This window comes from Albimonas donghaensis (assembly GCF_900106695.1).
Taxonomy (GTDB): Bacteria; Pseudomonadota; Alphaproteobacteria; order Rhodobacterales; family Rhodobacteraceae; genus Albimonas; species Albimonas donghaensis.
This window is the reverse complement of the sequence record NZ_FNMZ01000002.1, coordinates 396,975-452,249: the sequence shown is the minus strand read 5'-3', so window position 1 is coordinate 452,249 and position 55,275 is coordinate 396,975. Positions and strand designations below refer to the sequence as shown.

The following is a 55,275-nucleotide window of genomic DNA, read 5'->3' as shown; positions in this document are numbered from 1 at the left end:
GCACATCATCGCGGCCTTGCCGCCCATGGAATGGCCCAGCAGGTCGGCCTCGCCCCCCGGTCCGGCGGCATCGGCCAGCGTCTCGGCCAGATCGCCGGCCATGTCGGCGTAGCCCATCGCGTCCGACCACGGGCTTTCGCCGTGATTGCGCATGTCCACCGCCACCACGCGCCGCCCCTGCGCCAGTTTCTTCGCCACGCCGTTCCAGTTGCGGGCCGAGCCGAACAGGCCGTGGGCCACGACCAGGGGGGGGTGGATCTCCGGCCCTTCGGGGGCGTGGGCGATGGCGTTGAGGCGCATGGGGTGGCTCCTTCGCGGGGGATGCGAGACCATGGATAACCAGCCCGCGCCCGGAAGGAAACGCGCCGCGACCGCCTGGGCATTGTCTCCGCCCCGTCGACCGGCCTAGGCTCCGGTCCAGTGCAGGAGGCCCGCGTGCAACCCTATTCCGCCCTGTCGGTGATCTGGAACGGCCTGACCGGCCAGCGCGACTGGTCCCGCCAGTGGCGCGACCGGGAGCCGAAATCCGCCTATGACGTGATCGTGGTGGGGGGCGGCGGCCACGGGCTCGCCACCGCCTATTACCTCGCGAAGAACCACGGGATCCGCCGCGTCGCGGTGCTGGAACGCGGGCTGATCGGACAGGGCAACGCCGGCCGCAACACCACCATCGTGCGGTCCAACTACATGCTGCCGGGCAACCGCGAGTTCTACGAACATACGCTGAAGCTGTGGGAGGGGCTGTCGCATGACCTCAACTACAACCTCATGTTCTCCCAGCGCGGGCACATGGCGCTGCATTTCGACCCCGCCGGCCGCGACGCCTTCGCGCGGCGCTACAACACCCTGCGCATGACCGGCTCGGACGGGCGCTGGCTGCGGCGGGACGAGGTCCGCGCCCGCGCCCCCTACCTCAACTGGTCCCCGGACGCGCGCTTCCCCATCGAGGGCGCCTTCGTGCAGGAGCGCGCCGGGACCGCGCGGCATGACGCGCTGGTCTGGGGCCTGGCGCGCGCCGCCGACGCGCGCGGCGTGCAGATCGTGCAGAACTGCGAAGTGACCGGCTTCATCCGCGAGGCCGGGGAGATCGTCGGCGTCGAGACCTCGCGCGGCGAGATCCGCGCCCCCAAGGTCGCGCTCTGCGTCGCCGGCTCCACCGGACCGCTGGCCGCCAGGGCGGGGCTGAAGAAACTGCCGCTGGAGACGCACAAGCTGCAGGCCTTCGTGACCGAGCCGCTCAAGCCCATCGTCCACACGGTGGTCAGCTCGGCGCAGGAGGGGCTGTTCTACCTCTCCCAGTCCGACAAGGGCGGACTGGTCTTCGGCGGAGAGATCGACGGCCATCCCAGCTACGCCCAGCGGGGCGGCCCGCGCATCTATTCCGAGGTGATGGAGAAAGCCGTGGCCCTGATGCCCTGGATCAGCCGGGTCCGCATCCTGCGCCAATGGGCGGGGGTGATGGACATGTCGATGGACGGCGCGCCCTTCATCTCCACCACGCGGGTTCCGGGGCTCTATTTCAACGCCGGCTGGAACTACGGGGGGTTCAAGGCGACCCCGGCCTCGGGCTGGTGCTACGCCCACACCATCGCGAAGGATGAGCCGCATGAGCTGAACGCCGCGTTCTCGCTGGACCGGTTCGCCCGCGGCGCGATGCTGGACGAGGAGGCGTCGGGTCCGACGCCCCGGCTGCACTGATGCGGCTCGCCTGCCCGTTCTGCGGCCTCCGCGACGAGGGGGAATTCGCCTATGAGGGGCCGGTCATGGACTGGCCCGCGCTCGACGCCCGCCCGGCCAAGTGGGTGGATGCGGTGTATCTGCGCGACCAGCCCAGGGGCGAGACGCGGGAGCTTTGGCGCCACCATCTCGGCTGCGGGTCGCTGCTGGAGGTGGTCCGGAACAACGTCACCCATGAGGTCGCGTCGGTCGGCCACGCCGATCCGGCCGAGACGCGGGCGCTGAAGGTGCGCGTCCGATGACCGGGTTCAGACTGCGCGGCCGGGCCGAGACGCCGCTGTCCTTCCGCTGGAACGGGACGGCGATGACCGGGCAGGCGGGGGACACCCTGTCCGCGGCGCTGATGGCCAACGGGGTGCGGCTGGTGGGCCGGTCCTTCAAGTATCACCGCCCCCGCGGGATCATGGCGGCCGGAGAGGAAGAGGCCGGCGCGCTGGCGACGGTGGGCGAGGGCGGGCGGCGCACGCCCAACCTCAAGGCCTCGGTGGTGGAGCTGGAGGCGGGGCTGGTCGCCGCTTCGCAGAACCACTGGCCGTCGCTGGGCTTCGATCTCGGGCAGGCCAACGACCTGATGGGGCGGTTCCTGACCGCCGGTTTCTACTACAAGACCTTCATGGGGCCGGTCGCGGGCACGCGCGTCTGGATGGGGTTCGAGCATCTGATCCGCCGCGCCGCCGGTCTCGGCGCCGTCACCACCGCGCCCGACCCGGACCTTTACGAACAGGTCCACGACCATTGCGACCTGCTGGTCGCCGGGGCCGGGCCCGCCGGTCTGTCCGCGGCGCTGGAGGCGGCGGAACAGGGCGCGGACGTCATCCTCGCCGAGCAGGATTTCGCGATCGGCGGCGCGCTGCTGTCCGACCCCGACGGCGCGGCGACGCTGGCCCCGCTTGCGAATGCGGTCGCGGCCCACGACGGAATCCGGGTGCTGACCCGCGCGCAGGTCTTCGGCCTCTACGATCACGGCGTCGCGGGGGTGGTCGAGCGCCTCCCCGCCGGCGGCCCCGTGCGTGAGCGGCTGCGGCTGGTGCGCAGCGGCGGGATCATCGCGGCGACAGGCGCCATCGAACGTCCGCTGGTCTTCGGGGACAACGACCGCCCCGGCGTGATGGGCGCCGCCGCGGCGGGAACCTACGCGGTCCGGCACGGGGTCGCGCCCGGGCGGCGGATCGTGGTGGCGACCACCAACGATTCCGCCTACGCGCCCGCCGCGGCGCTGGCGACGGCGGGGCTGGACGTCACCTTGCTGGACCTGCGCGAGCGGGCGCCGGAGGCGGCCTGCGCGGTCGCGACGGAGGCCGGCGTGACCGTCCGCCCCGGCATGGCGCCGATCCGGGCGCTGTCGGGCGGGTTTTCTGGCGGGGTGACCGGGCTGCTCTGCGGCCGCCACCGGGGCGCGGGCCGGGCGCTGCCCGAGGAAAAGCTCGCCGCCGATATCGTCGCCGTCTCGGGCGGCTGGTCGCCGGCCCTGCACCTGACCAGCCATGCCCGCGCCCGGCCTGTGTGGTCCGACGACCTGCTCTGCTTCCTGCCCGGCGAGGGCGAGGTCATCGCCTGCGGGTCCGCCGCGGGCGTGTGGGAGACCGAGGCCTGCCTCGCCTCCGGCCGCGCCGCGGGTCGCCGCGCCGCCATCGCCCTGCGCGTCACCCGCCGCCGTCCCCTGAAGGACGCCGAACCGGGGGGATGGGAGACCCCGCCCCTCCCGGTCTGGGAGATCCACGCCCGCGGCCGCTCGGACAGGAAATTCGTCGACCTGATGCATGACGTCACCGCCGCCGACATCCGCCAGGCGAAGGCCGAGGGCTTCGAGGCGCCCGAGCACATGAAGCGCTACACCACGCTGGGCATGGCCACCGACCAGGGCAAGGCGGGCGGCGTGTCGGGGCTCGCGATCATGGCCGAGGCGCTGGGCGAGGCCGGCCCCGGCGCGCTGGGCACGACCACCTTCCGCCCGCCCTACGCCCCGGTCTCCATGGGCGTTTTCGCCGGAGAGATCACCGGCGAGACCTGGGCCCCCGCCCGCCCCACCCCCTTCCACGCCCGGGCCGAGGCCGCCGGCGCCGTCTTCGTCGACGCCGGCCATTGGCGCCGGCCGTGGTATTTCCCGGCCGCGGCCGAGGACCTGCGCGCCGCCTCGATGCGCGAGGCGGCGTTGGTCCGCGCCTCGGTCGGGGTCTGCGATATCTCGACCCTGGGCAAGTTCATGGTGCAGGGGCCGGACGCGGCGGCGTTCCTGGACGCGATGTTCTCGAACCTCGTCTCGACCCTGCCGGTGGGCAAGGCGCGCTACGGGTTCCTGCTGCGCGAGGACGGGATCGTCTTCGATGACGGCACGATCTGGCGCCTGTCCGAGACCGCCTTCCTGGTCACCACCACCACCGGCCATGCCGAGGCCGCGGAGGCGCATTTCGCCCGCTGGAAGGCCCGCCTCGGCCCGTTCCGCGCCGCGGTGACCCCGGTGACGGAAGCCTGGTGCGCCCTGGCGGTCGCCGGCCCCCGCGCCCGCGCGGCGCTGGGCCGGGCGACGGAGGACGACGTGTCCGACGCCGCGCTCCCCTTCCTCGGCGTGCGGGAGATGGTCGTGGCCGGGGTTCCGGCGCGGGTGGCGCGGATCAGTTTCTCGGGGGAACTGGCCTTCGAGGTCCATGTCCGCCCCGACGACGCCCCCGCGCTGTGGGACGCGCTGGCGGCGGCGGCGCGGGCGGAGGGCGGCGGGCTCTACGGGCTGGAGGCGCTGGATATCCTGCGAGTGGAGAAAGGGTTCCTCACCGGGCGCGAGATCGACGGGCGGGCGACGCTGGCGGATCTCGGGATGGCGGGGATGGCCTCGAAGAAAAAGCCGTTCCTCGGGCGCGCGCTAATGGGGCGGGAGGCGCTGGCCGATCCCGCCCGTCCGCGGCTGGTGGGCCTGGTCCCGGCGGAAGCGGGGGCGCAGGTGCGCGCCGGCGCCCTGCTGCATCGGCTGGGCGAGGAGACGGGGCGCGGCGTCGGCTGGATCGCCTCGGTCGCCGACAGCCCCGCCATCGGCGCCCGCATCGCGCTGGGCTTCGCCGAAGGCGGGGTCGAGGCGCTGGAGGGGCGGACCCTGATGGCCCATGACCCGACCGCCGGCACGGTGACCAAGATGAAGGTCCGCGCGGCGTGTTTCGTCGATCCGAAGGGATCGCGGATGAAGGGTGATCCGAAGGGATCGCGGATGAAAGGCGACCCCGAAGGCGCGCGGATGGAGGGCGAGCCGAAGGGATCGCGCGGGAAAGGGGAGGGCGCGGCATGACCGAGGCCCTGGTCATCGACCTGCTCCCCGCCGGCGCCCTGTGGGAGGCCGAGGTCTGGCGCGGCCCCGACGGCGCCCGGCTGTGCAAGGCGCTCGACGCCCCGGCGCCCGCGCCCGGCGCCTGGGTGGAGGCCGCCAACGGCGCCCGTATCTGGCGGCGCGCGCCGCTGGTCTGGCGGATCTGGACCGCCGCGGACCCGGCCGGGCCTCCGCCCGCCGCGCTGGCGGAACTCGCGCCCGAGGCCGGCGTCTCGGCGGAAATCGGGGCGGGGCTCGCGCGGCTGCGCCTCGCGGGGGAATGGGCGCGCGCGTCGGAGGCGCTGGCCCGGCTGGTCCCGCTCGACCTGCGTGAGGCCGCCTTCCCGGAGGGCTCGGCGGCGCTCACCGGCTGGCGCCATGTCCCCCTGACCCTGTTGCGCGACGCGGAGGGGGCGGAGCTTCTGGTCCCGCGTTCCCACGCGCCGACGCTGGCGGCGCAGGCGCGGCGCGTCGCCGCTCGCCTTGTCGGCTGAGCCGCGGCGACTAGGCGAAGGGGCGGGCGGCGGCTATTGAATCTTCATGAGCCTTCCCGACCCCCTCCCCGCCTCGCATGACTGGCCCGAGATGCTGCCCGGATGGGTGTGGCTGGCCGGCGCCGGGCCCGGCGATCCCGGCCTGCTGACCCTGCACGCGCTGAACGGGCTGCGGCAGGCGGATGTGGTGGTCTATGACGCGCTGGTCGACGACCGTGTGCTGGATTTCGCCAACCCGGCGGCGGAGCGGGTTTTCGCCGGCAAGCGGGGGGGCAAGCCCTCGGCGAAGCAGCGGGACATCTCGCTGCGGCTGGTGGAGATGGCGCGCGCGGGCCAGCGGGTGCTGCGGCTGAAGGGGGGCGATCCGTTCCTGTTCGGCCGCGGGGGGGAGGAGGCGCAGACGCTGGTCCAGCATGGCGTGCCGATCCGCATCATCCCCGGCATCACCGCCGGCATCGGCGGGCTGGCCTATGCGGGCATCCCGGCCACGCATCGCGACGTGAACCAGTCCGTGACCTTCATCACCGGCCATGACGCCCGGGGCGAGGCGCCGGCGGCCATCGACTGGGCGGCCATCGCCAGGGGCTCCCAGGTGGTGGTGGTCTATATGGGGCTGCGCACGCTGGGCGAGCTCGCCACCCGCTTCATCGCGGCGGGGCGGTCGGCGGAGGAGCCGGTGGCGGTGGTCACCGACGCCACCCTGCCCGCGCAGAGGGTGCTGGAGACGACGCTGGCCCGCGCCGCCGAGGATGTGGCGGCGGCGGGGATGGTCCCCCCGGCGCTGATCGTGATCGGACGCGCCGCCCTGTTGCGCCGCGCGCTGGCCTGGTGGCAGGGCGAGGGGCCGACGGATCTCGACCCTCTCGGCCGCGGTCGCCCGGCCGAGGAGCCGTAAGCCGGCGGCGCCCTTGCGGGGCATTCCCATATCTCCGGCCGCAAGCGGCCTTCGGGTCGGCGCGCGCGGTCGCCGCCGGTCCCCTGTCCACCCGCGCGCCGGTTCGCCGGCCGCGCGGGCGCCCGAGGGCCACCGGCGCGCGGGCGGACGCGCGGCCCCGTTTTCCGCGCGCGCCGCCGCTGGACGCGGTGTCCGACACTCGCTATTCTCGCCCCTGACCTGCCGACCGGCCGGTCAAGTTCTCGGGGCGGGGTGAAAGTCCCCACCGGCGGTGATGGCCTGGCGACAGGCATGAGCCCGCGAGCGCGCCGGAGAGGGGCCCAGCCCCCCCGAAGGCGGTCAGCAGAGACCGGTGAGACCCCGGCGCCGACGGTCATAGTCCGGATGAAAGAGAACGGGAGACGCGGCCGCGGGGCCGGATCGCCATGCGGTCCGTCGCGGCGTCCGCGGCGCTCGTCGTCCCGATTCATGTTTGTCCTCGAGGAGGGACTCGCAATGGATCGGACCCAGACCCAATCCAAGACTCAATCCACCGGCAAGGCGGCCCGCGTCGCCTTCATCCGCGCCCGCTGGCATTCGGGCGTCGTCGACGAGGCCTGCGCCAGCTTCACCGCGGAGATGGACGGCCTGACCCAGGGCGGGGCCGAGGTCGAGGTGCTCGACGTGCCCGGCGCCTTCGAGATCCCGCTGCTTGCCAAGCGCCTCGCCGCCACCGGCCGTTACGACGCGGTGGTGGGTTGCGCCTTCGTGGTCGACGGCGGCATCTACCGGCATGATTTCGTGTCGGAGACGGTCGTCTCCGCCCTCATGCAGGTGGGGCTGGAGACCGGGATCCCGGTGCTCTCGGTCGTGCTGACCCCGCACAACTTCCAGGAGACGCCGCCGCTCGAGGCCTTCTTCCGCGATCATTTCGTGGTCAAGGGCCGCGAGGCCGCCGAGGCCTGCATGGCGACGCTGGAGGCCCACCGGGCCGTGGAGGGCGGCGCCGCGGCGCTGGCCGCCTGAGTTTGAAATGCAGCGCGCCCGGCCCCTTTCGGGACCGGGCGCGCGCAATTCCAGTCCTTGCGCCGGATCAGGCGCGCAGCGTGCCGCCGGAGGCCTTCTGGACCGCCGCGACGACCTTGTTCGCCACCGCCTCGATCTCGTCCTCGGTCAGCGTCTTCTTCTTCGGCTGAAGCCGCACGGCGATGGCGACGGACTTCTTGCCCTCGCCCAGGGACGCCGCCGCCTTCGGGCCGCCGAACACGTCGAAGACCGTGGCCCCGGCGATCAGCGCCTTGTCGGCGCCGCGAGCCGCGCGCAGCAGGGTCTCCGCCTCGCAGTCCGCGTCGACCACGAAGGCGAAGTCCCGCTCCACCGCCTGCAGGTCCGAGGCCCCCAGCGCCGGGCGCGCGATGGAGCGCGCCTTGGGAACCGGGATCGCGTCGAGGAACAGGGTGAAGGCGGCGGCCGGCCCCTTCACGTCCATCGCCTCAAGCGCCCGCGGGTGCAGTTCGCCATAGACGGCCAGCGGAACCTTGGGGCCCAGCGACAGCACGGCGGAGCGGCCCGGATGGAACCAGTCGGGCGCGTTGCGCATCACCATCAGGCGCTCCACCGGCGCGCCCAGCGCGGCCAGCGCCGCCTCCGCCGCGGCCTTGGCGTCCCACAGGTCCACGGGGCGCCGGGCGCCGGTCCATTCGCGGGGCGCGGAGGCGCCGGCGAAGACGCCGGAGGCGACCACCCGCTGATCCTCCGGCTCGCCGCCCGACCAGCCCGGCCCGATCTCGAACAGCGCGATCTCACCGGCCCCGCGGGCCTGGTTGCGCGCCACGGCGGCCATCAGCCCGGCCAGCGGGTCCGGGCGCATGTGGCTCATCTCCGAGCTGATCGGGTTCTCCAGCCGCACCGCGTCCGAACCGCCGCCGAAGGCCGCGGCCTGGCCCTGGGAGACGAAGGAATAGGTCACGCATTCGTTCATGCCGGCCATGGCCAGCGCCCGGCGGGCGGTGGCCTCGCGCTTCTGGCCCAGCGTCATCGTCGGCCGGGTCACGCCCGTGGACGGACGGGGCAGGGGTCGGGCCTCCAGCTTGGTGAGGGACGCGACGCGGGCCACTTCCTCCACCAGGTCGGCCTCGCCCTGCACATCGGGGCGCCAGGAGGGGACGTCGACCATGATCCGCCCGCCCTCCACGTCGCGGGGCGCGAAGCCCAGCGCGGACAGGATGCGGCGCTGCTCGGCCTCCGGGATGTCCATGCCGACCAGCGAGGCGCAGCGGGCCGGGTCCAGCCGGTAGGCGCGCGCCATGTCCGGGGCCTGGCCGGCGACGATCACCTCCGAGGGCTCGCCCCCGCACAGGTCGAGGATCATCGCGGTCGCGGCCTCGATCCCGTCCACGCAGCTTTCCGGGTCCACGCCGCGGTCGAAGCGGTAGCGGGCGTCGGAGTTGATCTTCAGCTTGCGGCCCGAAAGCGCGGTGCGGATCGGGTCGAACCAGGCGGCCTCGACGAAGACGTCGGTGGTGGTCTCGGTGCAGCCCGAGGCCTCGCCGCCCATGATCCCGCCCAGCGATTCCGCCCCGGCCTCGTCCGCCACCACGGTCATGGTCGGGTCGAGCGCATAGGTCTTGCCGTCGAGCGCCAGCAGTTCCTCGCCCTCGCGCGCGAAGCGGACCTGCAGGTCGCCCGTCACCTTGGCGGCGTCGAAGACATGCAGCGGGCGGCCGCGGTCATAGGTGATGAAGTTGGTGACATCGACCAGCGCCGAGATCGGCCGCAGCCCGATGGCCCGCAGACGGCGCTGAAGCCAGGCGGGCGAGGGGCCGTTCTTCACGCCGCGGATCAGGCGTCCGGCGAAAATCGGGCAGGCGAGGTCCGCGACTTCCGGGGCCAGCGACACCGAGACCGGCGAGGCGAATTCGCCCGGAACCGCCTCGATCGCCGGGGTCTTCAGCGTGCCGATTCCCCGTGCCGCGAGGTCGCGCGCGATCCCCGCCACGCCCAGCGCGTCGGGGCGGTTCGGGGTGATGGCGATGTCGAAGACCACGTCGTTGAGGTCCGCGTAGTCGATGTAACGGGCGCCCAGCGGCGCGTCCTCGGGCAGGTCGATGATGCCGTCATGGTCCTCGGAGATCTCCAGCTCGCGCTCCGAGCAGAGCATGCCGTTGGACTCCACACCCCGGATCACGCCGGGCTTCAGGTCCACGCCCGTGCCGGGGATATGCATGCCCGGCGCGGCGAAGACGCCGACCAGCCCGGTGCGCGCGTTGGGCGCGCCGCACACCACCTGCACCTCGGCCGAGGGCGCGTCGGGCCCGTTCGGCCAGGTCTCCACCCGGCACAGGCGCAGGCGGTCGGCGTCGGGATGGGGGCCGGCCTCGATCACCCGGCAGATGCGGAAGCCGCCGAGCGCGTCGGCGGGGTCCGTCAGCTCCTCCAGCTCCAGCCCGAGATCGGTGAGCGTGTCCGCGATCTCCTGCGGGCTGGCGTCGGTGTCGAGATGCTCCTTGAGCCAGGAGAGAGTGAACTTCATCGCATGCGCTCCGCCGGTCGGGGTTCGGGCCGTGTTCTAGCCTGTGGGGCGCGGATGTCCATGGGCAGGGGCGGCGCGGTGGACACGGGGCGCGGGCGCCTGGGGCCGGGCGGGAGCGTCAGGCCCCGCGATGCGGGCGGGGGCGCCCGCCCATCACGAACCGCGCAGGTCCTGGGCGGGGGCGGAGACTTTCATGCGAAGTTTTCTGCAAAGCGCGCCTGATGCGGTCTTGAATCGAAACGCACTCTGGGGTTGTATTCGAGGAAGTCAGGTCTCCTTCATATAGGTGGAGAGAATGCGGCGAGGCCAAGGATCGCCGCCATATGAACTCAGAACGACCGTCCGGGGACCCGCGCCGGACCGGTCGCAGCCCTCGCGGCGGAATATACTCCGACTGCACACGGTCGCCGCGGGGGCGATTTTCTTCATGACCGCGCAGAATGACCGCGCAGAATGATCGGGCGGATCGGCGCGGCATGACGGGGGGCGGAAGGTCAGGGCTTCCGCATCACCCGCAGGCTCGCGCCGAGGCTGGCGCAGAGCACTGAGGCGACGATCAGGCCGGGACCGGCGGCGAAGGCCAGCAGGGGCGCGTCGGTCCCATGTCCCACGGCGGCCCCTTGTCCCAGGGCGGCCCCATGTCCGAGGGCGGCGGAGAGCAGCGCCTCGGCGCCCGGAAGCCGGATCGCGAACGCGGTCAGCCCGCCCAGAGCGCCGGCGCCGATCAGCCCGCGCGACGCCCAGGCCAGTCCGTCGAAGCGCCACGGCCCGTTGCGATTCGCCGCCTTTGCGCGGATCGCCCGCAGCTCCGCCCGGGTGATGTCGGTGCGCGGCGCGGCGCCCGTGACCTGCGTCGGCGCGCGCCCGAAGCCGCGCCCGGATACCTGTCCCGGACGCCGCTGCATCACGCGCTCAGCCCGCCGCGCATGGTCGGCACGTCCAGCGCCGCGAAGCCGTAATGGCGCAGCCAGCGCAGGTCCGCGTCGAAAAAGGCGCGCAGGTCGGGGATGCCGTATTTCAGCATCGCGATCCGGTCGATCCCCATGCCGAAGGCGAAGCCCTGCCATTCGTTGGGGTCGATCCCGGCGGCGGCCAGCACCTTCGGGTGAACCATGCCGGAGCCCAGCACCTCCAGCCAGCCGTCGCCCTCGCCGACCTTCAGCGTCCCGTCTTTCCACGAACAGCGGATATCGACCTCGGCCGACGGCTCGGTGAACGGGAAATGCGAGGCGCGGAAGCGGGTTTCCACGCCCTCGACCTCGAAGAAGGCCGCGAAGAACTCCTCCAGCACCCATTTCAGGTTGGCCATGGAGATGTCGCGGTCGATCGCCAGCCCCTCCACCTGGTGGAACATCGGCGTGTGGGTCTGGTCGAAATCCGAGCGGTAGACCCGCCCCGGCGCGATGATGCGGATCGGCGCGCCGCGGTCCTGCAGGGTGCGGATCTGCACCGGGGAGGTATGGGTGCGCAGGACGTGGGGGGCGCGGTCGTCGCCCTCGCCGCGGGCCATGTAGAACGTGTCCATCTCGGCCCGCGCGGAATGGTGCGAGGGCATGTTGAGGGCGTCGAAATTGTACCAGTCGCTCTCGATCTGCGGGCCCTCGGCGACGCCGAAGCCCATGTCGGCGAAGATCGCCGCGACCTCCTCCGTGACCTGGGAAACCGGGTGGATCGTGCCCATGGCCCGCGGCCGGGGCGCGAGCGAGACGTCCAGCCATTCGGTCCGCAGCCGCTCGGCCAGCGCCGCGTCCGACAGCGCGGCGCGGCGCGCGGCCAGCGCCGAGTTCAGCTCATCCTTCAGCGCGTTCAGCGCCGGGCCCGCCTGCTGGCGCTGCTCGGGCGTCATCTTGCCCAGCTCGCGCATCATCAGGCTGACTTCGCCCTTCTTGCCGAGCGCGCCGAGCCGCGCGCCTTCCAGCGCCTGTTCGTCCGCCGCATCGGCGATGCGCCCCAGCCAGGACGCTCGAAGCGTGTCCAACCCGTCCATGACGTCCTCCGCCCTGCCGTCGTCCAATTCGCCCGAGGCGATAGCACGCTCGCGCGCGAACGCAAGCGATGCGGGGCCGCGGGACGGGCGGGAAGGGGAGGCCGGGGGCGAGAGCGCGCAATTGAAATCCGCGCGGGGGCGCCGATTCGTGCAAATTGACGTTGCGGTCGGGTTTTATTCACTTTAGATTAATTAAGCGTTCACGGCGACGCCGCGCTGGGGCGCGGAGACGGAGGGAGCGCGGGCCGACGCCCCGGTTCCGGAGAGGGGCGGCGCATCGTCGAACGGGGGCGACGGGCGATGCGATCGGCCTTGCCGCTGCAGCGAAGGCGACCCTGCTGGGGCGGGGCGCGTTCGGCAGCGCGGCAGGGTCGAGGCCTTGCCGGACCGCGGGCCGCGTCGGGCCGCGTGCGAGTCGGGGAGGATCGGGCGGAAGCGAGACCGGGGCGCGGTTCGCTTTCCGCCCGATCGCTCCGCCCGCACGTTCCGCCAAAACGTTCCGCTTGAGTGCTCATGCCCCGACATGCGGGCGCCGGCCGGATCACGCCGCGGGGGCGTCGAGCCGGGCGCGAAGCGCGGCCTGCGCCTCACGGTCGATGGGAAAGCGCCAGACCAGAGCCACCGCCGCGATCTTCAGAACCGCGGGGGCGAGGGCGTAAAGCGCCGCGAGCAGGCTGAGCGCGCCGGCGGACTGGGCCTGGGCTGCGACGGCCGCGTCGAAGCCCGCCGCCGACAGCGCTAGCAGCGCCAGCCCTGCCGCCACCGCCTGCGCGGCCTTGGCGGTCACCGACCAGGCGGCGAAGAAGGCGCCGGCGCGATGCTCTCCGGTCTCGGCCGCGTCGGCGTCGACCACATCGGCCTGGATCGCCGGCGGCAGCGCCAGATCGGCCCCCAGCGCAAAGCCCGACAGCGCCGTGATCACCGCGAAGGCCGCCACGTCGCCCGGCCCCAGCAGCGGCGCCCAGACGAAGACCGCGCAGGCCCAGAGCATGGCGACGCCCCAGACCCGATGCTTGGGAAAGCGCTCGGACAGGCGGCTCCAGACCGGGGCGCCCAGCACGGCGGCCATGAAATAGAGGATCAGCAGCGGACCGGCGGCGTCGGGGGCGCCCAGGCGCTGCTCGACGAAGAACAGGAACAGCGCGGCGGGCAGGGCGTTGGCGGCGCCGTTGAGGAACCAGGCCGCGATCAGCCGCGCGAAGGCCCGGTTGCGCGCCGCGGCCCGCATCGCCTCGCGCCAGGGCAGGCGACGGCGGGAACGGTCGGGCGGCTCGGGCACGGCGACCAGCGCCGCGGCGGTGGCGACGGGCAGGGCGAGCGCCAGCGCGGCGAACACCGCCGCCAGCCCCGCCGCCGCGTCCGCGCCGGTGGCGTAGAGCACCGCGGCCCCGGCCATGCCCAGCAGGCCCGCGCTTTCGCGCCAGGCGGTGACGCGGGCGCGGGCGGCGTAGCCCTGCTCCAGCTCCGCGCCCCAGGCGAGATAGGGGGTCAGCGCCGCGGTCCAGCCGATCATCAGCACGCCCAGCCACAGCCCGGCATGCAGGGCGCCCGCGCCCTCGGGCGGGATCAGCAGACGCCAGGCGGAGAACAGGATCACCGGCGCCGCCAGCGCCAGCCAGGGCTTGCGGCGCCCGAACCGGGCCGCGAGCGCCCGCGGCGTGCGGTCCGACAGCACGCCCATGGCCGGGTCGGTGATCGCGTCCAGCAGCCGCGCCGCCAGCACCATGGCGCCGAGCAGCGCCAGATCCGCGCCGAGCCCGGCGTAGAACGGCGCGACATAGACCCAGATCGGAAAATGCAGCATCCCCAGCGGCGCCATCGGCGCGGCATAGGCCGCAAGACGCCTCCAGCCGATGCGGGAGGCGGAGCTCGGGCTCTGGGAAGCGGGGCCATCCCCGGCGGCGCGCGGCGTCATGGCCGGGACATGGCGCGCCTGCGGGCCGGGGCAAGCGCGTTCACGCAAGCGTTTGGCGGGAAGGGCGTGGGGCGACCGCGGGACCGCGGAAAAAGCGGTCGGTCCGGGCGGGAAGGAGGGATGGTCCGCCGCCCGGACCGGTCAACACAGGCGAGCGGATCGCCCGGCGACTTCGTGTCGTGGCCTCGCCGCGCGCGCCGCGGTCCGCCGGTCCTGCGACCGGGGACGCGGGCCTGGGCGGGGCCGCGAATTCAGTGGATCGGCTCGATCCGGGGCTCATCCCACAGCCGGTGGGCCAGGTCGCCCAGCAGCGCCGTCGCCAGCGCCGCCAGCGCCGCCGGGAACAGCGCCGGCGAGCCGGCGATCGCCGTGCCGGTCGCCACCGACTTGGCCAGCAGGTGGTGGAGCAGTTCGTCCACCGTGCCGAAGGCGCCGAAGCTGTAGGTGTTCAGCACCGACCCCACGCCGCCCGCCAGGCTGAGCGCGAGCGCCGCCGCGAACACCGCCGAGATCGCGCCGAAGACCTGCGCCCGCAGCCCGCGGCCGAAGCCGCGCGCCATCACCGCCCAGCCGGCCCAGAGACCCGACGCGCCGCCGGCGAAATACAGGCCCTGCTGCGACTCGAACGGGTCGGCGGGGACGAAGGACAAATGAAGCTGAACCGCCGCAAGGCCGAGCGCGCCGCTGAGGACCGCGACCAGAAGGCGGGAGGAGGCGTAGGTTTCGCGCGCCGAAGCGGCGGAGGCCGCACGCGGGCCTCGGGACGGATCATGGGGCAAGCGCTCAACTCCGAGCAGACAGATAACACGCAAAGGACTCTTACTGGGCACAGCCTGTCACGAGGGCCGGCGCTGTTCAAGTGGATTAATAAGGTAACCAGCACGTTACCCGCGCGCCGCCCCCGATCGCCGCCCCCGATCGCCCCCCCCGATCGCCCCCGCATCCATACATGACGCAGGGGCGGAAAGGGCCGGGATCAGGCGGGGCGGCGCAGCGTCACCTGGGTGACGTCGGTCGTGCCCGCGTGGAAGCAGGCCGCGCAGCTCGCCAGATAGAAATTCCACATCCGGTGGAATCGCTCGTCGAATCCCATCGGCGCGATGTCGTCCCAGGCCCCGTTGAAGCGGTCCCGCCAGCGGCGCAGCGTCTCGGAGTAGCTCTCCCCGAACTCGATGGAACTGGCGAGCTCCAGCCCCGCGCGGCGCGACTGCTCGGCCAGCCGCGAGGGCGAGGGCAGCATGCCGCCGGGGAAAATGTATTTCTGGATGAAGTCCACGCCCTTGCGGTAGCCGTCGAACAGCTTGTCGGCCACGGTGATGACCTGGAGCGTGGCGCAGGCGCCGGGCTTCAGACGCTCGCGCACCGTGTCGAAATAGACGGGCCAGTACTGCTCGCCCACCGCCTCGAACATCTCGATGGAGGCGATGCCGTCATAGATCCCCCGCTCCTCCCGGTAATCGCGGATCACCACGTCGACCCGGTCCGACAGCCCGGCCTGCGCCATCCGCGCCTGCGCGTAGTCGTGCTGGGCCTGGGAGATGGTCAGCGCCGTCACCCGCAGGCCCCGGTCGCGGGCGGCGTATTCGGCGAAACCGCCCCAGCCGCAGCCGATTTCCAGGATATGCCCGCCTTCGGGCGCCCCGAGACTGTCGCAGATGGCGGCGTATTTGTTGCGCTGAGCGGCCTCCAGGCTCTCCTGCCGGCCGCTGAACAGGGCCGAGGAATAGGTCATGCTCTGGTCGAGCCAGCGGGAATAGAACGGGTTGCCCAGGTCGTAATGCGCCGCGATGTTGCGCTTCGATCCCTTGACCGTGTTGCGGTTCATCCAGTGCCGCAGACGCTCGACCATGCGGGCCAGCGCGGCGCCGGCGAACTTGCGGGACATGTTCTCGTTGTTGAGCAGGGCGACGTCGAGCACCGCCTGAAGGTCCGGGCTGTCCCAGGCGCCGTCCATATAGGCCTCGGCGAAGCCCAGCTCGCCCTCGCGGATCAGGCGGGCGAAGACCGAGGCGTCGCGCACCTCGATGCGCGCGGCGGGGCCGGGCTGATCGCCGGCGGCGCGGAATTCGCGGCCGTCGGGCAGGGCGAAGGTGATGCTGCCATGGGTCAGGCCGCTGGCGGTGTCGAACACGGCGGCGAACCACCGCGGCAGCCCCGTCTGCCCCCGAACGGTCTCGAGCGGTCCCGTCATGTCAGGCGCCTCCTCTGTAGTTCGGTGAAAAAGATTAATACGCGTTCCGAGCCCGCGCCAGCCCTTTGCAGGCCGCTCACACCGTCGAAACCGGGTCGGACGCTGCGAAATCCCCGCTTCGTGCGGCGGGGGCATGGGCCGCCTCCGCCCCCGGATAGCGGCGGAAGGGCGCGCGCTTGAGCGCCAGCCGCAGGGCCTGCCAGTGGATCGCGGCCATCACCTTGACCGGCAGCAGCGGCAGCGCCAGCGCCAGCCGGGCCAGCGTCGCGTCGGTCAGCGGCAGGCGATCGCCGTTCTGGGTGGCGATCAGCACGTCGCCCTCGGCCGCCGAGCCCTGGCGGATGCGCAGCGCCAGCCGGTCGCCCGGCGGGGCGAGGTGAAAGCGGTAGGTCTGGTCCATGCCGATGAAGGGGGAGACGAACATCTCCTTCGCCTGCGCATGACGGCGGGGGGCGTCGGGGTCCGCGCCCTCGGGCTCCGCCGCCAGCACATAGGCGCGCTGGTCCCCGAAGGTGTTCTTCACTTCGTAGATCACGCTGCGCAGGCGCCCCGAGGCGTCCTCGCAATAGTAGACCGAGAGCGGGTTGAACACGAAGCCCAGCACGCGCGGCATGGCCAGCAGGCGGATGCGGGCGGGGGGCGGGCGCCCGGCCTCCGCCAGCCGCGCCTCGACCCAGGGCCGCAGGGCGGAGCCGTCGCGCGGCCCGTGATCGGCGTCGTGATGCGAGAGCCACCCCCGCCGGTTGACCCGGAACAGGCGCAGGCGGGCGGCGGTGTCCTCCAGCCGGTCGATGTCCAGCAGCAGCGTCCACAGCCGATAGCGGAAGCGATGCGCACGCGGCGTCAGCCGCATGTGCATGACATGGCCAAGATAGGCGCAGCCCTGTTCGGGCGGGATCGCATCGGAGCGCGTCACCGCTATTCCGCCGCGGTGGCGGCGGCGGCCGCCGCCAGTTCGGGCGCGGGGCCATGCGCGGGCAGGTGGGCGGGCGCGAAGCTCGGCCCCGGCAGCGGCGCGCCGAGATCCCGCGCCCAGTCCGGCCGCGCCCCCAGCGCCGCCGCGGCGCGCAGGCCGGCGCGCAGCCCGTCCTCGTGGAAACCGTAGCCGAGCCACGCCCCCGCATGCCACAGCCCGCCGCGGCCCTGGATCGCGTCCATGTCCGCCTGCGCCTCGAAACTGTCGGTGGAATAAAGCGGGTGGTCGTAGCTGTATTCGCCATGCGTCAGCGCCGGATCGGGCCGCCGCGCGGGGTTGAGCGACACGAAGAGCGGCGGCGCGTCGTCGCCCAGCGGCTGCAGGCGGTTCATCCAGTAGGTGACCTGCGCCGGGCGCTCCGCATCGGCCTCCGCCCCCTCGGAAAGGAAGTTCCACGACGACCAGACCTTGCGCCGGCGCGGCATCAGCGACGGATCGGAATGCAGCACCGCGAGGTTCTTCGAATAGGGGAAGGCCCCGAGCAGCCGACGCTCGGTCGCGTCCGCATCCGCCATCAGGCCCAGCGAGACATCGGCATGGGTGGCCAGCACCACCTGGTCGAACCGCCCCTCGGACCCGTCGTCGAAGCGGATGCGCAGGCCGTCGGCCTCGCGCCGGATCCGCTGCGCGCCGACGCCCGCCACGGCCCGGTCCCCCAGCGCCGCCGCGGCGCGCGCGACGTATTCGCGCGAGCCGCCCCGCACCGTCCGCCAGCGCTGGGCGGGGTCGAGGCCGGTCATCAGGTCGTGATTGTCGAAGAAGGCCACGAAATTCGCCGCCGGGAAGTCCAGCATCCGCCGGGTGGAGGTCGACCAGATCGCGCCCCCCATCGGCAGCACGAAGCGGTCGCGGAAGGCCTGGGAATAGCCGCGCCGGTCCAGCCACTCGCCCAGCGACAGCCCGGTCAGCGCGCCCTCCGCCAGCTCCGCCGAGGCGGTGCGGTTGAACTTGCGCACCACCTCCAGCAGCATCCGGATATGGCGCGGGTTCACGCAGTTGCGTTTCTGGGCGAACAGGGTCGAGAGGTCGTCGCAAGCGTATTCATAGGCGCCGCCACGCAGCGAAAAGCCGAAGGACATGTCGGACCAGGCGGTCTCGACCCCCAGATGCTCGAACATCCCCATCAGGTTGGGATAGTTGCGCGCGTTGCACACGATGAAGCCGGTATCCACGGTGATCTCGCGGCCCGCATGGCGCACCGTCGCGGTGTTGGCGTGCCCGCCAAGCCGCCCGTCCCGCTCGAACAGCGTCACGTCATGCCGTTCGCTCAGGGCGAGGGCGGCGCCGAGACCCGAGATGCCGGCGCCGATGACCGCGATCTTCATAGGTTGGATTCTCCTGTCGGGGATGGGGAAGGCGCGCGCGTCAGGTCGCGTCGCGGGCCGCGCGAAGGTCGGCATAGGCGGTCAGCGCCCGCTCCCGACCCGCCTTGAGGCTGATGCGGGGCGCGGGCCGGCGGTCCCCGGGCGACAGACCCCAGGCGCGGGGGATGGCGTCGTGAAACGCCTCCGCCCCCGCGCCTTTCAGCCAGTGACGGCGATAGGCGCCGTCGGGGTCGAATTTCTCGGCCTGGGTCTCGGGGTTGAAGATCCGGAAAAAGGGAGACGCGTCGGGGCCGGAGCCCGCGACCCATTGCCAGCCCAGCGCGTTCGAGGCCGGGTCCCAGTCGATCAGCGTGTCGCGGAACCAGGCCTCGCCGACCCGCCAATGGGTCATCAGGTGCTTGGTCAGATAGGACGCGACCAGCATCCGGGCGCGGTTGTGCATGGTCCCGGTGACCCATAGCTCGCGCATGGCGGCGTCGATCAGGGGTTCGCCGGTCAGGCCGCGAGTCCAGGCCTGCGCGTCGGCGTTGTCGTCGCGCCAGGGGAAACCGTCCCATTCCTCGCGCCAGTTCCCGGTCTCCAGCCGCGGGGAATGGTGGAGGAGGTGATAGGCGAAGTCCCGCCAGGCCAGCTCCTGCATGAATTTCTCGACCGGCTTCGCCTTGGCCCCCTGCCGTCGCGGGCGGGCGGCGGTCCAGATCTGGCGGGCCGAAAGCTCCCCGACGGCCAGCGCGTCGGAAAGGCGCGAGGTCGCGTCCCGGTCCAGGCGGTCGCGGTCGGCGGCGTAGTGCTCCACCCGATCTTCGAGGAACTCGGCCAGCCTGTCCTGCGCCTCGGCCTCTCCGGGCCGGGCATGGGCGGCGAGCGCGGGAGCGCCGCGGCGCATGTCGGCGGCCATGGCCCAGTCGGCGAGGCGCTCGGACACCGGCCAAGCGTCCGGGGCGGGCCAGCGCGAGGGCGCCGGGATCGGCTCATGCACCACACGCTCGGCGATGGCGCGCCAGAACGGGGTGTAGACCTTGTAGAACCCGCCGGTTTTGGTCTCGACCTCCCAGGGTTCGTGCAGCAGGGCGCCGTTGAAGGAGCGGACGTCGAGCCCGTCCTCCCTCAACGCCGATTTCACCGCCGCGTCCCGGTGGCGGGCGGTCTGGTCGTAGAGCCGGTTCCAGCGGATCGCCCTGGCGCCGGTTTCCGCGGCCAGGGCGCGCAGGACGGGCAGCGCCTCGCCCCGACGCAGGATCAGGCGGGCGCCGAGCGCCTCCATCCCCTCGGCCAGCCGGGCCAGCGAGGCCTCCAGCCGCCAGCGATGCGCGGCGCCCAGCGCCTCCGTCTGCGGATCGAGGATCCAGACCGCGACCACCGGCCCGCCGCGCCGCAGGGCGTCGTCGAGCGCCGGATTGTCGGCGAGGCGCAGGTCGCGACGCAGCCAGACCAGCGCGGGCGGCTGGTCGGCGGAGGCGGCGTCGGGCGCGGAGGAGGCGGCGGTGTCGGTCATCAGCAGGAAATACGGCGGCGCGTGGATTTGGGTTCACCAAACCGCGATGTTTCCTGCGAAACCTTTCGTGATCGTTGCCAAATTGACGACAGGTCCGGCGCCGCCGGCCGGCCGGGGTCAGTTTTCGTCGCCCCCATGGCTCTCGCCGCGCTCCAGCGCCATGCGTTTGACCTCCCGCCGCATGATCTTGCCGGTGGCGGTCATCGGCAGGCTCTGGGCCAGGTGCACCGCGCGCGGCGCCACATGGGGGGAGATTCGGGCGCGGACGCGGGCGGTCAGCTCCCCGGCCAGGTCGGGGCCGGGATCGACGCCGGGGCGCAGCACCACATAGGCCGTCACCGCCTCGGTCCGCACCGGGTCGGGCAGGCCGATGACGGCGGCCATGGCGATGGCGGGATGGCCGGTCAGGCAATCCTCGATCTCGGTCGGCCCGATCCGGTAGCCCGAGGAGGTGATCACGTCGTCGGTGCGGGAGGAGAAGAAGAAATGCCCGTCCGGCTCCCGCCGCCCCTCGTCGCCGGTGCGCATCCAGCGGCGGCCGTCGGGGGCGTCGACGAATTTCTCGGCGGTCTTTTCCGGCTGGTTCCAGTAGCCGAGGAACATGCCCGGATCGGGAGCGAGCACCGCGATTTCGCCGACCTCGCCGTCGGGCAGCTCGTTTCCTTCCGAATCGATCACGCCCACCACATGCCCCGGCACGGCCCGGCCGGTGGAGCCGGGGCGCGGCGGGAACAGGGCGGCGCAGTTGCCCAGCACCAGATTGCATTCGGTCTGGCCGTAGAATTCGTTGATGGTCAGCCCGAAGGCCTCGTTCCCCCATTCCAGCAGGGAGGCGCCCAGCGCCTCGCCCCCCGAGCCGATGGAGCGCATGTCGTAGTCGTATTTCGCCCGCGGGGACTCCACCTGGCGCAGCAGCTTCAGCGCCGTGGGGGGGAAGAAGGCGTTGCGGATACGGTGGCGGGCGACCAGCGCGAAGGCCTCTTCGGGGTCGAACTTGGACATCCGGTGGGCGAGCAGCGGCACCCCGTGGAACAGCGCGGGGAGCATGACGTTGCACAGCCCCCCCATCCAGGCCCAGTCGGCCGGGGTCCAGAAGGCGTCGTCCGCCTGCGGGGCGAAGTCGTGATGCGTCTCGAACCCCGGCAGATGGCCGAGCACGATCCGATGCCCGTGCAGCGCCCCCTTGGGCGGGCCGGTGGTGCCGGAAGTGTAGGACAGGAACGCCGGGTCGTCCGGCCCGGTGCGGACCGTGGCGAAGGCGTCGCGGCCCTTGGCAAGCTCCTGCCAGAAGCCCCAGGCGCCGTCGCCGGGCCGATCCACGGTCCACATGATGCGCAGGGCCGGCAGGTCGTCGCGGATCGCCAGCACCTTGGGCAGGTTGGCGGCGTCGGTGACGATATGGCTCGCGCCGCTGTCGGCGAGCCGCATGCGCAGCCCGTCCTCGCCGAACAGCGTGAACAGCGGCACCACCACCGCCCCGATGCGGTAGCAGGCGAGATGGGTGAGCAGCGCCTCCTGCGTCTGCGGCAGCAGCAGCCCGCAGCGATCCCCCCGCCCGAGCCCGCGGGCGGTCAGCGCATTGGCCAGCCGGGCCGAGGCGCGGTCGAGCTCCGCGAAGGTCCATTCCCGGTATTCGCCGTCATGGCGCAGCAGGCGCAGGGCGGGGCGGTCCGGCGCGATGCGGGCCCAGCGGCCGCAGATCGCCTCGTACATGTTGAACGCCGCGCCCGGGTCCACCGCCTGCCGCGGCCAGCGAAAGCCGGCGCGCAGGGCGTCCCAATCCTCCCCGCGGGCGACCAGAGGCGCGCCGGCGGGAGGGAGGTCGGGGGCGGAGGACGGATCGGGCGCGAGGGTCATGCCAGTTCCCTCAGGCCGGGGCGGTGGGGTTGGAGGCCCCGAATTCCGCCATGGCGTTGCAGCGCGCCGCCAGCGCGGTGAGCTTCGGGTAGCCCTGGTCCAGCAGGTAGGGATTGGTGGCCTGGATGAAGTCGCGGGCCAGCGTCAGGCACACGTCGGCGCCATTGGGACGGTCGCCGCCGGCGAACCCGTCCGCCGGGGCGCGGGATTCCATCTCGTCCAGCCCGCCGGTGATCTGGCCTTCGAGGCGCGCGCGCCATTCGGGCCACTGGAACTCCTCGGGGCGGCGGTTCTTCTCATAGACCAGCGCCACGCCCTTCTCGACCGTGTTGTGTCCGTAGGCCATGATCTGCAGCACCTCGCGCCGGGGGGCGCCGGAAACGGGGATCAGCTTCGCCTCGGCGGGGGCCTGCTCCTCCAGGAAGTCGATGATGGCGGCGGTCTCGATCAGCGCCTCGCCGTCCTCGGTCATCAGGATCGGCACGCGGCCCATGGGGTTCACGGTCTTGAGCGTCTCGAAATCCGGCCCGTTGACCATCAGCGGCCGACGCTCCAGCGCCACCCCCTGCAGGGCGGCCCAGACGGCGACGCGGCGGGCGAAGGGGCTCAGATCGCGTCCGTAGAGAATCGTGGCCATGCGCGGCCTCCCGGTTGGTTTCTTCACTGCGTGCAGCTTTGCGGCGCCGCGGCGCAGCGCGCAAGCAGGGGGGGGCGGGGGCCGTGAGCGCCGGCGTCGGGCTCAGGGCCGGGGCGCCGCTCCGATCTCCCAGTCCAGCGCGTGCTCCAGCCGGTCATTGCCCCAGAACAGCTCACGGTCCGAGGTCACGAAGGTCGGCGCGCCGTAGATGCGCAGGTCCATGGCGCGCTCGGTCTGGTCGCGCAGGGCGGTCTTGACGCCATCGGCGCGCGCGGCCTCCAGCGTCGCCTCCGCGTCCAGCCCCAGCGCGTCGAGGATCGGGGTCAGCGTCTCGGGACGGGAGATGTCCCGGCCCTCGGCGAACTGGGCCATGTAGACGCCGCGCCCGAAGCCGGAGATCAGCGCGGGGTCGATGGCCAGCGCCGTGCGGGCGGCGAGCAGGGAGTTCTGTGGGAACGGCTCCGGCGCGATCAACGGCGGCAGCCCGTGCAGGGCGGCGAGCCGTTGCATGTCGCGCAGCATGTTGGCGCCCTTGTTGGGATAGATCGCGAAGGGCGAGGTCTTCCATCCCTGGGCCACGAAGATGGGGCCGAGCAGGAACGGCCGCCACACGATCTCCACGTCGCGGGCCCGGGCCTCCGTCTCGATCCGCTGGGCGGAGAGATGGGAATAGGTGGAGGCGAAGTCGAACCAGAACTCCACCGCCGGAGCCGGCGAGGCGGGAGAGGGCGCGGCGGATTGGGAGGCGGACATCGGCTTCTCCGCGCCGCTCGCCCGACCGGGCCCTGGCGTCCTCCGCGCCGCGGCGGGGGACGGCGGAGGCCCGCGCATCTGAAGCGGGGGCGAGGGCGGCGTCAAGCGCCGAGCCGCCGTGTTGCGGGGCCGCCGGGTTGCGGGGCCGCCGGGTTGCGGGCCTTGCGGACGCCGGCGCGCCGGCGGGGCGCGCCGGCGGGCGGCGCGTGCGGCGACGGCCGACGCAAGCGCCGGGGTCAGCCGGCGGCGATGCCGTCGACGGACCTGCGCGCGGCCCGGTCGCCGGCGGGGACGGCGACGCGAACCGGCTTGGCCAGGGGGTGCGGGGCGGCGAAATTGCGCGCGGCGAGCCCGCGCAGCACGGCCAGCGGGCCGAAGACGACCCGACGGGCCGCGCCGAGGATCGGGCCGAGCGCGGGCCGCGGCGCGGCGTCCGGGCCGAACGTCGTCCCCGCCGTCACCCCCGCCGGCAGGGGCTCCTCGTCGACATCGGCGCCGCTGCGGTCCAGCGCCCGCAGCCGACCGCGGGCGGCGTTCCTGCGCACGCGGGTCCGGCGCGCGGCGGCGCGGCCGCGGGCCAGGGCGGCGGCGCGGGCCTCGTCGTCCTGCAGGATCGAGGCGAGCATCACCATCGCCGCCAGCCCCAGCGCGAACACCAGATGGCCGATGGTCATGTGCGGCGTGATCAGCGGAATCACATACCAGGCGCGGCGGGCGGGGCGCGACGCCTCGGTCGCCACCCGCAGGCCCAGGCGCGCCCGCAGCGGGCTCAGCGCCAGTGAGCAGGGCCGCAGACCACGCAGGCCGCCGCCCAGCATCACCGCCCAGGCCGCGAAATAGGCGAGGCTGAGCCCGTAGACCGCGATCTCGGATTCAAAGGCCCAGACCTCGTGCGGGATCGGCTTCCACAGCCCCATCATCACCGCCAGCGCGGCCACGGTGGCGAGCAGATAGGTCGGACGCTCCGCCGCCTCGGGCAGGGCGCGGGCCCAGCCGCGGAACCGCCGCATCCCCCAGTGCTGCGCCCCGAACAGGGTCATCAGCGCCAGGTCGAGCGCCATCGCCGGGGCCACGGGCCCGGCGGCGCCGCTGTCGATGGTCTTGGGCACGAGCACGTCGCCCATGAACCCGATGAGATAGAGCATCGCCCCCAGGGCCAGGACATGGGCGAAGACCGAATAAAGACGCAGGCACAGATTGGCGATCATGGGATTCCGCTCGGAGACGCAAGAGAAGGACGGCCGGAACGCAACTCTATTCCCGGCGCTGACGCCACTACAGTCACGACCCTGACTGATTCGCCGTGACGGGAGCGTGACCGGACCGTCAAGCTCCGGAGACCCCGCCCGGGCGGCGGTTCCGCCCGTCCCGCCGCAATGCGTTGATCCGGCGCCGGAGAGGCGCCCTTTCTTCGGCGTATCCGGTCGAGCTATGTAGGCGCGTCCCATCGCAGAGGTTCTCCCATGTCCAAGCCAGGTTCCGCCCCCGCACCCGCCGCCAACATGCGCCACGGAGGCCGGATTCTGGCCGATCAGCTTCGCATCCTTAAGGCAGAGTTAGTATTCTGCGTGCCGGGGGAAAGCTTCCTGGGGCTGCTCGATGGCCTTCACGACCACAAAGACGCCATCAGAACGGTCGCTTGCCGTCATGAAGGCGGCGCCGTGAACATGGCGGAGGCCTACGGAAAATTGACGGGAAAACCGGGGCTTGCGGCCGTGACCCGCGGCCCGGGCGCGACCAACGGCTCCAACGGACTGCACACCGCGCGGCAGGATTCGACCCCGATGATTCTTTTCGTCGGGCAGGTCTCCCGGGACCATTTCGACCGCGAAGGTTTCCAGGAAATCGACTACCGCCGCATGTTCGGCGAGGTCGCCAAGTGGGTCGCCCAGATCGAGGACGCGGCCCGCATCCCCGAATACGTCTCCCGCGCCTGGGCCGTCGCGCAGGAGGGGCGCCCCGGCCCCGTGGTGCTGGTGCTGCCCGAGGAGACGCTGTCCGACACCGCCGACGTCCCCGACATCCGCGTCCCCGCCATCGCCGAGGCCGCGCCGACCCCCGCCGCCATCGCGAAGCTGGGCGAGATGATCGCCGCCGCGAAGAACCCGGTGATGATGATCGGCGGAGGCGCCTGGTCGGCCGAGACCGCCGCCGCCGCCGCCGCCTTCGCCGAGGCGCAGGGTCTGCCGGTGGTCACCTCGTTCCGCCGCCAGGACTACATGGACAACCGCCACCCGCATTTCTGCGGGACCCTCGGGCTGGGGGCCAACCCGAAGCTGGTCGACTACGTGGCCGAGGACTGCGACCTGCTGATCAATGTCGGCTCGCGGCTGGGCGAGATCGCCTCGCAGGGCTACACGCTGCTGGGCGTGCCCAACGCGCGGATGCCGCTGGTCACCGTGCATCCGGGGCCGGAGGAGCATAACGTCGTCTACGCCTCCGACCTCGCCATCGCCTGCCGGGCGGGCGCGTTCTTCGAGGCGGCCGCGGCGCTGCCCGCGCGCCCCGGCCCGGTTCCCGGCGTGGCGCGGCTGCGCGCCGATTACGAAGCCTTCTGCGCGCCGGTTCCCGCCATCGGCGCCATGGACATGGGCGAGGTGATCGCCGAGCTGAACCGGACGCTGCCCGACGACGCCATCGTGTCCAACGGGGCGGGCAACTACGCGATCTGGCTGCACCGCTTCCGCCAGCATCGCGGCTACCGCACCCAGCTCGCGCCCACCTCGGGCTCCATGGGCTACGGGGCGCCGGCGGCGGTGGCGGCGGCGCTGACCCATCCCGACCGGCTGTCGGTCGTGCTGGGCGGCGACGGCTGCTTCCTGATGACGGCGCAGGAGATGGCGACGGCGGCGCAATACGGCGCCAAGGTCATCGCCATCGTGGTCAACAACGGCATGTTCGGCACCATCCGCATGCACCAGGAAAAGCACCATCCGGGCCGCACCATCGCCACCGATCTCGGCAATCCGGACTTCGTGAAGCTGGGCGAGGCCTATGGCGCGGCCGCCGAGCGGGTCTCGAAAACCGAGGACTTCGCGCCGGCGCTGGCGAGGGCGCTGGCCTCCGAGACCTCCTACCTGATCGAGATCGTGGTGGACCCCGAGGCGCTGACCCCGGTCAAGTCGCTCTCCGCCATCCGGGCCGAGGGGGAGGCCGCACGGGCCGGGTGACGACACGTTCCCTCGCCGGTTCGCCGGCGGGGGGCGCCCCCCGCAAGGGGGCTTGCGATCGTCGGGCCCGGCGCGGGCCGCCGGGCCGGGCTATTCCGCCGCCAGCGTCTCCGGCGCTCCGCCGGCCCCGCCGCCCGGCGCGGGCGGGCCCTGGGCGGCCAGCTCCGCCTCCCGCCGCGCGCGCTTGGCGGCCTGCCAGGCGCGGATGAAGCGCAGGTCCATGAAGCCCATGAACAGCGCCGCGCCCACGAACATCATCACCAGATAGGCGATGCGCGAGCCCGAGAAGTCGATCTGGCTGGGGATCGCGAACAGGGCCAGCCCGCTGACCATCTGCGAGGGCGCGATCAGCAGCAGGTTGATCAGGTTGTTGCCGAAATGGATGCCCGCCGCCGCGCCCAGATTGGCGGTGCGCGAGGTCACCGCCGCCATCACCAGCCCGAAGACGAAGTGATACCAGGACATCGAGAACAGCCCCGCGTCGGAGGGATGCGCCAGTCCGAACAGGATCGAGGGGATCACCGACCAGCCCAGCACCGACATCGAGCGCGCCGCGAACTGCTGGAGCATGTAGCCGCGGAACATCAGCTCCTCGGCCACGCATTGCACGAAGATCATCGGCAGGCCGATGGCGGCGAGGATCGCCCAGCTGCGCAGGTTGGGGAAGATCAGGATCTCGTCGGCATGGTTGTAGACCAGCGGCCCCCAGGCGACCGCGCCGACCAGCAGCGACACCGACATGCCCAGCCGGAAATGCCGCCATTTCATCTTGCCGTCCGGGCCGAACAGGGTGTTGGCCTTGCGCTTGTGAACCAGCGGCAGCACCAGCCACAGCGCCGGCCACACCGCCAGGAACGAGCCCAGCGTCAGCAGCACGCCCAGCGGCGAATGCAGGTCGGCGGAGCGCGCGACCAGCTCATCCCCGCTGCGCCCGACCAGCGCCTCCGCGGTGCCCAGCCGGGCGATGCGCACGAAGATCAGCACCAGCACCACCACCAGCGCCGCGCCGATCAGGGTCCGCGCGGTGGTCGCGCCCTTGCGGGCGGGCTCGGCGAAGGCGACCAGCGGGTGCTTGAACTCTGTCATGGGCTCCTGCCGGCGCGAGTATGGGCGGCCTGATGCTAGGGCCGCGGGCTTCCAAGGTCCACCCGATTGGTTCATTAATGGTTCACAAGTCGTGGCGTTCCGGCTGAAATTCCCTGAAGAGATCGTGCGCGGAACGCTTTCGGCCCGGCGGGGGGCGCCTCGGCGCCGGCCGCGCACGTCCTGCGGGAGGTCGGGGCGGGCCGATTCTCCTCCCGGCCCGGAGGTCTCGCCCATGCCGTCGCGGCGATCCTGGCCGCGGCTCCCGGCTGACGCAACGCGGCGCCGGGGCGGGGGGCGCCGGTTCCCCGCGACGCCTTCGCACCCTTTCCTAGCCGCCGTCCGCCGCGTATCGTCGACGGACTGACAAGGGACGGGTCCGCCGTCCGCCGGGAGGAAACCGAGCCTCTTCGCGCCCCCCGGTTCGCGACGCCTCAGCCAGATCGAATTGATGACCGTCGAGACCAATCGAAAGACCCCCGAGCCCTGCCTGCGCTGGGCGCTCCGCAGGGACCGCCGCCGCCTGCCCGGCGCCGCCTGCGCGCCGCGCGGCCGTTGATCGGGACGGAGACGTGACCCTGCGACTTCAGACCTCCCGCCTTCGGACGCCCCCCCTTCTGCGCCGCGCGGCCCTCGCGCTCGCCGGGCTCGGCTGCCTCGCCGCGCTGCCCGGCTGCCTGCCGCCGCCGGGCGCGGTCTCGGGCGCGACGCCGCTCGGCCCCTCGGTGACGGCGGGGGGGCGCGTGGTCCGCCTGACCCCGCCGCAGGGCTTCTGCGTCGATCCCGAAAGCATCCGCCCCGGCGGCGCCGCGGCCTTCGCGCTGATCGAGGACTGCGTGCTCGCCGCCTCGGCCCGCGATCCCGCGACCCCCGCCTCGCGTGAGGCGATGGTGGACGGGCTGGTCTCGCTCTCCATCGGGGAGACCCGGCTTTTCGCCAAGGGCCTGACCGACGAAGGCTTCATCGAACTCGAGCGCTATCTGCGCTCCGACCGCGGCAAGGCCACGGCGGGGATGGGCGGCGATCCGGAGACGATCCGCATCCTGCAGACCCGGCGGGCGGGCGACACGCTTTATGTGCTGGTCGAGGACAAGGGCGACCAGGTGGTGCCCGTGCTCGGCGCGCGCTTCTGGCGGGCCTTCACCGAGGTCAACCGCCGCGCGGTCATCGCCTCGCTGGGGGTGTTCGAGACGACGGACATGCGCGACGGGCTGAAGCTGGCTTACCTCGCGCGGGTGGTCACCGCGCTCAAGCAGGGCAATGGCGAGCTGCCGGCGGAGGACGAACTGCAGGTGGCCGCCGCCGCGCCGCTGGCGGCGCCGATGGCCTCGCCGCGTCCCGGGGGCGCCCCGGCGCCGCGGCCGCGCACCTCGCGTGAGGCGTCGGGCACGGTGTTCGCCGCGGCGGGAACCGGGCCGTCGCCGGTCGAGGCCGTGACGACCAGGCTGGGGGTCGAGGGCGCCGAGGACACCGGCGATGTGGCTGTCGGCGACGCCGAGGCCCCGGCCGCCATCGAAACCGCCGCCGACGCCGCCGCCGCCGATCTGGGCGACGGGGTCACCCAGGCCAGCCTCAACGCCGCTTCGGCCAAGCGGATCGAGGCCGCCGCCGCGCAGGTCGCCCCCGCCGCCGATCCGGTTGCGGTGGCGGGCGCCGCGCAGGGACCGATGGTGCGGCCCGACGGCGGCACCCGGCTCGCCCCCGCCCGCGCGCCCGGCGCCCCGAAGCGCCCCGCCCGGTCGTCCTGACCGGACGGGAGGCGCCTTCGGCCCGGCCTCAGACGCCCAGCGCCGCGCGGATGGTGACCGACATCGGCGTGGCGGGCCGGCCGATCAACGCCTCCAGCGGGGCGCCCGGACCGTCGAGCCCGCCCTTCGCAGCCCCCGCGTCGCTGTCGGCCAGCATCGCCGCGAGCGGACCGGGCAGGCCGTTGGCCTCCAGCGCCGCGGCGTAGTCGGCCTGGGGCAGGTCGGTGTAGACCACCGGCTGGCCCGAGACCTCCGCCACCTGCGCCGCCAGCCCGGCCATGTCGAAGCCTGGCGCGCCGGCCAGTTCATGCGCGCGGCCGGGCTCGCCGCCGATCAGCGCCGCCGCCGCGGCCTCGGCGTAGTCGGCGCGGGCCGCGGGGGCGATGCGCCCGGTCCCGGCCGCCCCGAAGATCGCGCCCAGCCCCGGCGCCGCGGCGATGGCGGGGACGAGGTTCTCCGCATACCAGCCGTTGCGCAGCAGGATATGGGGCAGGCCGGACGCGGCCAGGGCGGCCTCGGTCGCGCGATGCTCCTCGGCCAGCATGAGGGGGGAGGTCGGGGCGTTGAGGATCGAGGTGTAGGCGACCAGCCCCACCCCCGCCGCCCGGGCCGCGTCGATCGCCGCCTGGTGCTGGGGGGCGCGGCGGCCGATGTCGGGCGAGGAGATCAGCAGCAGCCTGTCCGCGCCCTCGAAGGCCGCCGTCAGCGTCTCGGGGCGGTCATAGTCGGCCTCGCGCAGCCGCACGCCTTTCGCGGCGAGATCGGTGGCCCTGTCGGGGAAGCGGACGCCGGCGACGATCTCTTCGGCGGGGACGCCGCGGGCGATCAGCGCGTCGAGCACGAGGCGGCCGAGCTGGCCGGCGGCGGCGGTGATGACGATCATGGGAAGCTCCTGGGATCGGTGAGAGGCGTTGCCGGACCGACCTAGGCGGTATACTTACGAAAGATAAGTACGCACGAAAAGGTAAGCGGCCGCCGCGCCGCCGGTCTTCCGCCCGCCGCGCGATCCGCCCCTCCGCCCGCCCCCGAGAGGTTCCGCCATGCCCCCGCGTCCCCCCGCCCCGCCCGAGGTCTTCGACGGCCCGCAACCGCCGCTCGCCGAGCAGATCCGCATGGGGCGGGTGTTTTCGGTCGACTGCCCCTCCCGCGCGTTTCTCGCCCACATGACGTCGCGCTGGGGGGTGCTGGTGCTGGTGGCGCTGCTGTCGGGGCGGCGGCGCTTCGCGGAGCTGCGCCGCGCCATCGGCGGCATATCCGAGCGGATGCTGGCCCAGACCCTGCGCCAGTTCGAGGCCGACGGACTGGTCGAGCGGCGCGACCACAACGAGGTCCCGCCCCGCGTCGACTACGCCCTGACCCCGCTGGGGCGGGAGGCCGCGGAGCATGTGCGCGCGCTGGCAGACTGGGTGGAGATCAACCTGCCCCGGCTGATGGCGGCGGAGGCGGAGGCCGAGCCGGACCCGCGCCCGACGCCGGCGCCGGCGGACTGACCGCGCCCCTTCGCCGGATCAGTCGTCATGCCCCGGCGGCCTGCGCCGGGCGCGTTGCAGCGCGTCGGAGAAGGCGGCGGCCATGATGCCCGCCGGCAGCGCCACCAGCGCCACCGAGCCCAGCGCCGTCAGCCCCGCGATCACCCGCCCCAGCGGCGTGATCGGCGTGGCGTCGCCGTAGCCCACCGTGGTCAGGGTCACCACCGACCACCACATGGCCCGGGGGATGGAGCCGAAAACCTCCGGCTGCACGTCGCCCTCGGCCATGTACATGGCGACCGAAGCCGCCACGAGGGTCAGCCCCGCCACGCAGACCGAGATCCCCAGCTCCAGCCGCCGCTCGGCCACCGCGCGGGCGATCTCGCGCCCGGCGCGGGCGACGGCGGTGTCGGCGCCGGAATTGAACACATGCAGCACCCGCATCAGCCGCAGCATCACGGTCAGGCCGAAACCGGCCCCGATGCCGACTTCCACCCAGATGCCGACCAGCGCCATCAGGTCGATCAGCGTGTACCAGCGGGTCAGCCAGCCGAGCGGGCCGAGCGGGTGGGCGCGCATCCGCGGGCTTTCCCATTTCACCCAGAGCCGTGCGGCGAATTCCAGGGTGAACAGCACGGCCGAGCCGACCATCACCCAGTAGAGCCCGTCGCCCCACTCGGCCAGGGACGGCTCGGTCAGCAGCGCCGCGGCGAGGGTGGAGACCAGCACCGCGAGCACCGCGAGCAGGTTGAGCGGGGACATCGCGTCGCCGGTCCAGCCGTCCGGGTCCAGCTGGGCGTAGAGCCGCCGTCGCAGGCGGCGCAGCGGGCTGATCTCGGTCTCGGCGGCGAGGCGCGCGTCGCGTCGCCGAGCGGCGGGGCTGGCGCGCGCGGAACCGCCCGGCGCCCCCGGCCGCGACGCCTCGCCGTCATCGGAGGAGCTCACCGGCCCGCCTGCCGGGCGAGGTCGCGACCCCGCCGGAAGCGGCTGCGGTCGCCGCCCGGCCCCGGTAGCACCGGCGGCGCCGGCGCGCCGGGCCCCCGCGTCAGCCGGTCGAGGCGGCGCCATGCGAAGCGCGGATGGCGCAGGGCGGCCTCGATCCGGGGCAGACGCTTGGCCGGCCGCCAGCCGGGACCGTGCTCGATCACCCATGCGAGGCGGCCCCGGCGCTCGGTCGCCGCCCCGCCCGGTCCGGCCGCCGACGCCTGCGCATCGGCCAGCGGAACCGGCGGCCGGGCGGCGGCCGGGGTCATCCGGCCAGGGCCTTCGCCTGGGCGCGCAGCGCGAATTTCTGGATCTTGCCGGTGGAGGTCTTGGGCAGCTCCCCGAAGCTGATCCGCCGCGGCGCCTTGAAATGCGCCAGCTCGGCCCGGCAATGGGCGATCAGATCGGCCTCCGAGACCTCGGCCCCCGATTTCAGCTCCACGAAGGCCACCGGGGTCTCGCCCCATTTCTCGTCCGGCGCCGCCACCACGGCGCAGAGCGCCACGGCGGGATGACGGAACAGGCTCTCCTCCACTTCGATCGACGAGATGTTCTCCCCCCCCGAAATGATGATGTCCTTGGAGCGGTCCTTGATCTGCACATAGCCGTCGGGATGCCTGACCGCGAGGTCGCCGGACCAGAACCAGCCGCCCTTCAGCGCTTCGTCGGTGGCGGTCGGGTTCTTGAAGTAGCCCTTCATCACCACGTTCCCGGCGAAGACGATCTCGCCGATGGTCTCGCCGTCGGCCGGCACCGGGGCCATGGTCTCGGGGTCGAGCACGTCCAGCGCCTCCAGCGCCGCGTAGCGCACGCCCTGGCGGGATTTCAGGCGCGCCTGCTCGGCGGGGGGGAGCGCGTCCCATTCCGGCTTCCACTCGTTGATCACGGCGGGGCCGTAGACCTCGGTCAACCCGTAGACATGGGTGACGCGGAAGCCGGCCTCGGCCATGGCGGCGAGCACGGATTCGGGCGGCGGGGCGGCGGCGGTGAGGAATTCGACCGCATGGGGCAGGGGGCGCTTGTCGGCTTCCGGCGCGGCGAGCAGCGTCGACATGACGATGGGCGCGCCGCACATGTGGGTGACGCCATGCTCGGCGATGGCCTCGAAGATCGGGGCGGCGCGGACGGCGCGCAGGCAGACATGGGCGCCGGCCTTGGCCGAGATCGTCCAGGGGAAGCACCAGCCGTTGCAGTGGAACATCGGCAGCGTCCACAGGTAGACCGGCGCGTCCTGCATGGAGGCGTGCAAGATGTTGCCGGTGGCCAGCAGGGTGGCCCCGCGGTGGTGGTAGACCACGCCCTTGGGGTTGCCGGTGGTGCCGGAGGTGTAGTTGAGCGCGATGGCGTCCCACTCGTCCTCCGGGCCGGGGCCGCGGAAGTCGGGGTCGCCGGCGGCGAGGAAGGCTTCGTAGTCCTCGAAGCCTTCGGCGGCGGCGTGGGTCTCGGGCACGGTGGGGTCGCGATAGGCGATGACGCGGGGCGCGACCTGCGCCAGCGCCAGCGCCTCCCGCGCCAGAGGCGCCAGCTCGGCGTCGACCAGCAGGATCTTCGCCTCGGCATGGTCGAGGATGAAGGCGATGCCGGCGGCGTCGAGGCGGGTGTTCACGGCGTTGAGCACGGCGCCGAGCTGGGCGGGGCCGTAATGCGCCTCCAGCATGGCGGGGGTGTTGAGCAGCAGCGCGGAGACCACGTCGTTGCGCCCGATGCCGGCGGAGTCGAGCGCGGAGGCCAGCCGGCAGGCGCGGGCGCGGAACGCGGCGTAGGGGATGCGCAGGTCGCCATGGATGATCGCGGTGCGGTCGGGGAAGGTGTCCGCGGCGCGGTGCAGCAGGCCCAGCGGGGTCAGCGGCCGGTGATTGGCCCTGGTGCGGTCGAGCCCCTGCAGGAATGGCGACGTCATGGCGATCCTCCCCCGGATTGGTTGCGCCTCAATACACCCGGACGGGGCGCCTCGGGCAAGGGGGCGGCGCGTATCGCGTCGGGCCGGGGGAGGGCGGGACGCGGGGGGCGTCGAGCCCCCCGCGTCCCGGGCCCCGCGCAGGCGCGCGGCCGGCGCCGACATGGGAACGGGGGGCGCGGGAGATGCCGGGAAGCGCCGCGCCCCGAAACGCCCCCGGCGCCGGGTCGGAGACGTCGCCGCCCGCGGTCCCGCCGCAACGCCGCGCCGGCGCCCGGGCGCGGCCTGGCGTCCGGGACGGGGCGCGGCTCCCTCCGCTTGCCGCCGGGCGCATCCGCGCCCTTCCCGCGGCGACGGCGCGCGACTATCGTCCCCCCGAAACCCATCCGTTCCGCAGCAAGGGGGCGACCACCATGGCGCAGCCGCTCGAAGGCAAGGCCGCGATCGTCACAGGCGCCGGGCGCGGCGTCGGCCGGGCCATCGCCCTGCGCTTCGCCCAGGCCGGGGCGCGGCTTCTGATCTCGGACAAGGACGAGGCCGCCCTGCGCCTCGTCGCCGACCGGCTGGCCGAGGACGGGGCCGAGGTCACGTCCTTCGCCTGCGACCTCGCCACCCCGCTCGGCGTCTCCAACCTGATCGCCGCCAGCCTCGACGCCTATGACAGGGTGGACGTGCTGGCCAACGGCCTGCGCCAGATCTCCTCGGGCGACATCATGTCGATGGAGCCGGCGGCGCTGACCGAGATCTTCGACGTCAACGTGCGCACCGCCTTCCAGCTGTCCCAGGCCGCCGCCCGGCGCATGATCGCCCAGCGCGAGGAGGCGGGCGGCGAGGGGCCTGCGGGCGCCATCGTCAACCTGTCCTCCATCGTGGGGCGGCGCTCGGTGCCCTCGATGCTGCGCTACTCGGTGACCTGCGCGGCGATGGATCAGCTGACCCGCGCCATGGCCGTGGCGCTGGCGCCGCAGGGGATCCGGGTGAACGCGGTGGGGCTCGGCTCGGTGATGACCGCGGCCCTGCGCGACGCGTTCAAGGAGACGCCGGACCTGCGCGACGACCTGATCCGGGTCACGCCGCTGGGCCGGATCGGCGACGCGGCGGAGGCGGCGGAGGCGGCGCTCTACCTCTGCTCCCCGGCGTCGAGCTTCATCACCGGCCAGATCCTCGACGTGGACGGCGGGCGCAACATCCTCGATCCGCTGGACCTGCCCGCGCTCTGAGCCCGAGCCGCGCGACGGGGCGGGGCCGCGACGGGGCGCGACGGGCCAGGGCGCGACGGGGCGGAAGCGGTCTCCCATGCGAAAACGGCGGCGCAGGCCCGGGGCCCGCGCCGCCGCCAATGGGGCGCCGAAGCCGGGGGCGCCCCCCGGCTCCGCCGATCGGGGCCGGAGCGTTCCCCCGGCCCTTCGCGTCAGCCCATCGACTCGACGAAGCGGTCGAACAGGTAGTGGCTGTCCATCGGCCCGGGGCTCGCCTCCGGGTGATGCTGGACCGAGAACACCGGCTTGCCCTCCACCCGGATCCCGCAATTGGAGCCGTCGAAGAGCGAGACATGGCTCTCGATCACCCCGTCGGGCAGGGACTGCCCATCCACCGCGAAGCCGTGATTCATCGAGGTGATCTCGACCTTGCCGGTCGCCAGCTCCTTCACCGGGTGGTTGGCGCCGTGATGGCCGTGGGACATCTTCACGGTCTTGCCCCCCAGCGCCAGCGCCAGCATCTGGTGGCCGAGGCAGATGCCGAACATCGGCAGCCCGGCCTTCAGAACGCCCTGGATCATCGGCACGGCGTAGGCGCCGGTCGCGGCCGGATCGCCGGGGCCGTTGGACAGGAACACGCCCTCGGGATCATGGGCCAGCACGTCCTCGGCCGTGGCGGTGGCGGGCAGCACGGTCACGTCGCAGCCGGCCGAGGCGAGGCAGCGCAGGATGTTGCGCTTGGCGCCGTAATCCACCGCCACCACCCGGCGGCCGGGGGTCGCGCGCTTCTCGAACCCTCCGGGCCAGGCCCAGCGCATCTCCTCCCAGCGGTAGGACTGCGCGCAGCTCACGTCCTTCGCCAGGTCGGCGCCGGTCAGGCCGTTGAAGGCGCGGGCCTTCTCCACCAGCGCGGCGGGGTCCAGCGCGCCGTCGGCGGCATGGGCGATGGCCACATGCGGCGCGCCCTTGAGGCGGACCGCGCGGGTCAGGCGGCGGGTGTCCACGCCCCCGATCCCGATGCGCCCGCGCCGCGCCAGCCAGGGCGACAGCCCCTCGGCGGCGCGCCAGGACGACGGCTCGGTCGGATCCCAGCGGGTCACCATGCCCAGCGCCACCGGGTCCAGGGTCTCCTCATCTTCGGGATTGGCGCCTACATTGCCGACATGGGGGAAGGTGAAGGTGATGACCTGACCGGCATAGGACGGGTCGGTCATGATCTCCTGGTAGCCGGTCATCGCCGTGTTGAAGCACAGCTCGCCGACCGACACCCCTTCGGCGCCGAAGCCGCGCCCGAAGAACACGGTTCCATCGGCGAAGGCGATGCAGGCGGTCGCGCCGGGCGGCACGGGCAGGTCCGCCGCATCGCGGCGGGCGGCGGTCGGAGCGGAGTTCATCAGCGTATCCTCGGATTTCGGGGCCGCGGGAAGCTAAGGGCGCAGCGCGGGCGGGTCAACCCGCGCGACAGTTTGGCGAGCATTTGGGGGAGCGTAATGAAATCAGGATCTTGGCCGAATTTCGCCGCATTGGCGACTCGACCCGTTCAGTGTATCCTCATCGGACTTTCAAGCTTGGGGAATGGGACCAGCCATGCGTGACCGCATCGCCCTGGCGCTGAAGGAGGCCGCGGCCTCCGACGACGCCACGCGCCAGTGCACTCTGCGCCTGATCTGCGCCGCCATCCAGGACCGCGAAGCGGTTCGGGCGCGCGGGGACCAGGGCGGCGCGCTGGATGACGCCGAGGTCATCGAGATCCTCGCCAAGATGCTTCGCCAGCGTGAGGACTCGGTCCGCCGCTACGAGGAATCGGGGCGGCTGGAACTGGCCGAGGAAGAGCGGCGCGAAGCGGAGGTGATCCGCGAATTCATGCCGCGTCCGCTGTCGGACGATGAGCTTCACAAGGCCGTCGCCAACGCCATCGCCGAGACCAAGGCCAAGTCGCTGCGCGATCTCGGCACGGTGATGGGCGCGCTCAAGAGCCGGTATTCCGGCCGCATGGACGTGTGCAAGGCCGGCGCCGAAGTGCGCAACGCCCTGAACTGATCCCTTCCGCCGCGCCGGGCGGATGCCGGGCGCGCCTTTTCCGATCCGGCCCGACCGCGTCTCCGGACTGACCGCGTCTCCGGCCCGACTGCGTCTCCGGACCGACCGGGCCGCCAGGGGGCTTCGCCACCGGCGCGCCCTGCGCCTCGCCGCCGCGGGCGGGCGCGGGCCAGCGGCGGGACGGTCGTCGCGGCGGCTCCCGTCCGGGCCGCCCGGGCCGGGACTCAGCCCGCCGGGAAATAGTCCTGCAACTCGCCCTCGCGCCGCACATCCGCCGTGCAGCAATGCAGCCCGCCCCCGAAAGCGTAGGCGTCGCGCAGGGCCACCGGCACCACCTCGAACCCCAGCCGGTCGAGCTGGTCGGCCTGGTAGACCTCCGATTCCTCGACGCAGACGGTTTTCGGGTCCAGCACCAGCACGTTCATCGACAGCCAGACCGAGGAATAGCACAGCGGCGGCGGCGTCTGATGCGCCGGCGGGGCGGCGTCCACGATCTCCCAGCCGTTGCGCTCGAACAGCTTGCGCTGCTCATCGGGCAGGCGGCGCTGGGGATTGTTGAGGATCAGCCCCGGCCGCATCGGCGAGAATGTCGCGTCGATATGAATCGGGTAGGGATCGCCGGGGAAGTTCACCGCATGCACCCGGTGGTCGGGGAAATGCCGGCGCAGCCACTCGATGCCCTTGCGATTCGTGGTGAAGCCGTGCTGCACGACCAGGTCGCGCCCGAAGCGCAGCACGTCGGCGGCGTCGAAAAGCGGTTCCTCCTCCGTCGTCACGAAGTGCCGGGCGGCGGCCCATTCCAGCCGCTTCGCCTCCCCGATCGTGTCGGAGAGGTAGTCGGGGTGGTAATCCGCGTCGGTCAGGCGGGGCTTCGGCGCGGCCTCGTGCCGGAAACCGGGGTCTTCCTCCCAGTATCGCTGCATCAGGGGCCGGTAGCACAGGTATTCGAACCAGCGGCAGCGGTAGGACATGGTGGCTTCGAGGATCTCGCGCCCCACGGTCAGCAGCACGTCGCGCGGCGGCATGCAGCCGAATTGCGAGGGCGTGTGAAAATCCGGCGTGGTCACGGCCTGCGAGAAATCCACCGGGACCGGACGATCCACCCGCACGCCCCGCTTGCGCAGCAGGTCGGCGAACCCGTCGAGCAGCGCGTTGGCGCGGTCGATGGTCTCCTGCGGGCGGCGCCCCCACTGGCCGCGCATGTCCGAGTCCTCGGGGACCTTGGCGTCCAGCGCGGGTTCTGGGGGCGGGATATGGCCGTCATCGGCGCGGCCGACGATGACATGGCGCAGGGGATCCCACTCGGTCCAGCTCTCGACCCGCGTCGGGGTCTCGGCCGCCGTCCCGGTCGGTGTCTCGCTCGCATCCATGCTCGTTCCCCCCTGGGCCCGCCTCGACCGGCCGTCCCGCGCAGGGTTCAGCCGCGCAGACCGTCCATGATCTCGACAAGCTTCGCTGCGATCCCCGGTTCGGACAGGGCGTGGCCGCCGTCCTGGATCATGTGAAGCTGGCTGCCCGGCCAGGCCTTGTGCAGCAGATGCGCCGACAGCGGCGGGCAGATCAGGTCGTAGCGCCCCTGCACGATATGGCCGGGGATGCCCTCCAGCCGGCCCGCGTCGCGCAGGATCTGGCCGTCGGCCTCCAGCCAGCCGTCATTCATGAAGTAATGGCACTCGATCCGGCTGAAGGCGCGGGCGTAGGCCCCGTCCGGCCCGTGGCCGCCGCCGCCATGCAGGGTCGCGCAGGACGCCTCCCACCCCGCCCAGAGCCGGGCGAAGCGCGTCTGCTCCATCACGTCCGCGGAGGTCAGGCGCCGGTGATAGGCGGCGATCAGGTCGCCGCGCTCGGTCTCCGGCACCGCCTCGACGAATTTCGCCCAGTCGGCGGGGCGGAACTGCCCGGCGCCGCCGCCGTAGAACCAGCTCAGCTCGCGCCGCGTCATCAGGAACACGCCGCGCAGGGCCAGCGCCGCCACCCGCTCGGGATGGGTCTCGGCGTAGATCAGCGCCAGCGTCGCGCCCCAGGAGCCGCCGAAGACGGTCCAGGCGTCGATCTCCAGTTTCTCGCGGATGCGCTCGATATCCGCGACCAGGTCCCAGGTGGTGTTGCCCTCGAGGCTGGAATGGGGGCGCGAGCGCCCGCAGCCGCGCTGGTCGAACAGCACCACGCGATAGACCTCGGGGTCGAAGAAGCGGCGCATCCCGGGCGAGCATCCGCCCCCAGGCCCGCCATGCAGCACCACCACCGGCTGGCCGCGGGGGTTGCCGCACTGTTCGACATAGAGGTCATGGCCGCCCGGAACCTCCAGCCGCATGCGGGCGAAGGGTTCGAGGGCGGGATAAAGGGCCATTCGGGCCGTGCGGTCATGGTCGCTTTCGCGCATGGACGATCTATGGCATGTCCGGGGCCGTTCACAAGGGGCCGCGGCGCGATCGACCCGCAACGCCCCCTGCGCGGACACGCTTTCCCGCCGCAATCGTTGGGCGGAGCGAGCGTTTCCTGACCGGGAGCCCAGCATGACCGAAGACGCCCCGAGCCCCTCCGCGACCCTTCCCGACACCGATCCGGCCGAGATCGCCAAGTTCGAGGCGATGGCCGCCGAGTGGTGGGACCCGCACGGCAAGTTCAAGCCGCTGCACATGCTCAACCCCTGCCGGCTGGGCTATATCGTCGAGCAGATCGGCGCCGAGTTCGCCCGCGACCTCACCGCCGACCGTCCGTTCGAGGGGCTGCGCCTGCTCGACATCGGCTGCGGCGGCGGGCTGTTGTCGGAGCCGATGGCCCGCATGGGCGCCACCGTCGTGGGCGTCGATCCCGCCCCGCGGAACATCCCGGTGGCCCAGCTCCACGCCGCGCAGTCGGAGCTGGGGATCGACTATCGCTGCACCACCGCCGAGGCGCTGGTCGAGGCGGGCGAAGCCTTCGACGTGGTGCTGAACATGGAAGTGGTGGAGCATGTGCCCGACCCCGCCGCCTTTCTCGGGGCCTGCCGGGCGTTGCTGAAGCCGGGCGGGCTGATGATCTGCTCGACCCTGAACCGCAACCCCAAAAGCTTCGCCATGGCCATCGTGGGGGCCGAGCACATCATGCGCTGGTTGCCCAAGGGCACCCATGACTGGCGGAAATTCATCACGCCGGACGAGCTTTACGGGCTGCTCCGCGGCGTCGGGCTCGATCCGGTGGACCGCAAGGGCTTCGTGTTCAACCCGCTGGGCTGGTCGTGGTCGATCTCCGCCCGGGACCTTTCGGTGAACTACGTGACCGCCTCGGTGCGGCGAAGCTGAACAGGCGGCGGGGCTGGCTCCGCCGGGCCGGGGGGCGCAAGGTCGGGGTCCAGCATCCCGCACGCGCGCCCCGGAGGTCCCATGCCCGCCCCCACGCAAGACGCCGCCGAGATCGCCGCCGCCCTGCCGGTGGCCGACGCCTGGTTCCGCGCCAGGCGGGTCGCCCCCGGCGTCACCCTGATCGACGAGCCGCATGTGGACCTGCTGCTGCGCGCCAATCTCTACCTGGTGGAGGGGGCGGAGCGGGACATGCTGATCGATTCGGGCATGGGGATCGCCCCGCTCGCGCCCTTCGTGGCGGGGCTGCGCGCCGCGCCGGAAAAGCCGCTGGTCCATGTCCTCTCCCACGCGCATATCGACCACATGGCCGGGTCCTGGGAATTCGACACCCGCCTGATCCACCCGCGGGAGGAGAAGGACCTGCTGCTGGAGGTCCCCGACCCGCTCGCCACGCTGTTCCGCGACGAATACCCCGCCGAGCTGCTGGAGAAGTTCCGCGCCTCCGGCTATCGCCCGCTGCCGCCGGTGCTGGTCGACGCGATCCCGGAGGCGGGCTTCGACCTCTCCGCCTACGCGATGAAGCCCGCCCCCGCGACCATGCTGCTTGAGGAAGGCGACCGGGTGGAGCTGGGCGACCGCGCCTTCCTGGTGCTGCACCTGCCGGGACATTCGGACGGGGGGATCGGGCTGCTGGACGAGGTCGACGGGACCTTCTTCTCGGGCGATGCGATCTATGACGGGCCGCTGATCCTGGCCGGCGACCTGGACGAATACCGCGCCACCCTGCGCCGGCTGCGCGAGCTGGAGGTCGGGGTGGTCCATGGCGGGCATAACGACGCCTTCGACCAGGCCCGGATGCGGGAGATCTGCGACGACTACCTCGCGCGCTGGGGCGGCTGAGGCGGCTTCAGGGGCAGGGTTCGGCGACGGGAACGCGCAGCCAGACGTCCTCCCGCGCGGCGCCCTCGAAATCCATGGCGGTGAGGCGCACGGCGTCGGCCTCGAACACGTCGGCGTCGAAGGCCCGCGCGCCGACCCGCAGCGGGTTGGTGGACCGGGCGATGACCCCGCCCGCGGGCGTGATCCGGCCGATGCAGAATTCCTGGTCGAACAGCCGGCGCAGCGCTCCGCGGTGGCGCTGGTCCAGCGCCCGGTCCAGCCGGTCGGCCAGCGGCGCGTTGGCGGCGAGCGCGCCGGGGGCGCCGCGGCCGAGCATGAATATCTCCCCCGCCTGCGCCAGCACCGCGGCCTGCCCGTCGGCCCGGCGCAGCTGCATGGCGCGCAGGGGCGGGCGGGCGCCGGGGGCCTCGCGTCGCCAGAGCTCGGCGTAATCGGCGAAGACCCCGCGCTCGATCAGCGCGTCGCCCTCGAAGAACAGCGCCCCCACGTCCGGCCCGTCCAGCGGCCCGCGCCAGTTGACCCGGCGGGTCCAGGTGCAGACCCCGCGCTCCACCGTGGTGATGCCGGCGAAACCCTCGGCCCGGGCCAGCCGGCGCAGGTCCGCGGCGGGCAGGTCGGCGAGCCCCCGCACGCCCGGGCGCCCGGTCTCGCGCCGGGGCAGGTCGGCGGGCAGGCGCAGGTCCACATGCAGCGGACCGGCCTGGATCCACCAGACCTCCGTCGTCGCGTCCTCCTCGCCCGCCGTCCGCAGCCATTGCCGGCGCCACAGGCCCTGCACGTCGATCAGCCGCGGCGGCGGCGGGGCCGCGCCCGGACCGCCCTTCGGGGCCCCTCCGCCGCCGGTCGGGGCCGGGCCGGACGGGATCGCGGGGGGTGTCATGCGGCCGCCGCCCGCGGGCCGATGGCGGCGACGATCCCGGCGGCCGATCGCGCCGCCCCCGTCGGGAGGCGGGCGAAGGCCATCGGGACCATGGGCCCGCTCTCCGCGCCCCTGATCGCGGGGCGGCGGTGGCCGGGCTGGCGCCCGTCGGCGAGGCGCGGTTGCTGGGGCATGGCGGGGGCTCCGGGGCGGGGGGCTGGGACTCGGGCGGGACGCGAGGGGGGGGCGGGGACCTAGCGGCGGGCGGGATCGGCGCCCATCAGGCGCGGCAGGTCGCCGAACCGGGCGACCAGCCCGAAGGCGAGGACCGAGGTCAGGATGAAGGCGATGGCCCCGACCGCCATGGTCGGGGTGAAGCCGTTGCGCAGGCTGTTGAAGATCTGGAGCGTGACCGTCGAATAGGCCGAGGCCGAGACGAAGAAGGTCACGATGAACTCGTTGAAGCTCAGCACCAGCGCGAAGAAGAAGCCCGAGGCGGTGTAGGGGATCGTCTGCGGCAGGATGATGGTGCGGAAGATCACCCGCTCGGTCGCGCCGAGGGTGGCGGCGGCGTCCAGATGCGCCCGCTCCACCGATTGCAGCCCGATGGAGATGGTGGCGAGCGGCAGCGCCGCGTGCAGGGCGGCGTGGCTCAGGATCGCCGCCTCCACCGTGCCGATCAGCCCGGCGAAGACCCAGAGGAACCCGAGCCCGACCCCGAACACGATGGGCGGCAGCGCGAAGGGCATGGCGAGCCCCGCCCCCAGCGCCTTCGACAACCGCGAGGCGCCCCGCCACAGCCCGTAGGCCACCGGCCAGGCCAGCGCGGTGGCGAGCGCGGCGGAGCTGACCGCGATGATCGCCGACAGGCGCAGGGCGCGGGTCCAGACCTCGTCGGTCACGAAGAACTCCACGAAACGGTCGAGCGTCGGATCCTGGGGCGGGAACAGCATCGAGCGCCCCCCGTTCAGCGCCGAGGCGCAGACCACCAGGATCGGGGCCGCCACGAAGACCGCGCACCAGGCGAGGTAGAGCCAGCCGGCGACGCCTCCCGGCGTCGGGCGCAGGCGGATGCGGGCGCGGGGGCGGGGCGCGGGGATCATGACCGGCGCTCCGCGCGTTTCGCCAGCGCCAGGCTCGCGCCCAGGCAGGCGACGGCGGTGACCAGCAGCACCATGGCCTGGGCCGCGCCGAAGGGGGCGTTGAGCGTCGCGCCGCGGACCGATTCGTAGATGGTGATGGTCAGCGTCTGCCGGGACGGATCGGCGAAGACGGTGACGGCGACATAGGCGCCCAGCAGATAGACGAAGAGCAGCAGCGCCGCGCCCGCGATGGGCAGCCGGCAGGCGGGCAGCGCCACGGTTCGGATCACCGTGAAGGGGCGCGCGCCCATGGTCCGCGCCGCCTCCATCATCGCGGGGTCGAGCCGCGACAGCGCCGGGTAGAGCAGGATCACCGCATAGGGGAAGACCAGGTAGGACAGGGTCAGCACGGTCGCGAAGACCGAGGGCTTGAACCGCACGTTGCGCGGCGTGGCCAGCCCGATCTCGCGCAGGACGTCGAACCAGCCCACGGCCTTCAGCCAGTCGGTCAGCCCGGTCTCGCGGAACGCCATGGGCAGGCCGGAGCGGTTGGACAGCAGCACGTCCCAGCCCATGACCACGAAGACCTCGGACAGCGACAGCGACGACAGCAGGAACACCAGCCAGACCGTCTGCGCCCGGCGCGAGCGGCGGGTCATCGCCCAGGCGAAGGGGAAGGCGAAGGCGACCGCGATGACCGCGCCCAGCGCGGCGTAGGCGAGGCTCCATCCCAGCTTGCGCATGTAGACGAAGGAGGCGCTCTCGGGCCAGTCGAGCCCCACGAAGACCCGCGCGTAATTGGCCGCGGAAACCCCCCAGTTCCAGGCGGCGCCGGCCTCGACCTCGCCCAGCGAGATCGCGAAGACCAGCGCGAAGGGGGAGAGGCAGAGGCCGGCGACGACAAGAGCCAGCGCATATTGCGCATGGACGAAGCGCAGGCCGCGGGACGGGGCACCGGGCCGCGCGTCGACCGGGGCGCCGGTTGCGCCGGGGCGCCCGCGCGGCGCGGAGAGGTCGGCGCCCGCGGCCCCGGCGCCCGGATCCGCGCGGTCCGCTTGCTGCGCCGCGGCGCGGGCTTGGGCGCGGGCCTGGGCGGGGGCGGGGGCGTGGGGAGGCGTGCTCACGCGACCTCCGCCCGGTCCCGGGCCGGGAAGGCGCGCAGCATGTCGGGCGGGAATTCCAGGTGGATGGTCTCCCCCAGCCGGGGGCGCTCGGGGGCGGAGAAGGGCAGTTCGCAGACCAGCGTCCGCCCGTCCGCCTCGGCGTGGATCTCCCGCACCTGGCCGATGTCGCGCACGAAGGCGACCCTGGCCGGCAGGCGGTTCGGCCCCGGCCCGGAGGCCAGCCGCATCCATTCCGGCCGGCAGGCCAGCACCAGTTCCGCCCCGTCGCGGAAGGCCGCCGGCGGCGACAGCGCCAGCGACGTCCCGCAATCCAGCCGCGCGGCCCCGCCCATCGCCGTCGCCGGCAGCATGTTGGCCTTGCCGATGAAGCCGGCCACGAAGGCGTTGGCGGGGTTGCGGTAGACCTCCTGCGGGGGGGCGACCTGCTCGGCCCGGCCCTTCGACATCACCACGACCTGATCGGCCATGGTCATCGCCTCGCGCTGGTCATGGGTCACGACGATGGTGGTGATGCCGAGCTTCTGCTGGAGCAGCCGAAGCTCCACCTGCATCTCCTCGCGCAATTGCGCATCGAGCGCCGACATCGGTTCGTCCAGCAGGAACACGTCGGGCTCCTGCGCCAGGGCGCGGGCGATCGCCACCCGCTGGCGCTGGCCGCCGGAAAGCTCGCCCACCCGCCGGGCCCCGAGGCCGGGGAGGCGGACCAGCTCCAGCAACTCCTCCGCCCTCGCGAGGCGCCTGGCCTTCGCCACCCCCGCGATGGAGAGCGCGTAGGCCACGTTCTCGGCCACCGACAGATGCGGGAACAGCGCGAAGTTCTGGAACACCATGCCGAAGCGGCGCCTGTGGGCGGGCAGGGCGGTGATGTCCGCCCCGCCCAGCTCGATCCGCCCGGCGCTGGGCGTCTCCAGCCCCGCGATCATGCGCAGCAGCGTGGTCTTCCCGCAGCCCGACGGGCCCAGCAGGGCGGTCAGCTCGCCGTCGGCGAAGCGCAGGTCGATTCGCTCCACCGCCGGCGGGCCCGCGCCGAAGGATTTCGTCACGCCCGCAATGCGCAGTTCCGCCATGGGTCCGGGTCCCCGTCAGGCGGCCAGCATCTTCTCCCATTCCTCCTTGATGAACTCGGCCTCGTCCAGATAGGCCTCGTAGGCCGGCGTGATGGCGGGCGTGCCGGAGACCGAAGCGAATTCCGCGTCGGTCAGGTCGGTCCCCGACTGCGGCAGCAGCGGCGCGGTGCCGATCTTGCGAGACATCAGCGCCTGGGTGGAGGGGAGCGAGGCGAAGTTGATGAACTCCGCGGCCTCCGCCGACTTCTCCGAGCCCTCCGTCAGGCACCACGAGCCGTAATCCTGCGGGTTGCCCTCCCTGGGGAAGATCGAGGCGATGGGGAAGCCTTCGGAGGCCATCAGCCCGGCGACGTCGTGGTAATAGGTGCCGCCGATGACGTCCTCGTTCTTCATCGCCTGTTCCATCTGGCTTTCGGCCGACCACCACAGGCCGACGCAGGGCTTCAGCTCGGCGATCTTCTCCATGCAGGCCATGATGCCGTCCTTCGAGCCCATGGTCTCGGCGCCGTCGAAGAACGTCGCCGCCGCGATGTCGAGCAGGTAGGAATTGTAGAGCTTGTTGAGGCCGAGCGAGGACTCGTAGGTCTCGACGTCCCAGAACTCGGCCCAGGAGGCCGGGGCCTCGACCACGTTGGGGTTGATGACCATCGAGGTGAACCAGGCCATCGCGCCCACGCCCATCAGGCCGGCGTCGCCGGTGTAGAGGAACCTGGACTCCAGCCCCTCGGCGTTGGGCATGGCGGCCGGGTCCATGGGCGCCAGAAGCCCGCCGATGCGCGCGGCGCGGATCATGGTGTCGCGGGCGTAGAGCGACAGGTCGGCGGGCACGGCGCCGGAGGAGGCCGCGTTCTGCATGGTCACCAGCCAGTCGGAGGAGTTGGGCTGGGTGACGCTCTCGATCTCGATGCCGGTGGCGGCGGTGAATTCGGGGTAGACGAATTCCTTGAACGAATTTTCGAAATAGCCGCCATAGGAGCCGATCCTGAGGCTGCGGGCCTGGGCCAGCGCCGGGGCGCCGAGCGCCGAGGCCGCGGCGACCGCGCCGGCGGTGGCGGCGGAGTTGCGCAGGAAGCTGCGGCGGCTGAGCCCGGATATGGGGCCGGAAGCGGGGCCGGAAGCAGGGGCGGAAGCGGCGGACGCCGAAGGAAGGATGAGGCGCGGGCGGCGGGTGGTCATCGTCGGGCTCTCCTGTCGGGCGGGGGCTGCGTTCCCCGGTTGTTGGTCCGGGCGGTTCCGGGGCCCGGCTTCGCGGGTCGTCATGCAGTTGCCATGCCAACGATCGCCGTCGCCGATCCCCGCTGCTGATCCGGGCCGCTGGTCCGAGCCCAGCCCGGCCTCGCGCCGCGCGGCCGGCCCCGGGGCGGAGAGGGTGGGCGCCTATAATTCGGGCGAGCATGCGCGACTTATCGCCCAAAGCGAAGGCATCACCTCTGAAATGGTCAAGAGGCGGGCTTGATGGCAGACTTCTGGCGATTCGAGTCCAGGAGCCTGCCCCATGCATGACGGTCCCGCCTCCGACGCCCCCGCGCTCTCCGCCACGCCGGAAGGCGCGGACCCCGACCAGCGCGCCCTGACCCTCGACGACGCCGCCCTGCCGGTGGTGGATCTCGGGCCGCTGGTCGCGGGCGAGCCCGACGGGGTGGCGAAGGTCGCCGCGGCGCTGGGCGAGGCGGCGCGGAGCTCGGGCTTTTTCTACGTGGCCAACCATGGCGTGCCGCAGGACCTGGTGGAGGCGGTGCTGGCGGCCTCGCAGGACTTCCACGGCCGCGCGCGCGCCTTCAAGATGCGCTGGTGGTCGGGCTTCACCACCCATCACCGCGGCTATGTCCCGTTCGAGGAGAACGGCGCGGATTTCCCGAAGAAGATCAACTTCAACGAGGCCTGGGACATGGGGTTCGAGGCCCCCGCCGACCATCCCGACCACGTCGCGGGCTGGCGGATGACCGGCCCCAATGTCTGGCCCGACATCCCCGGCTGGCGGGAGACGGTCTCGGCCTATTACGAGGCGGTCTTCGCGCTGAGCCTGAAGATGATGGACTGCCTGGCCTGGGAGCTGGGGGTGGACGCGGAGGAGCTGCGCGCCAAGGTCACCTGCCCGACCTCGCAGCTTCGCCTGCTGCGCTACGTGCCCAACGACATGCCGGCGACCAGGGACGTGGTGGGCATCGCCTCGCATTCGGATTTCGAGTGCTTCACCATCCTGCTGACGGGCTCGGCCGGGCTGCAGGTGATGAACGCCGACGACATGTGGATCGAGGCGCCGCCGATCCCCGGCTGCTTCGTGGTCAATATCGGCGACATCTTCGAGGCCTGGTCCGGCGGGCGCTACAAGTCCACCCAGCACCGGGTGGTGAATATCGGGCGGGAGCGGTTCTCCTGCCCGCTGTTCTTCGGGCTGAACTACCACGAGGTCGTGCAGCCGCTGGAAAAGTTCCGGACCCCGGAGGCGATGGAGAAATACCCGCCCTTCAAGGCCGGCGATCACCTGATGCGGATGACCGTGCCCAGCTTCCGCTACATGGACGAGGCCTATCGGAAAGGGGACATGCGGCTCGACTTCGAGGTGCCCGACTCGAACCCCTTCAAGCGCGAGGCCAAGACCCCGCCGCCCGAGGGCGAGGCCGGCTGAGCGGGGGGCCGCATCCCCTGTTCGGCGATCCGTCCGACCCGTGGCCCGCGGGGATCCGGCGCCCCTGCGGGGCATGCCTTTATCTCCGGCCGCAGGCGGCCTTCGGGTGGGCGCCATACGCGGCGGACGCGCAATTTTCTTTCGCGTGCAACCCCTGCGCGATCTCGTCGCGTGGTCCCGAAACCCAAGGGGCGCGGCGAAAAACACCGGTTCCGGAGGCCTATGGCAACGGGACATTCACCATTCTCCCCGCTATACGGGAGGCGAGCCCTGCCCGGCGCTCCCCGGCCAGATTCCCATGGCCGGCGTCGGACGCGCCTGAAGCCGCCCGCGAGGAGCCCGAATGCGCCGCCTCCGCAACGTCAAGATCGTCGCCACCCTCGGCCCCGCCTCCTCCGACAGGGCCACGATCCGCGCCCTGTTCGAGGCCGGCGCCGACGTGTTCCGCCTCAACATGTCCCACGGGACGCATGAGGGGATCGCCCAGCTGCATCGCCTGATCCGGGAGATCGAGCATGAGCTGCGCCGCCCCATCGGCATCCTCGCCGACCTCCAGGGCCCCAAGCTGCGGGTCGGAACCTTCGCCGATGGCAAGGAGACGCTGGAGGAAGGCGCCGCCTTCCGCCTCGACCTGGTGGACAAGCCCGGCGACGCCACCCGCGTGCGCCTGCCGCATCCCGAGATCTTCGAGGCGCTGGAGGAAGGCGCGAGCCTGCTGGTCAATGACGGCCAGATCCGCCTGAAGGTCACCCGCTGCGACGCCGAAAGCGCCGATTGCGAAGTGATGGTCGGCGGCGTCATCTCCGACCGCAAGGGGGTGAACGTCCCCGACGTGGTGCTCAACATCCCCGCGCTGACGGAGAAGGACCGCAAGGACCTGGAATTCGTCTGCGCGCTGGGCGTGGACTGGCTGGGCATGAGCTTCGTGCAGCGGCCCGAGGACGTGGCCGAGGGGCAGCGTCTCGCCGCCGGCCGCGCCGCGGTGATCGCCAAGATCGAGAAGCCGGCCGCGGTCGCGGCGCTCGACGGCATCCTGGCCGAGGCCGACGGGATCATGGTCGCCCGCGGCGACCTGGGCGTGGAGATGCCGATCACCTCCGTCCCGGTGATCCAGCGCCGTCTGATCGCCACCGCCCAGCAGGCCGGCAAGCCGGTGATCGTCGCCACCCAGATGATGGAGAGCATGATCTCCGCCCCGGTGCCGACGCGGGCCGAGGTCTCGGACGTCGCCAACGCCATCTATGATGGGGCCGACGCGGTGATGCTGTCGGCGGAATCCGCCGCCGGGAAATACCCGGTGGAGACCGTGCGCACCATGAACGCGGTGGCCGAGACCACCGAGAGCGACCCGCATTTCCGGGTGCGGATGGAGGCCCTGCGCCCCCGCGCCCGCACCCGCGTCGCCGACGCCATCGCCGCCGCCGCGCGCGAGGTGGCGGAGACCACGGACGTCAAGGCGATCTGCTGCTTCACCCATGGCGGCACCACCGCGCTGCTGATGGCGCGGGAACGGCCCCGCGTGCCGATCCTGGCGCTGACGCCCTCCACCCGCTCGGCCCGGCGCATGGCGCTGGTCTGGGGGCTGCACTGCTCGACCACGCATGAGGTGGAGCGGTTCAAGCTGGCGGTGGTCTCCGCGGCCCGCGCGGCGCGGGAGGGCGGCTTCGCCTCCGACGCCGACCGGATCGTGGTGGTGGCGGGCATCCCGTTCAACACCTCGGGCACCACCAACATCCTGCGCGTGGCGCCGGTGGACGAGCGCGCGATCTACGAGGGCGAGCCGGAGTAAGCCGGCCCGCTCGCTCGCCCCCCCCGCCGGACGCCGCCCGATGACCGATCCCAGCCCGCCCGCGGCCGCGCAAGCCTTCGACCGGGCGATGGCCGAACGCTACGACGCGCGCAACGCCCCGCTCGCCCCGATCTCGGAGGCGCTGCATTTCCTCACGCGCCTGGCGCTGGCCGACCTGCCGGCGCGGGCCCGGGTGCTCTGCGTGGGCGTCGGGACCGGGGCCGACATCCTGGCCCTGGCCGCGTCCCGGCCCGACTGGCGCTTCGTGGGCGTGGACCCCTCGTCGGAGATGCTGCGGGTCTGCCGCGACCGCCTGGCGGAGGCCGGCGTGCTGGCGCGCTGCGACCTGATCGAGGGCGAGGTCGCCGCGGTCCCCCTGGACACGGGTTTCGAGGGGGCGGACCCCGGGCCCGCCGGCTTCGACGCGGCGCTGAGCCAGCTCGTCGCCCATTTCATCGGGCGGGCGGAGCGGCCGGGCTTCTACCGCGCCGTCCGCGACCGGCTGCGGCCCGGCGGGCGCTTCGTCACGGCCGAGATCTGCGCGGATCCCCAGGGGCCGGCCTTCCCCTCCATGCTGCGGGACTGGGCGCAGGTGCAGAGCCTCATGGGGGCGAGCCCCGAGTCGCTCGCCGCTCTGCCCGAAACGCTGCGCGAGCGGCTCTCGGTGCTGTCGCCGGCCGAGACGGACGCCCTGCTGGTCGAGGCCGGGTTCGGCCCGCCCGTCCCGTTCTTCCGCGCCTGCATGATCCGCGGCGCGCATGCGGAGCGGGCCTGAGCCGTCTCCGCGCCGGCCCCGCGCCGCGCCCGGCGCTTGACTTCCCCGCCGCCTTGCGGCATTGCCCCCGCTCTCAACACGGGGAGGCCGGCCGTAATGGGCTGCCGAGTCTCTCCTGAACGGCCCGCGCGTCTCGCGCCCGCGGGCGCCCCTTTCGAGGAGTTCGAAATGCCCAAGATGAAGACCAAGGCGAGCGCCAAGAAGCGCTTCAAGGCCACCGCCACCGGCAAGATCAAGGCCGCCGGCGCCGGCAAGCGGCATGGGATGATCAAGCGGACGAACAAGTTCATCCGCAACGCCCGCGGCACCATGGTGCTGTCCGAGCCCGACACCAAGATCGTCAAGATCTACATGCCCTACGCGCGCTGAAGGAGGCCTGACCCATGTCCCGAGTGAAACGCGGCGTCACCGCCCACGCCCGCCACAAGAAAGTCCGCGACGCCGCCAAAGGCTATTACGGCCGTCGCAAGAACGTGTTCCGCGTCGCCGCCCAGGCCGTCGACAAGGCCGAGGAATACGCGACCCGCGACCGGAAGCGCCGCAAGCGCTCATTCCGGGCGCTGTGGATCCAGCGTATCAACGCCAGCGTGCGGGCCATCGACGCCGAGTTCACCTACTCGCGCTTCATCGCCGGCCTGACCGCGTCGGGCATCGAGGTGGACCGCAAGGTGCTCTCCGACCTGGCGATCCGTGAGCCGGAGGCCTTCGCGGCCATCGTCGCCAAGGCCAAGGCCGCGCTGGCCTGAGGCCCGCGATCCGGGCCTCACGGCCCGACCTGAATGCGAACCGCCCCGGAGAGCCATCTCCGGGGCGGTTTTCGTTCGGACGGCGCGGGGGCGCGCGACCCGAACCCTGAAGGCCGCGCCAGCGGCCGGAGGCGACGGCGCGCCCGCGTCAGCGGGCTCCGAATAGCTCCGCCCGCCGCCCCGCCGCCTGCATCGGGGTCAGAGCACCAGGTCGACGGGCCGCGTCGCCTTGTGGCCGGGATGGTTGGACTGCACCGCATGGGTGCGCGTCACGCTGCGCATCCATTCGTAATACAGCCCCTTCACCGACAGCAGCGCCACGCCCGCCCCGCGCATCCGCGCCAGCCCGTAGGCCTCGTCGGCCTCCGCCGTGGCCACCGCGTCCTGCAGGGCGGCGACCCGGAAGCCCTCGCCCACCAGGCCCAGCGCCGACTGGGCCACGCAGACATCCGTCTCCATCCCCACCAGCACCGCGGTGCCGCGCCCGCTGGCCTTCACGTCGGCCAGGATCTCCGGGTTGCCGGCGAGGCCGAAAAAATTCTTGGAATGCACCACCTGGCCCTCGGGCAGGGCGGCGGCGACCTCCGCATTCAGGCCGCCCAGCGTCGGGATGTCTTCGGCCATCGCCACCACCGGCACGCCCAGATCCGTCGCCACCCGCGTGATCCAGGCGATGCGCGCCACCAGCGACTGGCATTTCGCCTGGTCGTATTTGTTGAGAAACGCGTCCTGCACGTCGATGACGACCAGGACCGAATCCTCGACGTCGATCAGCGCATGGGTGACGGGGAGCGCGTCGGGCATGGGCGGCGTCCTTCCTCAGGCCAGGGGATCGCCCGAAGGGTGGCGAGGCCCGCCTGCACGGTCAAGGCGCCCCCGACGTCGCGGCCCCCCTATCGGGTCAGCCGCCGCCAGGCGCGGAAATAGAGCTGGTTGGGAAGACGGTTCAGCGCCCGCAGGAAGATCGCGAAACGGCGGGGGAAGGCGATCTCGAATCCCGGACGGCCCAGCCCCTCGACGATCCGCCGCGCGGCCGCGTCGGGCGTCATCAGGAACGGCATCTCGAATTCATTGACCGCGGTGGCCTCGGTTTCCACGAAGCCGGGATTCACCACCGAGATCCGCACGCCGAGATCCATCAGGTCCATGGCCAGCGCCTCGCACATGGCGATCAGCCCGGCCTTGGTGGCGGAATAGGCCGCGGCCCCCGGCAGCCCGCCATAACCGGCCACGGAGGCCGTCACCGCCACATGCCCCCGACCGCGCGCGATCATGGCCTTCAGCACCGGGTCCAGCCCGTTGACCACGCCGCCGAGATTGACGTCGAAGGTCTTGCGGGCCTTCCCGGCGTCGAAATCCCCGGCCCGCATCGGCAGGTAGATGCCGGCGTTGAGCAGGACCAGCGCCAGCCCGCCGTCGGCCTCGATCGCCGCCACCGCCTCGCGCATGGCGACCGGGTCGGTCACGTCGGCGGGCAGGGGGAGGATGCGGCCGGGATGGCCGGCGGCGCGGGCCTCCTCGGCCAGCGCGTCCAGCGCCTCGGGGCGGCGGGCGGTGGCGTGGACCGTCCAGCCCTCGGCCGCCAGCCGCAGCGCCACGGCTCGCCCGATCCCGCCGGAGGCGCCGGTGATCCAGGCCGCGCCGTCGGCGGGCCGCATCACCTGGTCGAATACGTTGGAGGACCTGCCCACGCCGGCCGATCAGCCCGCGGGCCAGAGCGGCGCCAGCCGCGGGTCCGCGGCGACGGCGCGGAAGCGCGCGGTCTCGCCGCCCGCATCGAAGGCGTTGCCCATCCACTCGCCCCGGTCGTCGTAATAGAGCGCCAGGTCCAGGTCTCCCGACACCTGCCAGCGCGTGCAGGTCAGCGCGCCGGAGGGGCCGGGCACGGCCTCGGACCCGTCCTGCGACGCGGAGACCCGAAGCGGCGCCCCGGTCTGGGTGCTGATCCAGGTGGACCGCTCGAGGAAGGCCGGCGTCCAGTAGGTGGTGGTGGCCGCGTCGCCGGGCATGTCGCCCACATGCGTGCCGGAGGAGACAAGCCGATCCCCCTCGCGCCGCACGCGGGCGGTCTCCCGCTCGCCATCGTCGTTGGTGGTCCCGTCCAGCGACACCAGCAGCCCGTTCTCCCAAAGCTCGCGGCTGTCGAGCTCGTAGCGATAGGCGACGACGCCGAGCACTTTCAGCGCGATGCGCACCCGCACCGTCACGTCCAGCCGCGGGCCGTCGGCGGCGACGGTGGTCAGCTGGTCGCCGATCACGTCGCCGTCGCGCAGGATCTCGAACCCGCGCGACGCGGTGGCGGCGCGCGCGCGCCTCGCGGGCCAGCCGCCCAGGGCCAGCCCGCCGGCGGCGAGCCCGGTTCCCAGCAGGGTGCGGCGAGAGGGGGCGAAAAGCGGGGAGCGGGTCATGGCGGGCGTCAGGTCAGCAGGTTGAGCACGCGGGACACGGCGCCGGTGAAGCGCATCTCGCCCGACATGACCACGAGGCAATAGCAGGTTTCGTCGCCGATGATCTTCGGGCGGTGATCGTCGTCGGAGGTGGCGATGGACACCTGGCCGCGGCGATAGACCGTGCCGCGGTCCTCCATCTCTCCGCTCAGGATCAGCGTGGTTTCGGTCCCGGAATGGGTGTGGGAGAAGATCGGCGCGCCGGGTCGGGCGCGGAGCAGACTGATCTCCTCGCCATCGACCTCGGCCAGCGTGCATTCCGACAGGCCGGGCAGGCGGAACTTCCAGTCCATGTCCTCCGCGTCGCCGCCGGCGAAGGCGCGCAGCGGGGCGGGGAACACGTCCGGGGCCTGGGCGGCGGCCCGGGCAGGGGTCCGGGCGGGGGCCGGCGCGTTGTCGGCGGGCCCGGCGTCCGCCGCGGCGCGCGGGGCGTCCTGATGCGCGTCGTCGTCCCAGGCGTCGAAGCGGGTCACGGCGTCGAGCCGGTCGAGCGCGGCCGACAGCGCCGGCGGCGGCGTGTTGGGCTCGGGCTCGGATTCCATCAGAAGCCCGCCGATCCGCTCGAGGTCGGCGACCCGGCGACGGCTTTCGGGACTGTAGGTCATGTGCGTCGCCACCAGCAGCCCCAGACCGGGGGAGATGGCGCCGCTGGCATAGTCGACCAGAACCTGGTCGTCCGGATAAAGCATGTCGTCCTGCGCTTCCTGGCTTGCGAGCGTCGTCGTCCAAGCGTCTTCGTCATCGCGGCGGGGGCCGGCGCCGGATCCGCATCCGCATCCGGTCGGGGCGTTCGCCGATGTCCTGGCCCGTGTCTCCGACCGCGTCGAGGGCGACCCGGTCCCTTTTCGATCCGTTTCGGCCACGTAAAGGCCGTTTTCCTCTTACATAACCTGTCCCGCGGCGCGGGCGAGGCTTCGGTTTCGGCCCGCATGCGAGCGTGTCCGATCCGCCACTCCGATCCGCCCCGCGGACCGGGCCCGTCAAGGCTCAGGCTTTCCGGCTCAGGCTTCCCGGCGCGCCGCCTTCCTCGCTTCCGCTGACTTGCGGCGGCGGGGCGCAGGCGGGCGCGCTGGATTTCCTTGTCGGCTGTGTTACGCCCCCCATGCCGGTTCGGATCACAGGGCGCCCCGGAAACCTCCCGGTTTTCCGCGCTTTCCCGGGGTGCGGGGCGGCATGTCGCATGGCGGCGACCCGTCGCGATGCCCGACGCGACGCCCGTCACGGCGATCGGCCAGACCAGCGCCCTCCCCCGACCCGTGTTCCGCGGGGCGGCCGGCGCGTTTTTTCGGGGAGGGGCGCATGACCTCTTACGCGGTGTTCTTCTACGGGTCGCTGCGCGATCCGGAATTGCTGCGCCGGGTGCTGGGCCGCGAAACCGCGCCGGAGACCGAGCCCGCGACGCTGGACGACCACTGCCTGCGCCGGGTGGCCGGCGAGGATTTCCCCTGCCTGGTCCCCTCTCCCGGCGACAGGGTCTTCGGCGCCCTGATCCGCGACGCCTCCGCCGATGAAGTCGCCCGCGTGCGCTTTTTCGAGGACGAGGAGGAATACGCCCTGCGCGACGCGCCGGTGCGGGCGGGGTCGGGGGGCGAAATCCTGCCGGCGCTCGTGTGTTTTCCCGTCGGTCCCACCACCGCCGCCGGGCCGTGGTCCTTCGACGACTGGCCCGAGGCCGAGCGCCGCGCCCTGCGCGAGGCGGCGGTGGAGATCATGGCGCATTACGAGGCGGGGACCGACTGGTCGGACCTGACCCTCTGGCCCGGCCTCAAGGCCCGCGCCGCGGCTCGCGCCCGGGTGCTGCGCGAGGCCCCCGGTCCGCGCTTTCCCGGCGTGGATTTCTCCGCCGCGCAGGTGGAGACGGCGCGGCTGGCCCGCCCCTACGCCTCCTTCTTCGCGGTGGAGGAGCACCATGTCAGCT

General features: G+C 72.7%; 50 protein-coding genes and 1 riboswitch (2 of these 51 running past the window's edge). Of the genes, 19 read left to right on the top strand and 31 right to left on the bottom strand.

The window, feature by feature from the left end; all coding sequences use genetic code 11:
* Positions 1-300, bottom strand: partial view of an alpha/beta fold hydrolase gene (locus BLV24_RS07960; protein WP_092680641.1) — the 5' end (the start) only. It extends 483 nt beyond the left edge of the window; 300 of the gene's 783 nt are visible here — the first part of the coding sequence; the start codon lies at positions 298-300; its stop codon lies beyond the left edge, outside the window.
* Between the two features lie 135 nt (positions 301-435).
* On the opposite strand from BLV24_RS07960, the gene BLV24_RS07955 reads away from it, so the two are divergent.
* From BLV24_RS07955 to BLV24_RS07930, 6 genes are all read left to right on the top strand, one after another.
* Positions 436-1,698, top strand: a complete 1,263-nt coding sequence (locus tag BLV24_RS07955) for a sarcosine oxidase subunit beta family protein (protein ID WP_092680640.1) — start codon at positions 436-438, stop codon at positions 1,696-1,698.
* A complete protein-coding gene (locus BLV24_RS07950; protein ID WP_092680639.1) occupies positions 1,698-1,979 on the top strand; it encodes a sarcosine oxidase subunit delta in 282 nt (93 codons plus the stop codon). The genes BLV24_RS07955 and BLV24_RS07950 overlap by 1 nt, the downstream gene beginning before the upstream one ends.
* Positions 1,976-5,011 (top strand): 2Fe-2S iron-sulfur cluster-binding protein, encoded by a 3,036-nt coding sequence (locus BLV24_RS07945; protein ID WP_092680638.1) that lies wholly within the window; start codon positions 1,976-1,978, stop codon positions 5,009-5,011. Before BLV24_RS07950 ends, BLV24_RS07945 begins: the two co-directional genes overlap by 4 nt.
* On the top strand, positions 5,008-5,523 hold the full coding sequence (locus BLV24_RS07940; RefSeq protein ID WP_092680637.1) for an aminomethyltransferase family protein: 516 nt from the start codon (positions 5,008-5,010) through the stop codon (positions 5,521-5,523). The genes BLV24_RS07945 and BLV24_RS07940 overlap by 4 nt, the downstream gene beginning before the upstream one ends.
* A gap of 46 nt (positions 5,524-5,569) precedes the next feature.
* Positions 5,570-6,418, top strand: a complete 849-nt coding sequence (gene cobA, locus BLV24_RS07935) for a uroporphyrinogen-III C-methyltransferase (RefSeq protein ID WP_092680636.1) — start codon at positions 5,570-5,572, stop codon at positions 6,416-6,418.
* 234 nt (positions 6,419-6,652) lie between these two features.
* A riboswitch (FMN riboswitch) is annotated at positions 6,653-6,818 on the top strand.
* A gap of 95 nt (positions 6,819-6,913) precedes the next feature.
* Positions 6,914-7,423, top strand: a complete 510-nt coding sequence (locus tag BLV24_RS07930) for a 6,7-dimethyl-8-ribityllumazine synthase (RefSeq protein WP_092680635.1) — start codon at positions 6,914-6,916, stop codon at positions 7,421-7,423.
* Positions 7,424-7,490: 67 nt separating this feature from the next.
* On the opposite strand, the gene pheT is transcribed toward BLV24_RS07930, so the two are convergent.
* The 13 genes from pheT to BLV24_RS07865 form a co-directional block, all read right to left on the bottom strand.
* Positions 7,491-9,929 (bottom strand): phenylalanine--tRNA ligase subunit beta, encoded by a 2,439-nt coding sequence (pheT, locus tag BLV24_RS07925; protein ID WP_092680634.1) that lies wholly within the window; start codon positions 9,927-9,929, stop codon positions 7,491-7,493.
* A 494-nt stretch (positions 9,930-10,423) separates the two neighbouring features.
* Positions 10,424-10,834: a hypothetical protein gene (locus BLV24_RS07920; protein ID WP_092680633.1), complete on the bottom strand. Its 411-nt coding sequence runs from the start codon at positions 10,832-10,834 to the stop codon at positions 10,424-10,426.
* The gene (pheS, locus tag BLV24_RS07915; RefSeq protein ID WP_092680984.1) at positions 10,834-11,907 is read right to left on the bottom strand and encodes a phenylalanine--tRNA ligase subunit alpha; all 1,074 of its coding nucleotides are present in this window, start codon (positions 11,905-11,907) and stop codon (positions 10,834-10,836) included. Before pheS ends, BLV24_RS07920 begins: the two co-directional genes overlap by 1 nt.
* A 550-nt stretch (positions 11,908-12,457) precedes the next feature.
* Positions 12,458-13,831, bottom strand: coding sequence for an MFS transporter (locus BLV24_RS07910; RefSeq protein ID WP_092680632.1), 1,374 nt, complete (start codon positions 13,829-13,831; stop codon positions 12,458-12,460).
* Positions 13,832-14,082: 251 nt separating this feature from the next.
* A complete protein-coding gene (locus tag BLV24_RS07905; RefSeq protein WP_092680631.1) occupies positions 14,083-14,610 on the bottom strand; it encodes a hypothetical protein in 528 nt (175 codons plus the stop codon).
* Positions 14,611-14,807: 197 nt separating this feature from the next.
* Complete coding sequence (locus BLV24_RS07900; protein ID WP_092680630.1) at positions 14,808-16,022, bottom strand: SAM-dependent methyltransferase; 1,215 nt, start codon at positions 16,020-16,022, stop codon at positions 14,808-14,810.
* 76 nt (positions 16,023-16,098) lie between these two features.
* Positions 16,099-16,938, bottom strand: coding sequence for a DUF1365 domain-containing protein (locus BLV24_RS07895; protein WP_218133370.1), 840 nt, complete (start codon positions 16,936-16,938; stop codon positions 16,099-16,101).
* 2 nt (positions 16,939-16,940) lie between these two features.
* Complete coding sequence (locus BLV24_RS07890) at positions 16,941-18,323, bottom strand: NAD(P)/FAD-dependent oxidoreductase (protein WP_092680629.1); 1,383 nt, start codon at positions 18,321-18,323, stop codon at positions 16,941-16,943.
* A gap of 40 nt (positions 18,324-18,363) precedes the next feature.
* Positions 18,364-19,818 (bottom strand): cryptochrome/photolyase family protein, encoded by a 1,455-nt coding sequence (locus tag BLV24_RS07885; RefSeq protein ID WP_092680628.1) that lies wholly within the window; start codon positions 19,816-19,818, stop codon positions 18,364-18,366.
* 117 nt (positions 19,819-19,935) lie between these two features.
* Entirely contained in the window at positions 19,936-21,675 is a 1,740-nt protein-coding gene (locus BLV24_RS07880) for an AMP-binding protein (protein ID WP_218133369.1), read from the bottom strand.
* Between the two features lie 10 nt (positions 21,676-21,685).
* Entirely contained in the window at positions 21,686-22,312 is a 627-nt protein-coding gene (locus BLV24_RS07875) for a glutathione S-transferase family protein (RefSeq protein WP_092680627.1), read from the bottom strand.
* 102 nt (positions 22,313-22,414) lie between these two features.
* Positions 22,415-23,065: a 2-hydroxychromene-2-carboxylate isomerase gene (locus BLV24_RS07870; protein ID WP_092680626.1), complete on the bottom strand. Its 651-nt coding sequence runs from the start codon at positions 23,063-23,065 to the stop codon at positions 22,415-22,417.
* A 236-nt stretch (positions 23,066-23,301) separates the two neighbouring features.
* The gene (locus BLV24_RS07865) at positions 23,302-24,273 is read right to left on the bottom strand and encodes a hypothetical protein (RefSeq protein WP_092680625.1); all 972 of its coding nucleotides are present in this window, start codon (positions 24,271-24,273) and stop codon (positions 23,302-23,304) included.
* A 255-nt stretch (positions 24,274-24,528) separates the two neighbouring features.
* Here BLV24_RS07865 and BLV24_RS07860 point away from each other — a divergent pair, with 255 nt between their 5' ends.
* The gene (locus tag BLV24_RS07860; RefSeq protein WP_092680624.1) at positions 24,529-26,235 is read left to right on the top strand and encodes a thiamine pyrophosphate-dependent enzyme; all 1,707 of its coding nucleotides are present in this window, start codon (positions 24,529-24,531) and stop codon (positions 26,233-26,235) included.
* Positions 26,236-26,325: 90 nt separating this feature from the next.
* Here the strand turns inward: BLV24_RS07860 and BLV24_RS07855 are convergent, their stop codons facing one another.
* On the bottom strand, positions 26,326-27,321 hold the full coding sequence (locus BLV24_RS07855; RefSeq protein ID WP_143040255.1) for a CPBP family intramembrane glutamic endopeptidase: 996 nt from the start codon (positions 27,319-27,321) through the stop codon (positions 26,326-26,328).
* Between the two features lie 569 nt (positions 27,322-27,890).
* Here BLV24_RS07855 and BLV24_RS07850 point away from each other — a divergent pair.
* Positions 27,891-29,066: a hypothetical protein gene (locus BLV24_RS07850; RefSeq protein ID WP_092680622.1), complete on the top strand. Its 1,176-nt coding sequence runs from the start codon at positions 27,891-27,893 to the stop codon at positions 29,064-29,066.
* Positions 29,067-29,094: 28 nt separating this feature from the next.
* Here BLV24_RS07850 and BLV24_RS07845 read toward each other — a convergent pair whose 3' ends face one another.
* A complete protein-coding gene (locus BLV24_RS07845; RefSeq protein WP_092680621.1) occupies positions 29,095-29,949 on the bottom strand; it encodes an NAD(P)H-binding protein in 855 nt (284 codons plus the stop codon).
* 157 nt (positions 29,950-30,106) lie between these two features.
* Between BLV24_RS07845 and BLV24_RS07840 the strand changes: the two genes are divergently transcribed.
* On the top strand, positions 30,107-30,556 hold the full coding sequence (locus tag BLV24_RS07840) for a winged helix-turn-helix transcriptional regulator (RefSeq protein WP_092680620.1): 450 nt from the start codon (positions 30,107-30,109) through the stop codon (positions 30,554-30,556).
* A gap of 18 nt (positions 30,557-30,574) precedes the next feature.
* Here BLV24_RS07840 and BLV24_RS07835 read toward each other — a convergent pair whose 3' ends face one another.
* Genes BLV24_RS07835 through BLV24_RS07830 form a run of 3 tightly spaced genes read right to left on the bottom strand, consistent with a single transcriptional unit; the run spans position 30,575 to position 33,419 of the window.
* Positions 30,575-31,480 carry an ion transporter gene (locus tag BLV24_RS07835; protein ID WP_176954674.1) on the bottom strand — a complete coding sequence of 302 codons (906 nt, stop codon included), beginning with the start codon at positions 31,478-31,480 and terminating at the stop codon, positions 30,575-30,577.
* Positions 31,477-31,788: a hypothetical protein gene (locus BLV24_RS21940; protein WP_176954673.1), complete on the bottom strand. Its 312-nt coding sequence runs from the start codon at positions 31,786-31,788 to the stop codon at positions 31,477-31,479. The genes BLV24_RS07835 and BLV24_RS21940 overlap by 4 nt, the downstream gene beginning before the upstream one ends.
* Positions 31,785-33,419, bottom strand: coding sequence for an acyl-CoA synthetase (locus BLV24_RS07830; RefSeq protein WP_092680618.1), 1,635 nt, complete (start codon positions 33,417-33,419; stop codon positions 31,785-31,787). The genes BLV24_RS21940 and BLV24_RS07830 overlap by 4 nt, the downstream gene beginning before the upstream one ends.
* A 410-nt stretch (positions 33,420-33,829) precedes the next feature.
* On the opposite strand from BLV24_RS07830, the gene BLV24_RS07825 reads away from it, so the two are divergent.
* Entirely contained in the window at positions 33,830-34,636 is an 807-nt protein-coding gene (locus tag BLV24_RS07825; RefSeq protein WP_092680978.1) for an SDR family NAD(P)-dependent oxidoreductase, read from the top strand.
* A gap of 191 nt (positions 34,637-34,827) precedes the next feature.
* Here the strand turns inward: BLV24_RS07825 and carA are convergent, their stop codons facing one another.
* Positions 34,828-36,009, bottom strand: coding sequence for a glutamine-hydrolyzing carbamoyl-phosphate synthase small subunit (gene carA, locus BLV24_RS07820; RefSeq protein WP_092680617.1), 1,182 nt, complete (start codon positions 36,007-36,009; stop codon positions 34,828-34,830).
* Positions 36,010-36,202: 193 nt separating this feature from the next.
* Here carA and BLV24_RS07815 point away from each other — a divergent pair, with 193 nt between their 5' ends.
* The gene (locus BLV24_RS07815) at positions 36,203-36,655 is read left to right on the top strand and encodes a GatB/YqeY domain-containing protein (protein ID WP_092680616.1); all 453 of its coding nucleotides are present in this window, start codon (positions 36,203-36,205) and stop codon (positions 36,653-36,655) included.
* Positions 36,656-36,879: 224 nt separating this feature from the next.
* Here the strand turns inward: BLV24_RS07815 and BLV24_RS07810 are convergent, their stop codons facing one another.
* Together BLV24_RS07810 and pip are read right to left on the bottom strand one after the other, a co-directional pair.
* A complete protein-coding gene (locus tag BLV24_RS07810) occupies positions 36,880-38,025 on the bottom strand; it encodes a serine/threonine protein kinase (protein WP_092680615.1) in 1,146 nt (381 codons plus the stop codon).
* A 47-nt stretch (positions 38,026-38,072) separates the two neighbouring features.
* Positions 38,073-39,038: a prolyl aminopeptidase gene (gene pip / locus BLV24_RS07805; RefSeq protein ID WP_092680614.1), complete on the bottom strand. Its 966-nt coding sequence runs from the start codon at positions 39,036-39,038 to the stop codon at positions 38,073-38,075.
* Positions 39,039-39,171: 133 nt separating this feature from the next.
* On the opposite strand from pip, the gene ubiG reads away from it, so the two are divergent.
* Both ubiG and BLV24_RS07795 read left to right on the top strand, forming a co-directional pair.
* Positions 39,172-39,939, top strand: a complete 768-nt coding sequence (gene ubiG / locus BLV24_RS07800) for a bifunctional 2-polyprenyl-6-hydroxyphenol methylase/3-demethylubiquinol 3-O-methyltransferase UbiG (RefSeq protein ID WP_092680613.1) — start codon at positions 39,172-39,174, stop codon at positions 39,937-39,939.
* An 81-nt stretch (positions 39,940-40,020) separates the two neighbouring features.
* A complete protein-coding gene (locus BLV24_RS07795) occupies positions 40,021-40,839 on the top strand; it encodes an MBL fold metallo-hydrolase (RefSeq protein ID WP_092680612.1) in 819 nt (272 codons plus the stop codon).
* A 7-nt stretch (positions 40,840-40,846) separates the two neighbouring features.
* On the opposite strand, the gene BLV24_RS07790 is transcribed toward BLV24_RS07795, so the two are convergent.
* From BLV24_RS07790 to BLV24_RS07770, 5 genes are all read right to left on the bottom strand, one after another.
* Positions 40,847-41,719 (bottom strand): hypothetical protein, encoded by an 873-nt coding sequence (locus BLV24_RS07790; RefSeq protein WP_092680611.1) that lies wholly within the window; start codon positions 41,717-41,719, stop codon positions 40,847-40,849.
* A gap of 233 nt (positions 41,720-41,952) precedes the next feature.
* A complete protein-coding gene (locus tag BLV24_RS07785) occupies positions 41,953-42,801 on the bottom strand; it encodes an ABC transporter permease (protein ID WP_092680610.1) in 849 nt (282 codons plus the stop codon).
* Positions 42,798-43,904 (bottom strand): ABC transporter permease, encoded by a 1,107-nt coding sequence (locus tag BLV24_RS07780; protein WP_092680609.1) that lies wholly within the window; start codon positions 43,902-43,904, stop codon positions 42,798-42,800. The genes BLV24_RS07785 and BLV24_RS07780 overlap by 4 nt, the downstream gene beginning before the upstream one ends.
* Positions 43,901-44,971: an ABC transporter ATP-binding protein gene (locus BLV24_RS07775; protein WP_092680608.1), complete on the bottom strand. Its 1,071-nt coding sequence runs from the start codon at positions 44,969-44,971 to the stop codon at positions 43,901-43,903. Before BLV24_RS07775 ends, BLV24_RS07780 begins: the two co-directional genes overlap by 4 nt.
* 15 nt (positions 44,972-44,986) lie before the next feature.
* Entirely contained in the window at positions 44,987-46,147 is a 1,161-nt protein-coding gene (locus BLV24_RS07770) for an extracellular solute-binding protein (protein WP_176954672.1), read from the bottom strand.
* A gap of 319 nt (positions 46,148-46,466) precedes the next feature.
* Between BLV24_RS07770 and BLV24_RS07765 the strand changes: the two genes are divergently transcribed.
* The 5 genes from BLV24_RS07765 (at position 46,467) to rplT (ending at position 50,910) form a co-directional block, all read left to right on the top strand.
* A complete protein-coding gene (locus tag BLV24_RS07765) occupies positions 46,467-47,600 on the top strand; it encodes an isopenicillin N synthase family dioxygenase (RefSeq protein ID WP_092680606.1) in 1,134 nt (377 codons plus the stop codon).
* A 343-nt stretch (positions 47,601-47,943) separates the two neighbouring features.
* Positions 47,944-49,389: a pyruvate kinase gene (gene pyk, locus BLV24_RS07760; RefSeq protein ID WP_092680605.1), complete on the top strand. Its 1,446-nt coding sequence runs from the start codon at positions 47,944-47,946 to the stop codon at positions 49,387-49,389.
* 40 nt (positions 49,390-49,429) lie between these two features.
* Positions 49,430-50,164, top strand: coding sequence for a class I SAM-dependent methyltransferase (locus tag BLV24_RS07755; RefSeq protein ID WP_092680604.1), 735 nt, complete (start codon positions 49,430-49,432; stop codon positions 50,162-50,164).
* A gap of 168 nt (positions 50,165-50,332) precedes the next feature.
* Positions 50,333-50,533 (top strand): 50S ribosomal protein L35, encoded by a 201-nt coding sequence (gene rpmI, locus BLV24_RS07750; protein ID WP_092680603.1) that lies wholly within the window; start codon positions 50,333-50,335, stop codon positions 50,531-50,533.
* Positions 50,534-50,547: 14 nt separating this feature from the next.
* Positions 50,548-50,910, top strand: a complete 363-nt coding sequence (gene rplT, locus BLV24_RS07745; RefSeq protein WP_092680602.1) for a 50S ribosomal protein L20 — start codon at positions 50,548-50,550, stop codon at positions 50,908-50,910.
* Positions 50,911-51,108: 198 nt separating this feature from the next.
* Here rplT and BLV24_RS07740 read toward each other — a convergent pair whose 3' ends face one another.
* The 4 genes from BLV24_RS07740 to BLV24_RS07725 form a co-directional block, all read right to left on the bottom strand.
* Entirely contained in the window at positions 51,109-51,714 is a 606-nt protein-coding gene (locus BLV24_RS07740; protein WP_092680601.1) for an isochorismatase family protein, read from the bottom strand.
* A gap of 89 nt (positions 51,715-51,803) precedes the next feature.
* On the bottom strand, positions 51,804-52,601 hold the full coding sequence (locus BLV24_RS07735; RefSeq protein ID WP_218133368.1) for an SDR family NAD(P)-dependent oxidoreductase: 798 nt from the start codon (positions 52,599-52,601) through the stop codon (positions 51,804-51,806).
* A gap of 9 nt (positions 52,602-52,610) precedes the next feature.
* Complete coding sequence (locus BLV24_RS07730) at positions 52,611-53,318, bottom strand: DUF6134 family protein (protein ID WP_092680600.1); 708 nt, start codon at positions 53,316-53,318, stop codon at positions 52,611-52,613.
* Between the two features lie 8 nt (positions 53,319-53,326).
* Complete coding sequence (locus tag BLV24_RS07725; RefSeq protein ID WP_092680599.1) at positions 53,327-54,046, bottom strand: cupin domain-containing protein; 720 nt, start codon at positions 54,044-54,046, stop codon at positions 53,327-53,329.
* 610 nt (positions 54,047-54,656) lie between these two features.
* On the opposite strand from BLV24_RS07725, the gene BLV24_RS07720 reads away from it, so the two are divergent.
* Positions 54,657-55,275, top strand: partial view of a gamma-glutamylcyclotransferase gene (locus BLV24_RS07720; protein WP_176954671.1) — the 5' portion only. 524 nt of this gene lie beyond the right edge of the window; 619 of the gene's 1,143 nt are visible here — the first part of the coding sequence; the start codon lies at positions 54,657-54,659; its stop codon lies off the right edge, out of view.

Bases quoted from the DNA above. Each gene is read 5' to 3' on its own strand.
- BLV24_RS07825 (WP_092680978.1), top strand. From the start codon at position 33,830: ATGGCGCAGCCGCTCGAAGGCAAGGCCGCGATCGTCACAGGCGCCGGG.
- BLV24_RS21940 (WP_176954673.1), bottom strand. From the start codon at position 31,788: ATGACCCCGGCCGCCGCCCGGCCGCCGGTTCCGCTGGCCGATGCGCAG.
- BLV24_RS07755 (WP_092680604.1), top strand. From the start codon at position 49,430: ATGACCGATCCCAGCCCGCCCGCGGCCGCGCAAGCCTTCGACCGGGCG.
- BLV24_RS07875 (WP_092680627.1), bottom strand. From the start codon at position 22,312: ATGGCCACGATTCTCTACGGACGCGATCTGAGCCCCTTCGCCCGCCGC.
- BLV24_RS07860 (WP_092680624.1), top strand. From the start codon at position 24,529: ATGTCCAAGCCAGGTTCCGCCCCCGCACCCGCCGCCAACATGCGCCAC.
- BLV24_RS07785 (WP_092680610.1), bottom strand. From the start codon at position 42,801: ATGATCCCCGCGCCCCGCCCCCGCGCCCGCATCCGCCTGCGCCCGACG.
- BLV24_RS07890 (WP_092680629.1), bottom strand. From the start codon at position 18,323: ATGAAGATCGCGGTCATCGGCGCCGGCATCTCGGGTCTCGGCGCCGCC.
- BLV24_RS07830 (WP_092680618.1), bottom strand. From the start codon at position 33,419: ATGACGTCGCCATTCCTGCAGGGGCTCGACCGCACCAGGGCCAATCAC.
- BLV24_RS07855 (WP_143040255.1), bottom strand. From the start codon at position 27,321: ATGACAGAGTTCAAGCACCCGCTGGTCGCCTTCGCCGAGCCCGCCCGC.
- BLV24_RS07815 (WP_092680616.1), top strand. From the start codon at position 36,203: ATGCGTGACCGCATCGCCCTGGCGCTGAAGGAGGCCGCGGCCTCCGAC.
- ubiG (WP_092680613.1), top strand. From the start codon at position 39,172: ATGACCGAAGACGCCCCGAGCCCCTCCGCGACCCTTCCCGACACCGAT.
- BLV24_RS07740 (WP_092680601.1), bottom strand. From the start codon at position 51,714: ATGCCCGACGCGCTCCCCGTCACCCATGCGCTGATCGACGTCGAGGAT.
- BLV24_RS07810 (WP_092680615.1), bottom strand. From the start codon at position 38,025: ATGGATGCGAGCGAGACACCGACCGGGACGGCGGCCGAGACCCCGACG.
- BLV24_RS07885 (WP_092680628.1), bottom strand. From the start codon at position 19,818: ATGACCGACACCGCCGCCTCCTCCGCGCCCGACGCCGCCTCCGCCGAC.
- BLV24_RS07840 (WP_092680620.1), top strand. From the start codon at position 30,107: ATGCCCCCGCGTCCCCCCGCCCCGCCCGAGGTCTTCGACGGCCCGCAA.
- BLV24_RS07930 (WP_092680635.1), top strand. From the start codon at position 6,914: ATGGATCGGACCCAGACCCAATCCAAGACTCAATCCACCGGCAAGGCG.
- BLV24_RS07900 (WP_092680630.1), bottom strand. From the start codon at position 16,022: ATGACGGGACCGCTCGAGACCGTTCGGGGGCAGACGGGGCTGCCGCGG.
- cobA (WP_092680636.1), top strand. From the start codon at position 5,570: ATGAGCCTTCCCGACCCCCTCCCCGCCTCGCATGACTGGCCCGAGATG.
- BLV24_RS07725 (WP_092680599.1), bottom strand. From the start codon at position 54,046: ATGCTTTATCCGGACGACCAGGTTCTGGTCGACTATGCCAGCGGCGCC.
- BLV24_RS07940 (WP_092680637.1), top strand. From the start codon at position 5,008: ATGACCGAGGCCCTGGTCATCGACCTGCTCCCCGCCGGCGCCCTGTGG.
- BLV24_RS07845 (WP_092680621.1), bottom strand. From the start codon at position 29,949: ATGATCGTCATCACCGCCGCCGCCGGCCAGCTCGGCCGCCTCGTGCTC.
- BLV24_RS07880 (WP_218133369.1), bottom strand. From the start codon at position 21,675: ATGACCCTCGCGCCCGATCCGTCCTCCGCCCCCGACCTCCCTCCCGCC.
- BLV24_RS07795 (WP_092680612.1), top strand. From the start codon at position 40,021: ATGCCCGCCCCCACGCAAGACGCCGCCGAGATCGCCGCCGCCCTGCCG.
- BLV24_RS07950 (WP_092680639.1), top strand. From the start codon at position 1,698: ATGCGGCTCGCCTGCCCGTTCTGCGGCCTCCGCGACGAGGGGGAATTC.
- BLV24_RS07920 (WP_092680633.1), bottom strand. From the start codon at position 10,834: ATGCAGCGGCGTCCGGGACAGGTATCCGGGCGCGGCTTCGGGCGCGCG.
- carA (WP_092680617.1), bottom strand. From the start codon at position 36,009: ATGAACTCCGCTCCGACCGCCGCCCGCCGCGATGCGGCGGACCTGCCC.
- BLV24_RS07730 (WP_092680600.1), bottom strand. From the start codon at position 53,318: ATGACCCGCTCCCCGCTTTTCGCCCCCTCTCGCCGCACCCTGCTGGGA.
- BLV24_RS07790 (WP_092680611.1), bottom strand. From the start codon at position 41,719: ATGACACCCCCCGCGATCCCGTCCGGCCCGGCCCCGACCGGCGGCGGA.
- BLV24_RS07865 (WP_092680625.1), bottom strand. From the start codon at position 24,273: ATGATCGCCAATCTGTGCCTGCGTCTTTATTCGGTCTTCGCCCATGTC.
- BLV24_RS07770 (WP_176954672.1), bottom strand. From the start codon at position 46,147: ATGACCACCCGCCGCCCGCGCCTCATCCTTCCTTCGGCGTCCGCCGCT.
- BLV24_RS07870 (WP_092680626.1), bottom strand. From the start codon at position 23,065: ATGTCCGCCTCCCAATCCGCCGCGCCCTCTCCCGCCTCGCCGGCTCCG.
- rpmI (WP_092680603.1), top strand. From the start codon at position 50,333: ATGCCCAAGATGAAGACCAAGGCGAGCGCCAAGAAGCGCTTCAAGGCC.
- BLV24_RS07775 (WP_092680608.1), bottom strand. From the start codon at position 44,971: ATGGCGGAACTGCGCATTGCGGGCGTGACGAAATCCTTCGGCGCGGGC.
- BLV24_RS07765 (WP_092680606.1), top strand. From the start codon at position 46,467: ATGCATGACGGTCCCGCCTCCGACGCCCCCGCGCTCTCCGCCACGCCG.
- pyk (WP_092680605.1), top strand. From the start codon at position 47,944: ATGCGCCGCCTCCGCAACGTCAAGATCGTCGCCACCCTCGGCCCCGCC.
- pheT (WP_092680634.1), bottom strand. From the start codon at position 9,929: ATGAAGTTCACTCTCTCCTGGCTCAAGGAGCATCTCGACACCGACGCC.
- rplT (WP_092680602.1), top strand. From the start codon at position 50,548: ATGTCCCGAGTGAAACGCGGCGTCACCGCCCACGCCCGCCACAAGAAA.
- pip (WP_092680614.1), bottom strand. From the start codon at position 39,038: ATGCGCGAAAGCGACCATGACCGCACGGCCCGAATGGCCCTTTATCCC.
- BLV24_RS07910 (WP_092680632.1), bottom strand. From the start codon at position 13,831: ATGACGCCGCGCGCCGCCGGGGATGGCCCCGCTTCCCAGAGCCCGAGC.
- BLV24_RS07945 (WP_092680638.1), top strand. From the start codon at position 1,976: ATGACCGGGTTCAGACTGCGCGGCCGGGCCGAGACGCCGCTGTCCTTC.